Source organism: Mesorhizobium sp. C395A, assembly GCF_030323205.1.
Taxonomy (GTDB): Bacteria; Pseudomonadota; Alphaproteobacteria; order Rhizobiales; family Rhizobiaceae; genus Mesorhizobium.
Map to the genome: position 1 here is coordinate 2,697,597 of NZ_CP100473.1, position 57,671 is coordinate 2,755,267.

At 63.6% G+C, this 57,671-nt stretch carries 43 protein-coding genes and 1 pseudogene (2 of these 44 cut by a window edge); 18 read left to right on the forward strand and 26 right to left on the reverse strand.

Annotated elements, in window-relative coordinates; all coding sequences use genetic code 11:
* From preA to NLY37_RS13375, 4 genes and pseudogenes are all read right to left on the reverse strand, one after another.
* Positions 1–566, reverse strand: a pseudogene (preA, locus tag NLY37_RS13360) (NAD-dependent dihydropyrimidine dehydrogenase subunit PreA); it reaches 747 nt to the left of the window's first position.
* Between the two features lie 59 nt (positions 567–625).
* Positions 626–979 (reverse strand): hypothetical protein, encoded by a 354-nt coding sequence (locus NLY37_RS13365; protein WP_023741726.1) that lies wholly within the window; start codon positions 977–979, stop codon positions 626–628.
* Positions 976–2,325: an NAD(P)-dependent oxidoreductase gene (locus NLY37_RS13370; protein ID WP_023741727.1), complete on the reverse strand. Its 1,350-nt coding sequence runs from the start codon at positions 2,323–2,325 to the stop codon at positions 976–978. Before NLY37_RS13370 ends, NLY37_RS13365 begins: the two co-directional genes overlap by 4 nt.
* A 135-nt stretch (positions 2,326–2,460) precedes the next feature.
* A complete protein-coding gene (locus NLY37_RS13375) occupies positions 2,461–3,177 on the reverse strand; it encodes a gamma-glutamylcyclotransferase (RefSeq protein WP_023741728.1) in 717 nt (238 codons plus the stop codon).
* A gap of 194 nt (positions 3,178–3,371) precedes the next feature.
* On the opposite strand from NLY37_RS13375, the gene NLY37_RS13380 reads away from it, so the two are divergent.
* On the forward strand, positions 3,372–4,148 hold the full coding sequence (locus NLY37_RS13380; protein WP_023741729.1) for a VOC family protein: 777 nt from the start codon (positions 3,372–3,374) through the stop codon (positions 4,146–4,148).
* Positions 4,149–4,221: 73 nt separating this feature from the next.
* Here NLY37_RS13380 and NLY37_RS13385 read toward each other — a convergent pair whose 3' ends face one another.
* Positions 4,222–4,710, reverse strand: coding sequence for a hypothetical protein (locus tag NLY37_RS13385; RefSeq protein ID WP_023741730.1), 489 nt, complete (start codon positions 4,708–4,710; stop codon positions 4,222–4,224).
* Between the two features lie 208 nt (positions 4,711–4,918).
* Here NLY37_RS13385 and NLY37_RS13390 point away from each other — a divergent pair, with 208 nt between their 5' ends.
* Positions 4,919–5,311, forward strand: a complete 393-nt coding sequence (locus tag NLY37_RS13390) for a DoxX family protein (RefSeq protein ID WP_023741731.1) — start codon at positions 4,919–4,921, stop codon at positions 5,309–5,311.
* A gap of 92 nt (positions 5,312–5,403) precedes the next feature.
* On the opposite strand, the gene NLY37_RS13395 is transcribed toward NLY37_RS13390, so the two are convergent.
* Entirely contained in the window at positions 5,404–7,845 is a 2,442-nt protein-coding gene (locus NLY37_RS13395) for a GcvT family protein (RefSeq protein ID WP_023741732.1), read from the reverse strand.
* Between the two features lie 242 nt (positions 7,846–8,087).
* On the reverse strand, positions 8,088–9,626 hold the full coding sequence (locus tag NLY37_RS13400; protein WP_023714801.1) for a trimethylamine methyltransferase family protein: 1,539 nt from the start codon (positions 9,624–9,626) through the stop codon (positions 8,088–8,090).
* Between the two features lie 217 nt (positions 9,627–9,843).
* Here NLY37_RS13400 and NLY37_RS13405 point away from each other — a divergent pair, with 217 nt between their 5' ends.
* Entirely contained in the window at positions 9,844–10,434 is a 591-nt protein-coding gene (locus NLY37_RS13405) for a transglycosylase SLT domain-containing protein (RefSeq protein WP_023682203.1), read from the forward strand.
* A gap of 56 nt (positions 10,435–10,490) precedes the next feature.
* Here NLY37_RS13405 and NLY37_RS13410 read toward each other — a convergent pair whose 3' ends face one another.
* From NLY37_RS13410 to NLY37_RS13445, 8 genes are all read right to left on the reverse strand, one after another.
* Complete coding sequence (locus NLY37_RS13410; RefSeq protein ID WP_023682204.1) at positions 10,491–10,928, reverse strand: TA system VapC family ribonuclease toxin; 438 nt, start codon at positions 10,926–10,928, stop codon at positions 10,491–10,493.
* On the reverse strand, positions 10,925–11,152 hold the full coding sequence (locus NLY37_RS13415; RefSeq protein WP_023741733.1) for a hypothetical protein: 228 nt from the start codon (positions 11,150–11,152) through the stop codon (positions 10,925–10,927). The genes NLY37_RS13410 and NLY37_RS13415 overlap by 4 nt, the downstream gene beginning before the upstream one ends.
* Before the next feature lie 143 nt (positions 11,153–11,295).
* A complete protein-coding gene (locus NLY37_RS13420) occupies positions 11,296–13,512 on the reverse strand; it encodes a dipeptide ABC transporter ATP-binding protein (RefSeq protein WP_286442574.1) in 2,217 nt (738 codons plus the stop codon).
* Positions 13,513–13,560: 48 nt separating this feature from the next.
* Complete coding sequence (locus NLY37_RS13425; RefSeq protein ID WP_023687978.1) at positions 13,561–14,718, reverse strand: ABC transporter permease; 1,158 nt, start codon at positions 14,716–14,718, stop codon at positions 13,561–13,563.
* A gap of 13 nt (positions 14,719–14,731) precedes the next feature.
* Positions 14,732–15,766 carry an ABC transporter permease gene (locus NLY37_RS13430; RefSeq protein ID WP_023668188.1) on the reverse strand — a complete coding sequence of 345 codons (1,035 nt, stop codon included), beginning with the start codon at positions 15,764–15,766 and terminating at the stop codon, positions 14,732–14,734.
* Positions 15,767–15,989: 223 nt separating this feature from the next.
* On the reverse strand, positions 15,990–17,642 hold the full coding sequence (locus NLY37_RS13435; protein WP_023668187.1) for an ABC transporter substrate-binding protein: 1,653 nt from the start codon (positions 17,640–17,642) through the stop codon (positions 15,990–15,992).
* Between the two features lie 252 nt (positions 17,643–17,894).
* Complete coding sequence (locus NLY37_RS13440) at positions 17,895–23,942, reverse strand: translocation/assembly module TamB domain-containing protein (RefSeq protein WP_023741734.1); 6,048 nt, start codon at positions 23,940–23,942, stop codon at positions 17,895–17,897.
* A 2-nt stretch (positions 23,943–23,944) separates the two neighbouring features.
* A complete protein-coding gene (locus tag NLY37_RS13445; RefSeq protein ID WP_286442579.1) occupies positions 23,945–25,873 on the reverse strand; it encodes an autotransporter assembly complex protein TamA in 1,929 nt (642 codons plus the stop codon).
* Positions 25,874–26,150: 277 nt separating this feature from the next.
* On the opposite strand from NLY37_RS13445, the gene NLY37_RS13450 reads away from it, so the two are divergent.
* The 7 genes from NLY37_RS13450 to NLY37_RS13480 all read left to right on the forward strand — a co-directional run bounded on the left by NLY37_RS13450 (position 26,151) and on the right by NLY37_RS13480 (position 38,879).
* Positions 26,151–31,637 carry an alpha-2-macroglobulin family protein gene (locus NLY37_RS13450; RefSeq protein WP_286442581.1) on the forward strand — a complete coding sequence of 1,829 codons (5,487 nt, stop codon included), beginning with the start codon at positions 26,151–26,153 and terminating at the stop codon, positions 31,635–31,637.
* Between the two features lie 83 nt (positions 31,638–31,720).
* A complete protein-coding gene (gene pbpC, locus NLY37_RS13455; protein WP_031246144.1) occupies positions 31,721–33,826 on the forward strand; it encodes a penicillin-binding protein 1C in 2,106 nt (701 codons plus the stop codon).
* 253 nt (positions 33,827–34,079) lie between these two features.
* On the forward strand, positions 34,080–34,763 hold the full coding sequence (locus tag NLY37_RS13460; protein WP_023735998.1) for a M15 family metallopeptidase: 684 nt from the start codon (positions 34,080–34,082) through the stop codon (positions 34,761–34,763).
* A 230-nt stretch (positions 34,764–34,993) separates the two neighbouring features.
* Positions 34,994–36,022, forward strand: coding sequence for a sulfate ABC transporter substrate-binding protein (locus NLY37_RS13465; RefSeq protein WP_023673082.1), 1,029 nt, complete (start codon positions 34,994–34,996; stop codon positions 36,020–36,022).
* An 18-nt stretch (positions 36,023–36,040) separates the two neighbouring features.
* The gene (cysT, locus tag NLY37_RS13470) at positions 36,041–36,892 is read left to right on the forward strand and encodes a sulfate ABC transporter permease subunit CysT (RefSeq protein WP_023687973.1); all 852 of its coding nucleotides are present in this window, start codon (positions 36,041–36,043) and stop codon (positions 36,890–36,892) included.
* A complete protein-coding gene (gene cysW / locus NLY37_RS13475; protein ID WP_023741736.1) occupies positions 36,885–37,769 on the forward strand; it encodes a sulfate ABC transporter permease subunit CysW in 885 nt (294 codons plus the stop codon). Before cysT ends, cysW begins: the two co-directional genes overlap by 8 nt.
* A 69-nt stretch (positions 37,770–37,838) precedes the next feature.
* Positions 37,839–38,879: a sulfate/molybdate ABC transporter ATP-binding protein gene (locus NLY37_RS13480; protein ID WP_023673079.1), complete on the forward strand. Its 1,041-nt coding sequence runs from the start codon at positions 37,839–37,841 to the stop codon at positions 38,877–38,879.
* Positions 38,880–38,893: 14 nt separating this feature from the next.
* Here NLY37_RS13480 and NLY37_RS13485 read toward each other — a convergent pair whose 3' ends face one another.
* Positions 38,894–39,292 carry a type II toxin-antitoxin system VapC family toxin gene (locus NLY37_RS13485; RefSeq protein ID WP_023705604.1) on the reverse strand — a complete coding sequence of 133 codons (399 nt, stop codon included), beginning with the start codon at positions 39,290–39,292 and terminating at the stop codon, positions 38,894–38,896.
* Positions 39,292–39,564 carry an AbrB/MazE/SpoVT family DNA-binding domain-containing protein gene (locus NLY37_RS13490; protein ID WP_023682213.1) on the reverse strand — a complete coding sequence of 91 codons (273 nt, stop codon included), beginning with the start codon at positions 39,562–39,564 and terminating at the stop codon, positions 39,292–39,294. The genes NLY37_RS13485 and NLY37_RS13490 overlap by 1 nt, the downstream gene beginning before the upstream one ends.
* Positions 39,565–39,804: 240 nt before the next feature.
* On the opposite strand from NLY37_RS13490, the gene NLY37_RS13495 reads away from it, so the two are divergent.
* Positions 39,805–40,791 carry a sulfate ABC transporter substrate-binding protein gene (locus tag NLY37_RS13495; protein WP_023707711.1) on the forward strand — a complete coding sequence of 329 codons (987 nt, stop codon included), beginning with the start codon at positions 39,805–39,807 and terminating at the stop codon, positions 40,789–40,791.
* Between the two features lie 260 nt (positions 40,792–41,051).
* Entirely contained in the window at positions 41,052–41,501 is a 450-nt protein-coding gene (locus tag NLY37_RS13500) for an RrF2 family transcriptional regulator (protein ID WP_023673075.1), read from the forward strand.
* Between the two features lie 65 nt (positions 41,502–41,566).
* Here the strand turns inward: NLY37_RS13500 and NLY37_RS13505 are convergent, their stop codons facing one another.
* Complete coding sequence (locus tag NLY37_RS13505) at positions 41,567–43,108, reverse strand: acyl--CoA ligase (protein ID WP_050587033.1); 1,542 nt, start codon at positions 43,106–43,108, stop codon at positions 41,567–41,569.
* Positions 43,109–43,221: 113 nt separating this feature from the next.
* Between NLY37_RS13505 and NLY37_RS13510 the strand changes: the two genes are divergently transcribed.
* Entirely contained in the window at positions 43,222–44,367 is a 1,146-nt protein-coding gene (locus NLY37_RS13510; protein ID WP_023741738.1) for a hypothetical protein, read from the forward strand.
* Here the strand turns inward: NLY37_RS13510 and NLY37_RS13515 are convergent.
* The 7 genes from NLY37_RS13515 to NLY37_RS13545 form a co-directional block, all read right to left on the reverse strand.
* Positions 44,362–44,916 carry a gluconokinase gene (locus NLY37_RS13515; protein WP_023741739.1) on the reverse strand — a complete coding sequence of 185 codons (555 nt, stop codon included), beginning with the start codon at positions 44,914–44,916 and terminating at the stop codon, positions 44,362–44,364. The two genes, NLY37_RS13510 and NLY37_RS13515, sit on opposite strands and share 6 nt — an antisense overlap.
* A gap of 2 nt (positions 44,917–44,918) precedes the next feature.
* The gene (locus NLY37_RS13520; RefSeq protein WP_023696194.1) at positions 44,919–45,905 is read right to left on the reverse strand and encodes an ABC transporter permease; all 987 of its coding nucleotides are present in this window, start codon (positions 45,903–45,905) and stop codon (positions 44,919–44,921) included.
* On the reverse strand, positions 45,902–46,882 hold the full coding sequence (locus NLY37_RS13525) for an ABC transporter permease (protein WP_023699661.1): 981 nt from the start codon (positions 46,880–46,882) through the stop codon (positions 45,902–45,904). Before NLY37_RS13525 ends, NLY37_RS13520 begins: the two co-directional genes overlap by 4 nt.
* Entirely contained in the window at positions 46,879–48,444 is a 1,566-nt protein-coding gene (locus NLY37_RS13530; RefSeq protein ID WP_023741740.1) for a sugar ABC transporter ATP-binding protein, read from the reverse strand. The genes NLY37_RS13525 and NLY37_RS13530 overlap by 4 nt, the downstream gene beginning before the upstream one ends.
* Before the next feature lie 94 nt (positions 48,445–48,538).
* Complete coding sequence (locus tag NLY37_RS13535; RefSeq protein ID WP_023682221.1) at positions 48,539–49,663, reverse strand: sugar ABC transporter substrate-binding protein; 1,125 nt, start codon at positions 49,661–49,663, stop codon at positions 48,539–48,541.
* A gap of 324 nt (positions 49,664–49,987) precedes the next feature.
* Entirely contained in the window at positions 49,988–51,016 is a 1,029-nt protein-coding gene (gene gntR, locus NLY37_RS13540) for an HTH-type transcriptional regulator GntR (protein WP_023682222.1), read from the reverse strand.
* 155 nt (positions 51,017–51,171) lie between these two features.
* Positions 51,172–52,344, reverse strand: coding sequence for an MFS transporter (locus tag NLY37_RS13545; protein ID WP_050587434.1), 1,173 nt, complete (start codon positions 52,342–52,344; stop codon positions 51,172–51,174).
* Positions 52,345–52,575: 231 nt separating this feature from the next.
* Here NLY37_RS13545 and NLY37_RS13550 point away from each other — a divergent pair, with 231 nt between their 5' ends.
* The 4 genes from NLY37_RS13550 (at position 52,576) to mocR (ending at position 55,880) form a co-directional block, all read left to right on the forward strand.
* Positions 52,576–52,863, forward strand: coding sequence for a DUF3175 domain-containing protein (locus tag NLY37_RS13550; RefSeq protein WP_023673065.1), 288 nt, complete (start codon positions 52,576–52,578; stop codon positions 52,861–52,863).
* A gap of 218 nt (positions 52,864–53,081) precedes the next feature.
* Positions 53,082–53,993 carry a myo-inosose-2 dehydratase gene (gene iolE, locus NLY37_RS13555; RefSeq protein ID WP_023741741.1) on the forward strand — a complete coding sequence of 304 codons (912 nt, stop codon included), beginning with the start codon at positions 53,082–53,084 and terminating at the stop codon, positions 53,991–53,993.
* A 212-nt stretch (positions 53,994–54,205) separates the two neighbouring features.
* The gene (locus NLY37_RS13560) at positions 54,206–54,412 is read left to right on the forward strand and encodes a LacI family DNA-binding transcriptional regulator (RefSeq protein WP_023705614.1); all 207 of its coding nucleotides are present in this window, start codon (positions 54,206–54,208) and stop codon (positions 54,410–54,412) included.
* Position 54,413: 1 nt separating this feature from the next.
* Positions 54,414–55,880 carry a rhizopine catabolism transcriptional regulator MocR gene (gene mocR / locus NLY37_RS13565; protein WP_245261866.1) on the forward strand — a complete coding sequence of 489 codons (1,467 nt, stop codon included), beginning with the start codon at positions 54,414–54,416 and terminating at the stop codon, positions 55,878–55,880.
* Positions 55,881–55,901: 21 nt separating this feature from the next.
* On the opposite strand, the gene NLY37_RS13570 is transcribed toward mocR, so the two are convergent.
* On the reverse strand, positions 55,902–57,146 hold the full coding sequence (locus NLY37_RS13570; RefSeq protein WP_023741743.1) for a DegT/DnrJ/EryC1/StrS family aminotransferase: 1,245 nt from the start codon (positions 57,144–57,146) through the stop codon (positions 55,902–55,904).
* 359 nt (positions 57,147–57,505) lie between these two features.
* On the opposite strand from NLY37_RS13570, the gene NLY37_RS13575 reads away from it, so the two are divergent.
* On the forward strand, positions 57,506–57,671 hold the 5' portion of the coding sequence (locus tag NLY37_RS13575) for a polysaccharide deacetylase family protein (RefSeq protein ID WP_023741744.1). 746 nt of this gene lie beyond the right edge of the window; the window shows 166 of its 912 coding nt (coding positions 1–166); it begins with the start codon at positions 57,506–57,508; the stop codon falls past the right edge of the window.

Here is a 57,671-nt window from a genome sequence, read left to right on the forward strand (position 1 = left end):
CGCCGGCTTGCGCACATCTGTGATATTCGGCGTCAGCTTGGTGATGACAGGCATGCGGGTGTTGGCCTTGCACCAGCGCACCACCATTTCGATGTATTCCGGCACCTGGCCGACAGCCGCGCCCATGCCGCGTTCCGACATGCCGTGCGGGCAGCCGAAATTGAGCTCGATGCCGTCGGCTTCGGTCTCCTCGACCACCGGCAGGATCGCCTTCCAGCTTTCCTCGACGCATGGCACCATCAGTGAGACGACGATGGCGCGGTCGGGCCAGTCCTTCTTGACCTGCTTGATCTCGCGCAGATTGACCTGCAAATCGCGGTCGGTGATCAGCTCGATATTGTTGAGGCCGAGCAGGCGCCGGTCCGCCCCCAGATCGCGCCATAACGCGGGCCGTTGACGTTGACCACCGGCGGACCTTCTTCGCCCAGCGTCTTCCACACGACGCCGCCCCAGCCCGCCTTGAAGGCGCGGATGACATTGTAGGCCTTGTCGGTCGGCGGCGCCGAAGCCAGCCAGAACGGATTGGGCGATTTGATGCCGACGAAATTGTTGCGGATGTCTGCCATGGGTCTTTCTCCTCTGGCCGTGGCGGGCTTACCGCCACCTTAAAGCGTTGCCTATCGGATCATTCCTCGCATCGAAGAAAAACCGATGGCGGTTCGCCTTCGACCGTTACCGTGATCTGGTCCGGATCGCCCTTGCGCGCCTCCAACCCGACCATTCTTTCGTCCATGCGCACGGTCTCGTCCCCGTTGAGATAGACGCTGGCGCATGAAACCGTCGTTTGTACCAGGTCGCCAGTTGGCGGCCCGGCTGTCCATTGGCAGATCGTGTGCTCGCTGAAGCCGACGCCGGACGCCTCGACGATCATCCGCTCTTCACCGTTCTGGTCGCACCATTGCGCATAGAGCCAATAATCCCCTGAAGCCGCCGGCATTGCCGCGGTGCCGATGACGGCAGCGAGGAGCGGCGCCATCATCGCAGGGCCCGGTTGATGCTCTCCGCCGCGTCGCGGCCTTGCGCGACGGCCGATACCGTCAAGTCATCGCCGCCAAAAATGCAGTCGCCGCCGGCCCAGACATTGGCGAGCGAGGTGCGCCCTTCCGCGTCAACCTTGATGCGGCCGGCTTCGAGTTCGATCGCAGCACCGCTGCCGTTGAGTGCCGCCGGCACAAAGCTCTGGCCGATCGCCTTGAACACCTGGTCGGCGGCCAGCGTCAGCCGCTCGCCGGTGCCGACAAGCGTGTCGCCGTTCATCGCTGTGTATTCGAGCTCGATGCCCGACACTTTGCCAGCTTCGACAATGACCCGCTTCGGCTGCAGCCAGTGGCGGATGGTGACGCCGTTGGCGGCAGCCAGATCCTGCTCGAACTCGGAAGCGTTCATGTGTTCCTGGCCGCGCCGGTAGCAGATCGTCACCTCCTCGGCGCCGAGCAGCTTCGATTGCACGGCCGCATCGATCGCCGTCATGCCGCCGCCAATGACGACGACGCGCCGGCCAACCGGCAGGCTCGCGAGATCGCTGGCCTGCCGCAGTTCGGCGATGAACTCCACTGCATTGACGACGCCACCGGCGTCCTCGCCATCGGCGCGCAGCGCATTGACGCCGCCAAGCCCCATGCCGAGGAAGACGGCATCGTAATTCCGGATCAGGTCCGACAGCTGGTAGTCGCGGCCGAGCGCCCTGCCGTTCTGAATGTCGATGCCGCCGATCCCCGTGACATAGTCGACCTCGGCCTGGGCGAAATTGTCGATGCTCTTGTAGGCGGCGATGCCATATTCATTGAGGCCGCCGGCCTTCGGGCGGGCTTCCAAAATGGTAACGTCATGGCCGTGGCGAGCGAGCCGGTGCGCGGCGGCGAGGCCGGCCGGCCCGGCGCCGACCACGGCGACCGACTTGCCGGTTGTTTCAGCGCGCGGATAAAACTGCTTGTGCTCGGCCATGGCGACATCGGTGGCGTAGCGCTGCAGGCGGCCGATCTGCACCGGCTTGCCTTCCGCCACCTCGCGCACGCAGACCTCTTCGCACAGCGTCTCGGTAGGGCAGACGCGGGCGCACATGCCACCTAGTATGTTCTGGTCGAAAATCGTCTTGGCCGAACCGATCGGGTTGCCGGTCGAGATCTGGCGGATGAACAGCGGAATGTCGATCGAGGTCGGGCACGCATTCATGCACGGCGCATCGTAACAGAAATAGCAGCGGTCGGATTCGACCAGCGCCTCGTGGTGATCGAGCGGCGGATGCAGGTCGGAAAAATTCTCGGCGTACTGGTCGGCGGCAAGCCGGCCGCCGGCAACGCCGTCCTTGAACTGGCCTTCTGGCATCGTCAGTTCCCCATGTTTTCGTTTTGGGAAAGGCTAGCACGTTTTATTTTTTTATCAATTGGTCAATTTTCGCCGCAACCCACTGAAAAGACTAACTTATAATATGATTTTGCTACTCATGTTATGGCTTTCAGCCTATGGCACGGGCGAAAGGCCGGAGCTCGTAGCGCCGCCATGGATCGACCTGATCTCGTCGGCAACCAGTTGCTGCAGCCGCCACAGATTGCGGTCGCGGATGCCGAATTCCTCGAGGTGGCTGACGGTGTTGTAGAGATATTCCGCGCCCGAGCCGACATGGCCGCAGGCTCTGGCAAGCACCCCCGCCACCGTGTCCAGCGGCTGCCCGAGCGACGTTCCCCTGCCGGTCACCCCGACCCAGAAGCCGAGCGCCCGTATCCGGCCCTGCTCCGTGCGCACGGGAACCCACCGGACCGAGCTGACACTCTCATGGTCGTCGATCTCGCGCCGCAGCAGTCTTTCGATCTGCTGCGGCTTGTCGCCGTCGGGCAGGCGGTAGATGACGCCGTCGCATCGGCCACCGCGTTCGAGCGCCATCATCAGCCCCGGCTGCGCGACGCTGCCGCGCCAGCGCACCATGTCGAGGCAGAAGGAGCGGTGCCAGCCGAAAGCGGTGACGCGCTGGCGTTCGACGGATTCGAAAGCCGGCTTCCAGATCAGCGAGCCATAGGCGAACACCCACAAAGGCCCCTCGTCTGCTTCTTCAGACAGCCGCAAGGCTAAGGTCCGGTAATCCTCATCGTTCAGCTGCGTCCAACTGCAGTCGGGTCCGGGATCGACCTCTTCGCGATGACACAGTGACACAAGCTCAGGCGTGAGCGACATAAGGCGCATGAAACGACTACCCCTCGTTTGCCCAAGGAAAGTCGAAAACCGCCGCATGTGCAAGCCGCCGGTGGGCCGAAGTGCGGAACGATGTGTCAACGCAGCCGTTGAATTTTCTCCGCTTCGCTGTCGGATTTGCGTCGCTGAAAACGTCCTTTGATGGATCGGACGACGATCTATGCATGAAGGTGAGGAGACCGAAAATGCCGAAATCCCCAATGCCCTTCTTCTGGTACGAGTTGATGACCAGCGACCTCGATGCGGCGCAAGCATTTTACACCACCGTGGTCGGCTGGCGGGCCGAGCCCTTCGACAAGGCGCCCGGCATGCCGCGCTATATCGTGGTGAACTCCGCCGAGCGTGGCGTCGGCGGGCTGATGACCCTGCCCGAGGAAGCAGCCAGGACGGGTCTGAAGCCGGCCTGGTTCGGCTATATCCACACCAGCGATACCGATGCCTCGACCGAGGCACTGAAAGCCGCCGGCGGGGCTGTTCACCGCGAACCCGACGACATTCCCGGCGTCGGCCGTTTCTCCGTCGTCGCCGACCCGCAAGGCGCCGCCTTCATGTTCCTGCAGCCCAATGGTCCCGACCAGCCCGTCCTTCCGGCAACGACGCCGGGCCATGTCGGCTGGCACGAGCTTTATGCGGCCGACCGCCAGAAGGCCTTCGATTTCTATTCAAGCCAGTTCGGCTGGACCGATGCCGGTAGCATGGACGTCGGCGAGATGGGCATCTATCAGACCTTCTCGGCCGGCCCTGAATCCGGCGGCGGCATCATGAACAAGCCGCAACAGCTGCCGGTGCCGGTCTGGCTGTTCTACTTCAATGTCGACGCCATCGACGCAGCCGCCAAACGCGTCACCGACAATGGCGGCAAAATTGTCATGGGTCCGATGCCGGTGCCGACCGGCCAATGGATTGCCCAGTTCACCGATCCGCAAGGCGCTTATTTCGCGCTGATCGCGCCGGGCCGCTGATCCCCTCCGGTACTCGCCTGCACGGAACTGCTCTCATCGCACTGCCGGTGCGATGAGAGGCGTCCGGGCGCGGTCACTCCGGCGCCAGCACCGCGACCTTGAGGTTCTCTTTCCTGGCGCCGCTGAGCTGGATCGTGGCTGCGCCAGGCGTCAGCTTGAAGCGCACGCTCTTGCGGATGCCGGGGCAGGTCTTCACGCCGCTGAAACCCGCTGATTTCACGGCTTGGCCCTCCTGAATGACGTCGACCCAGGCCTCATCGGACAGGCTGATCTGGAGCTCTCCTTCCGGTGGCACGGACACGTTTGCCGTCGCGCCGAACGTGCCGGCTGCCGGCGCGCGTTGCGGTGAGACGGTGAAGCTGACCGCATCGACCGGCTCCAGCGCCATATCCGCGGCTTCGCCGAAAGCAAGAGAGGCACCGGACTGCGCGGCGGGCGCCGCCGGAAACAGTTCCTGCTCGCGTGTCACCGGCCATTTGAAGGCATCGCAGCCAGCATCAGCGGCCATGGCGAAACTGGTGCTTGCGAGAATTGCGAACAGGCTGACGGCGACTTTTTTCATGGCTAGGAACCCGTTTGGTCTGGAGTGTCTACACGCAGGCATACAACTTGAACGAGCTGTACGCAACCATAACGAGAACAAATTTCGAAGTCCAGACTGGAAGTGATTTCCAATCACCGATTGTTGATGACAGGCCACGCGAAGTGAATGGTCCAGCGCCGGGTGATAATTTATGGCCGGGCCGCAGGGTTGGAAAAATGGAGTTTAGATGAAGCTTTTTGACGGTCTCGCCAGATTTCAGCCGCAGGCGCTCGGCGTCCTGCGTATCATCACAGCCCTGCAGTTCATCGAGCATGGCTCGCAGAAACTGTTCAATTTTCCGGTCAGCGCCGAGCCTCACGCTCTTACCGGCCTGACGATGACTGCAGGCATCCTGGAATTCGCCGGTGGCATCCTGCTGGCGCTCGGTCTGTTGACCCGCCCGGTCGCGTTCCTTCTGGCCGGCGAGATGGCCATCGCCTATTTCATGGCGCACTACCCGCGCGACTTCTTCCCGGTCAACAACAGCGGCGACGCGGCAATCTCCTTCTGCTTCATCTTCCTCTATCTGGTGTTTGCCGGCGCCGGCGCCTTCGCGCTCGACAACCGCCGCAACGTCTGACGCGCAATGCATGTCGCCCAAAGGTGCGCAGCGGTTTTGGGATAACGACATGCACAAAGGAATCTGAAGCGCCTCGGCGAAGCCGAAGCGCTTCAGGCGCGCATTCGCTCGAAGTTCGCGTCAAAGAGCGGCGCTGCCTGAACGCGCGCCGCGTGGCGCTTGCCCAAAAGTTCGATTTCGAAGCCGTCGCTCTTGTCTGCGATCTCCTTCGGCACATAGCCGATGGCGACGGATTTCTTCGAGTGATGCGCATAGCCGCCCGACGTCACCCAGCCGCGCACCGCGCCATCGTACCAGATCGGCTCGTCGCCGATGACATCGGCATCGTCGGCATCGAGGATAAATGTGCGCAGCCTGAGCTTGCCGCCCTGCTTGCGCTCGGCAAGAGCGCCGGCCTTGCCGACGAAATCGGCATCCTTGCCATAGGCGACGAAACGGTCGAGCCCGGCCTCCAGCGGCCCGTAGATCGGCCGGTATTCGCGCGCCCATGAGCCGTAGTTTTTCTCCAGCCGCAGCGCATTGAGCGCGCGCGAGCCGAACAGGCCGAGGCCGAATTCCTCGCCTGCCGCCATCAACGCCTGGAAGGCAGCGCGCTGATATTCCGGCGCCACCCAGATCTCGTAGCCGAGATCGCCGGTGTAGCTGACGCGGCCGACCAGGCATGGCGCCGTGCCGATGTCCATTTTCGCGACCGCCATGAAGGGGAATGCGGTGTTGGCGACATCCGCGCGGCTGACCTTCGCCAGCACCTCCCTCGCCTTGGGTCCGGCGATCGCCAGACCGGTCAGTTTCTGCCCCAGCGCCTCCATGCGCACTGAGCTATCCGCAGGTAAATGCGCCTCGAACCAGCGCATATGATACTGCTCGGCGATACCGGAGCCGGCGATGAACCACTCGGTCCCGTTGGAATTGGTGGCACCGATATTGGCCAGCGTGAAATCGCCGATGAGCTTGCCGTCATCCTTCAGCATCGGCGCCAGCGTCATGCGGCCTGGCTTGGGCAACTTGCAGGCAAAGACCCGGTCGAGCCAAGCGGCCGCCCCTCCTCCCGTCACCTTGTATTTGGCGAAGTTCGAAATCTCCGCCAGGCCGACGCTCTCACGAACAGTCGCGACCTCATTGGCGACATGGGTGAAATCGCTGGACCGCCGCCACGAGAACTCGTCCTTGACACCCTCGGGCGCAAACCAGAGCGGCACTTCCAGCCCATAGGACACGCCCCATTGCGCGCCCTTGGCCGACAGCAGATCATAGATCGGCGTCGTCTTCAGCTGCCGCCCGGCGGGCAGCTCCTCATTGGGGAAACGGATCGAGAAGCGGCGCGAATAGTTCTCGCGCACCTTGGCATTGGTGTAGGCCATCGTCGCCCAGTCGCCGTAGCGCGCGACATCCATCGCCCAGATGTCGGCGCCGGGATCGCCCTCGATCATCCAGTTGGACAGCGCCAGGCCGACGCCGCCGCCTTGTGAAAAGCCCGCCATGACGCCGCAGGCGACCCAGAAGCCGGGAAGGCCACGCACCGGCCCAACCAGCGGATTGCCGTCCGGCGCGAAGGTGAAGGGCCCGTTGATGATCTGCTTGATGCCGGTCCTCTCGAAGGCCGGGAAATGGCGGAAGCCGACTTCGAGCGACGGCGCGATGCGGTCGATGTCCGGCTCCAGCAATTCATGACCGAAATTCCACGGCGTCTGGAATTCGGACCAGACCTTATTGGCCTTCTCGTACGTGCCCATCAGCATGCCGCCGCGCTCCTGGCGCAGGTACAGCTCACCATCGAAATCGACGGCATGGATGATCTCGGTCCCCGTCTTGGCGTTCCACGCCGCCACCTCGGGCATATCCTCGGTGATCAGGTACATGTGCTCCATTGCCAGCACCGGCAGCTCCAGCCCGACCATGCGGCCGACCTCGCGCGCCCATAACCCGCCGGCATTGACGACATGCTCGGCCACCACTTCGCCCTTGTTGGTGATGACGCGCCACATGCCGTCGGGCCGGCGCACAATGTCCTCGACCTTGGTGAAGCGCTCGACCTCGGCGCCCAGTTTCCGCGCGGCCTTGGCATAGGCATGCGTCACGCCGGAGGGATCGAGATGGCCGTCCTCCTTGTTGCGGACGGCGCCGACGAATTGTTTCGGGTCGAGCAGCGGCATCAGCTCGGCCGCTTCATTGGCCGATATCTCCTCGAGGTCGATGCCGAGGTAACGCCCCTTGGCGACGACGCCGCGCAGCCAGTCGAGCCGCGCCTCGGTTGCCGCCAGAAGCACGCCGCCGGTCAGATGTACGCCGGTCGCCTGTCCCGACAGCTCCTCGATCTCCTTGTAGAGCGAGATCGTGTATTTCTGCAGCTTGGCGACGTTGGGGTCGCCATTGATCGTGTGCATGCCGCCGGCCGCATGCCAGGTCGAGCCGGAGGTCAGCTCGTCGCGCTCCAAAAGCACGACATCGGTCCAGCCATGACGCGCCAGATGGAACAGCACGGAGCACCCGACGACGCCACCGCCAATGACCACGACCTTTGCATGCGATTTCATGAGTTTTGCTCTGTTATCAATGAGTTGGGAGCGTAGGATGAATCGGAAAAGGAAGCGCCAAGCTACCCCCCTCTGGCCTGCCGGCCATCTCTCCCTCAAGGGGGGAGATCAGCGGCATCGAACCTGCCGCATACTTTTCAAGGTTGATGATTGGCGAAATAGAACGTGACAGCCAATCTCCCCCCTTGAGGGGGAGATGCCCGGCAGGACAGAGGGGGTGCCGCGCGCCGATGTTGAAAAAGTCATGGCTCGCCCTGCCCGATCGCTTCCTTGCGCCTGGCCACATACGCCTCCAGCGCCTCGCGCACGGCGATATCCATCACCGGCTCGACATAGTCTTCCAGCGCCTTCTTCCACAGCCGGGTCGCGCGCGCCGTCGTGTCGAGGCCGCCGGCCTCCTGCCATGCCTCGTAATTCTGCCAGTTGGACAGTATCGGCTGGTAGAAGGCGGTGGCATAGCGTTCCAGCGTGTGCGGTTCGCCGAAGAAATGGCCGCCGGTCGGCACCGCGCCCAGCGCCTCGACAGCAAGCTCCGCCTCGTCGACGACGATCGGGCGCAGGAATTCCATCATGTGCTGGATCATCTCGACATCGATGATGAGCTTTTCGAACGATGCCGTCAGCCCGCCTTCCTGCCAGCCGGCGGCATGATAGACGAGGTTGCCGTGGCCAAGCACAGCGCCCCACAGCGCCATCAGCGTCTCGTAGGCGCCTTGCGCGTCCGCCGCATTCGATGCCGACCCCGGTGTCGTGCGGTAGGGCAGATTGTAGCGCCGCGCCAATTGCCCCGAGGCGATGTTGGCCTTGGTGTTCTCCGGCGTTCCGAAGGCCGGCGCGCCCGACTTCATGTCGACGTTGGAGGTGAAGGCGCCGTACATCACTGGCGCGCCGGGGCGCACCAGTTGCGTCAGCACCACGCCGAACAGCGCCTCGGCATTCTGCTGCGCCAGGGCGCCGGCGAGCGTCACCGGGCTCATCGCGCCCATCAGCGTGAACGGCGTCACCGCCACCGACTGGCCGAACTCAGCCATGGTCATCAGCCCTTCGGCCATCATCTCGTCGAAACGCCGCGGCGAGTTGACCGAGATGATGGTGGCAATGCCGGGATCATCGCGCATCTCGTCCAGCGTCAGCCCGCGCGCGATTGCCATCATCTCGATGCCGTCCAGCGCCCGGCCTCGTCCGATCGCCGAGACATGGAACGATTTGTCGGTCAGCGTCAGATTGGTGAAATAGGTATCCATGTGCCTGGTGTTGGCCGGCAGTTCCACCGGCGCGCAGACCTGGTTGCCGAGCATGTGGATGCAGTTGAAATGCTGCGCCAGCCGGGTCAGATCGGCATAGTCGTGCAAGTTTCCGGCGCGCCGGCCGCGCTCCATGTCGTGCACATTGGGCGGCCCGGCGACGAGGGTGAAATTGATCGTGTTGCCGCCGAGATGAATGGTGTTGGCGCGATTGCGCGGCGTCAGCCGATAGCTGGACTGCGTGGTCTTCAGCGCCTCGGCGACAAGGCCCCGGTCGATGCGGACGTTCGCCGTTGCATGGTCGACCTTTGCGCCCGCCTTCTCGAACAGCGCCAGCGCCCGCTGAGACATCACCTCGATGCCGAAATTTTCCAGAATATGCATCGACGCCTGGTGGATCGTTTCGACCTGGTCGACTGAGAGCATCGCCATCGGCGGATAGGGATTGGTCACCCGCCGCAGTGGAAGTTGCGGGATGGCGGCAGGCCCCCGGTTGCTGGTTCGCTCCGCGCCGCGCTTTCGTCTTGGTTCATTCATGCCTGGCATCAGAGCGCCGGCATCCGGATATCGCTGTCAGAAATCCGCCCTTCGCGGGCGTGATTTTAGCCAAGGCGGCATTTTTGAATTCGTATGGAGACAGAGGCGACGCAAAAGGTCGGAATAATGATACAGGTCCCACTCAGCGGAGCCGGGCCGGCAAGCCGTTAAGAAACGCCGCAAGATTCCCTTTATGATTTCAGCCTATCCGTCTTCCATGCGTAGTTCGAATTTGAGTAAAATTGTAGCGGTTGGCGTGCTGCTGGCTTTGCCGGCCTGCGCGACGCCGCCCAACCATATCAACAATGTCTGCGCCGTCTTCGACCAGAACGACGGCTGGTTCGACAACTGGCAGTCGGCCGCCGAGCGCGCCTCGCAGAAATACGGCGTCCCCGTCCCCGTGCTGATGGCGACGGTGCGCAAGGAATCTGGTTTCAAGAGCAATGCCAGGCCGCCGCGTACCAAACTGCTCGGCTTCATTCCGTGGAAACATGTCTCGTCGGCCACCGGTTTCTCGCAGGCGCTCGACGGCACCTGGTCGCAATATCAGAGCGAGACCGGCAGCTGGGCGGCACGGCGGACCAAGTTTGCCGATGCCGTCGATTTCGTCGGCTGGTATCATTCAAAGACATCAGACACGTTCGGCGTCGCCCGCAACGACACCTACAATCTCTATCTCGCCTACTATCTCGGCTGGACCGCCTACGGCCGCGGTAACCGTGGCGATGCCGGCGTGCAGGGCTATGCCAGGGCGACCGAAAAGATGGCCCGCGACTATGCCGAACAGCTGCAGCAATGCGGCAGCTGACGTTGCCAAGCGGTCTTGCAGCCACGCAGTTTGCGATCGAAGCGGAACTCAGCCATTCATTCGCTTGGGATCAGGTGGAGGATCGACCTTCCTCCCTTTACCGCTGCCGTCGACAGCTTTCGGTCAAACGTCGCCAATTGGCCGTCACGCGCCTTGGCGAGTCCCAACAGATAGCTATCCGTTACCTGTGCCGGGGTGAGGATCCTGGCTGCATCGATGTCGTTGGAACCGACAAGGCTGATCTCGTCAGGCCAGAACTGATGTCCTGAAAGGGCATGCAGCTTGCCGACAATCTGCGCCACCACGGCGGGCGAACCCGGAGAATTGGGGTATTTCGGGTTGCTTACAATCCTGATGACGCCATTCTCGGTAATGGGACATGTTGCCCATGATAAATGCCCGGTGGATTGGAACCACCGATGGGCATCTTCATGCGCGACGTGAGCTGGATCGATCAACGCAATCAAGACATTGACGTCGAGCAGGAAGGTCACGCCAATTCGTCGCGAAGCGCATTGACCATTTCGAGATCGACCATCGGGCCGTCGGGCCGCGATGCAAGCAAGGGGATGCCGTTGCGTTCACCGCCGGTCGGGGGCCTGCGCAGTGAGCGGCGAGCCAGATCGGAAATGACATCGCCAACGCTGCGATCCTGCTGTCGCGCCATGGCCTTGGCCGCAAGTAGGACATCGTCATGGATTGCAAGTGTGGTTCTCACAATATGCTCCCTATCTCGCATCAAACATCACGCATCACATAAAGCAATGGACAGCAATATTCAAGCGAACGTGGCCTGTCGTTCCTTGAGCTATGGCGACGCTGCGGCAATGCGCCAACGAGCGGCATTGCCTCTATGGCTGGTCAGCTCGGCTTCTTGCCATGCGGGCGCTTCGGCGGTTCGCCGGCGAAACCGGGGCCGATCCCATCCGGTGCGTCTTCCGGCACGCCCTCATACGCTGCGTGTTCCCTGTCGAACTTGATCACCGGCTCCATCGTCGCCAGCACATCGTCCGACAGCCAGCACAGGCTCATATGGCCATCGCCGAGATGCTTCACCGGCGGCACCTTGGTCTCGCACAGATTGTCCGGCACCAGCCTCTTGTAGCCGCAGCGCGTCTGGAACGGGCAGCCGCTCGGCGGGTTCATTGCGGACGGGATATCGCCTTCAAGCACGATGTGCCGTTTGACCACGCTGGTGTCGGCGATCGGGATCGCCGACAGCAGCGCCTCTGTGTAGGGGTGATAGGGTGGCGCGAAGATCTGGTCGGTCGTGCCCTGCTCGACGATGTAGCCGAGATACATGACGACGACCCGGTCGGCGATGTAGCGCACGACGGACAGATCGTGGCTGATGAACAGCATCGTCGTCTTGTTCTTGCGCTGGATGTCCATCAGCAGCTCGGTCACCGCCGCCTGCACCGAGACGTCGAGTGCCGACACCGGCTCGTCGGCCACCACCACCTTGGCATCGCCGGCAAAGGCACGCGCCACGCCGATGCGCTGCTTCTGGCCGCCTGAGAGCTGACGCGGCTTGCGCGTCTCGAAGGCCCGCGGCAGCTTCACCAGGTCGAGCAGCTCCAGCATGCGCTTGCGCCGCTCGGCGACATTGTTGCCGACTTTGAATTTTTCCAGCGTGCGGATGATCTGCGAACCGACGGAGTGGCTGGGATTGAGTGTATCGAACGGGTTCTGGAACACCATCTGGATCGACGACACCGTTTCGACGCTGCGCTTTTCGATGCCGGTCGACTGGATCTCCTTGTTGCCCAGCGTCACTGTGCCGGCACTTGCCGTCTCCAGCCCCAGCAGGACCTTGGCCAGTGTCGACTTTCCACAGCCGGACTCGCCGACGATGGCGACGGTCTCGGATTCGCGGGCCATGAACGAGATCGTCTCATTGGCCTTGACGACGCGGCCTTCGCTGGAGCCGAACACTTCGCTGCCGCCGACCTTGTAGTATTTTCTCAAATCCTCGATCTTGAGCACCGGCGCGCCGGGCACGACCTTCTCATTGACCTTCTTGGCGCCGGGCGGCAGCGCTTCCCAGTCGATCTCGTTGAAGCGCACGCAGCGCGAGAAATGCCCTTCGTGACCGGCGACTTCGATCATCGGGATTTCGGCGGCATTGCAGACGCCCTCGACGAAATGGTGGCAGCGCGGCCCGAAATTGCAGCCCTTGGGCCGCTCATGAGGCAGCGGCAACTGGCCGGGGATAGAGATCAGCGGCCGCGAATTCTTGTCGGCGCCCGGCAGCGGGATCGAGCGGAACAGCCCTTGCGTATAGGGGTGACGCATCCGGTCGAACACGTCCTTGATCTTGCCGGTCTCGACCGCTTCGCCCGAATACATCACCGTAATGCGGTCGCAGGTCTCGAGGATGAGGCCCAGATTGTGCGACACGAAGATCATCGACGTGCCGAACTTCTCGCCCAGCCCCTTGACCAGTTCGACGATGCCGGCCTCCACCGTCACGTCGAGCGCCGTCGTCGGTTCGTCGAGCAGAAGCAGCGCCGGCTTCGACAGCAGCGCCATGGCAATGACGATGCGCTGCTGCTGGCCACCGGACAGCTGGTGCGGATAGGAACGCATCATCCGTTCGGGATCGGGCAATCTCACCGAGCGCACCATTTCGAGCGCCCTTTTGTAAGCCTCTTCCTTCGACACCTTGTCGTGGATCAGCGGCACTTCCATCAATTGCTGGCCGACCTTCATCGCCGGATTGAGGCTCGCCATCGGCTCCTGGTAGATCATGGCGATCTTGTTGCCGCGGATGGAGCGCAACTCCTCGTCGGACAGCTCGCCCATGTCCTTGCCCTGGAACTTGATCTTGCCGCCGACGATCTTTCCGATGTTGGAGAGGTCGCGCATGATGCCGAGCGACACGGTCGACTTGCCGCAGCCGGACTCGCCGACGATGCCCATGGCTTCGCCCGGCATCACCGTGCAGGAAAAGTCCATGACGGCAGGGATCTCGCCCTTGCGGGTGAAGAAGGAGATCGACAGGTTCTCGATCTCGATGATCGGCGCAGCGCTTGGCCCAAGGGTCGGGTTGCCGGGATTTCGAACTGCCTCATTCATGGGTCGCTCCAATCCTATTTTTGTGCTCGCGGGGCCGAAACCCGCAGATCAGTCTTTCATCGATTGTTCGCGCAGCGAGTCGGCAAGCAGGTTCAAGCCCAGCACGAACGACATCAGCGCGATTGTCGGCGGCAGCGCCGGGTGGATGAACGAGCGCAGCAGGCGGCTGGCGTCCTTGATCGCGGTGCCCCAATCCGGGCTCTCCGGCGCCAGGCCCAGCCCGAAATAGCCGAGCGTGCCGAGCAGGATCGTGGTGTAGCCGATGCGCAGGCAGGCATCGACGATCAGCGGTCCGCGCGCATTGGGCAGGATCTCCCACAGCATGATGTACCAGGGCGATTCACCGCGCGTCTGCGCCGCCGCCACATAGTCGCGCGTCTTGATGTCCATCACCAGGCCGCGCACGATGCGGAACACGCCGGGGCTGGAGGCGAACACCACCGCCACGAAGATGTTGAGCTGGTTGGGATCGATGTGGATGATCTTGAACGGATCGGCGTCGAACACCAGGCCGGCATAGACCCAGCCGCCGATGACCAGCGTCAGCCCGAGCAATATATAGAGGCGGTCCGGCCGGTTCTTGTAGCGGGTCCAGAACAGCACCGAAAAGAAGATGATCGGGAACAGGAAGAACAGCCCGGCCATGGCGTAGGGGATCGGCGTATCCATGATGCCCGGCGTCACCAGCAGGTAAAACAGCAGGATCACCGGGAAGGCCAGCACCAGATTGGCCAGGAACGACAGCACGGTGTCGATCCGGCCGCCATAGTAACCGGCGGGCAGACCGAGCGTGATGCCGACCATCAGCGCGAAACCGGTCGCCGCCGGTGCGATGATCAGCACGATCTGGCTGCCATAGACCATGCGCGAAAAGACGTCGCGGGCGAGCTTGTCGCCGCCGAAATAGTAGATGAGTTTCGATACCGGCTCGAGCGCGCCCGGCAGCGCATCCTTCATGATCGGGACCTGGGCGAGCGGATCGAAGGGCGCGACGGTCGACGCGAAGATTGCCGTGAACAGCCAGAACAGGCAGATGCCGACACCGACTATGCCGACGCCGCTATCGAACAACTGGCCGTAGAGGCCGAGCCTTTTCTTGTAGGTGAAGCTCACCCCCATCACCAGGGCAAGCCCTAACCAGACCGGCCAGAAACGCCCAATAACGCCGAGCACGACATTGAAGGCACCGATATATTCGACCTGCATCTGCCCCAGCCCCCTATTGAACTCTGATACGCGGATTGAGGAACGCGTAGCCGACATCCGAGATGAGCTGCGTGATCAGCACGATGAACACCGAGACCAGTGAACAGCCAAGCAGCAGATCGATGTCGTTGTTGCCGGCGGCCTCGACCAGCGTGTAGCCAAAGCCCTGGTAGCGGAACATCACCTCGACGATGACGACGCCGGTAAGCAGCCAGGGAAATTGCAGCATGATGACGGTGAAGGGCGCAATCAGCGCATTGCGCAGCGCGTGCTTGACGACGACGCTGCCGAAGGAAAGCCCTTTCAGCCGGGCGGTGCGGATATATTGCTGCGTCATCACCTCGACCATCGAGGCGCGTGTCATGCGGGCGATGTAGCCGATGCCGTAGATCGCCAGCGTCATCACCGGCAGGGTGAAATTGTAGAAGGTGATGCCCTGGCTTGCCGAGGCGGCCGAACCGTTCAGCCAGCCGAGCCAGGAGGCGAAGATGACGGTGAAGATGACGCCGGACACATATTCGGGCGTCGCCGTCGACGCGATCGATGCGACGGACAGCGTTCGGTCCGTTCGCGAGCCCTCGCGCATGCCGGCCAGGATGCCAATCAGCAGCGAAATTGGCACCATCACCAACAGCACACAGAGCATCAGGATACCGGTGGCGGCGAGTGCGGGGAAGAGCTTTGACGCAACGGAGGTTTTGAACTTGGTCGAGCAGCCGAAATCACCTTCCAGGATGCCGGAGAATTTCGGCTCCAGCGGATCGTTGCAGAAGGAGAAACGCTGCGTCGGCTTGCCGGTCGCCGGATCGGTCACCGGTTGCTTCGGGACGACGCCCAGCCATTGGCCGTAGCGCACGAAGAAGTTCTGCCGGTAGCCATGGTTGACCAGCCAGCTTTCGAGCTGTTCGGCCGATGTGTGCATTTCGGTCTGGCTGATCGCCAGCTTCTTCAAATTCGGCTCGAGGTTGATCAGGAAGAAGACGATCATCGTCAGGCACAGCATCGTCAATGCCATGGTGCCGAGACGCCGGATTACGAAAGAAAGCATGGCGGTCCCCTGCCGGTCTGGTTGGGGTTGGAGCCAGTTCGAAAAACCAGCTTTGCCGTTGCCGGCAGAGTTGGCCGTCAAATCGGCACTCGGATGCAATCAACCCAGTTTTATTGAACGGTCTTTCAGGAGAGTCCGCAACTTTTTGCTGCGGCGGCTTCCGGTTCTGGACGATGCAAGGCGTGACGGGAAGGAGCGAAGCGCCCCTTCCCTGACGTTCCGATCACGCCTGGTCGAGCCAGACCTTGCCGTAGTCGCGCTCGAAGGTCGGATGCATCTTGTAATTCTGCACCGCCTTGACCGAGTGGCTGTAGAGCTTGCGCCAGTATGGCTGGATCATGATGCCGGAATCCTGCAGGATCTGCTCGATGTCCTTCATCATCTCCTTGCGCTTGGCCGCATCGGCAACGGCCAATGCTGCATTGAGCTTGGCATCCCATTCGGGGTTGGAATAGGCCGACTCGTTCCACGCCTCGCCGGTGCGGTAGCCGATCGCCAGAACCTGAACGCCGAGCGGGCGCATGTTCCAGTTGGTCATCGACAGCGGGTACTTGGTCCAGTCGTTCCAGAACGTCGAGCCCGGCAGCACCGTGCGCTTTACCTTGAGGCCGGCGTCGCGCATCTGCGCGGCGATGGCGTCGCCGGTATTCTTGTGCCAGTCTTCGTCGACCGTGATCAGCTCATGCTCGAAGTCGGCCTGGCCGGCTTCCGCCATCAGCGCCTTGGCCTTGGCCGGATCGCGAGCGACTTTGGGCAGCTCGTAATATTCCGGGTGGATTTGGCAGACATGGTGGTTTTCAGCCACCGTGCCGGCATTTCCGTAGCCAAGCTGCAGAACGACATTGTTGTCGACCGCCAGTTGCAGCGCGTTACGCACCTTCTGATCGCCATAAGGCTTGTTGTTGATGTTGGTGCGGCACACGATGGTCGAGGCGGTGACGATTTCGGACTTGACCAGGTCCAGTCCGTCGAGGATCGACACATAGTCGGCCGAGGTCTCGAAATTGGTATGGACTTCGCCGGCCTCGAAGGCACTGACCATGGCTGCCGGATCGGTGCCGTAGTCGACGAATTCGATGCCGTCGAGGAACACCTCGCCGTCCCACCACTTGTTGTCCTCGCGGCGCTTGTAGACCACCTTCTGGCCGACATCGTAGGAGACGAGCTCGAACGGACCGGTACCGATCGGGCAGGCTTTGAAGTCGCCGCCCTTCTCGTCGAAGCTCTTGTGGACGATGAGACCGGGATAATCGCACATGTTCGGAATGAGCGCGATGTCGGCCTTGCCGAGCTTCAGCTTGACGGTGTGGTCGTCAACCTTGGTCACGGCGCTTTCGTCGAGCTTGTCGTCCTTGACCAGCGTGCCGAGACGGCCAGGCATGGAATTGCCCTCGGCCTTCTTGTCGGCCCAGCGCTTGAGATTGAAGATGACGTCATCGGCGGTGAAGGCATCGCCATTCGACCAGGTCACACCCTTGCGCACATGCAGCGTGTACTCGGTGGCGTCGTCGTTGACCTCCCAGCTCTCCAGAAGGTACGGGCGGAACGTGTATTCGCTGGTGTACTTGACCAGCGGCTCAAGCGCCTGGCGCTCGGCATTGGCGATTTCCGACCAATCGGCCTTGCGTGGATCCTTGGGATCCTTGACCCATTGCGCGACTTTCAGGATGCCGCCCTTCTTGCCCTGCACCTCTTCGGCCCTGGCTTGGGTCGGCACGGCTACGCCGAGCATGCCGTAGGCCATCGCAGTCGACGCGCCGAACACGCTGGCCATGGCGAGGAACTCGCGGCGATCGACTTTGCCTGCCTTGGCTTCTTCGGCCATGGCCAGGATGTGATCGGGAACGCGATCGCCATTACTCTTGTAATTTGTCATACCTTAACTCCCATTGTTGGCTTTCCGCCTTTTAACATTCCGCATCCCTGCCGTGATGTCAAAGACGGCATGGCTACGGAACCTGTTAGGGAATGTGCAACTTTGAAGAGGGAGCGGTTCGCGTGATAACGACAGACTTGGCGCAAAAGTGCTAGCGCGCCCAGATTCCGCCGGAATCTGCTTAGGCGAGTAACTGATACATTTGGGCGGGTTGAGACAGCGCCAGTTCCGGCGGCGGTAAGGGCCAGGGACTCAATATTCCTTTTCGTAGAATATGCCGCCCTTGGCCTCGCCGCCATCGTTAGCCTCGCCACGCAGCTTGACGCCGCGCCCGACATTGAGGTCGATCGTCGCCTTGCCCGATCCTGGCCTGTCGCCTTTCTGGATCGTCACATAGGTGCGGTCATTGAGATACTTGCCCGCCGACACGGCGGTGCCGCCCTGGTCATCGGTGGTCACATCCAGGTCGTCGACGCCGATTGCACTGCGCAGGTTTTCGAGCAGCGAGGTCGAGCCGCCGACGCCGGCCAGTTGGCCGGCGGCCTCGGCCAGCTGCGCGATCTGCAGCGGCGACAGGTTCGACATAGAGCGGCCGAAAATCAGCTGCGCCAGCACCTCGTCCTCGGGCAGCGCCGGCACCGATGAGAAGTCGAATTTCGGATTGGTCGCTTCGCCCGAGACGACGATGGTGACGGTGGCGCTGGTCGTGGTCGATGTCGCGGTCAAGTTGAGGTAGGGCACCAGCGAGCCCGAAAAGCCGACCGTGCCTTCGGTAAAGGTCAGCCGCTTGCCGAGGATCGACAGCCGCCCACGCTGCAAGGTGAAGGTGCCGACCGCCTGCGGCGAAGCCGCCGGGCCGGTCAGCCTCAGCGAACCGCCGAACTCGGCATCGACACCCCTGCCCTGGATGAAGATCTGGTTCGGCGCATTGACCGTGACGTCGAGGACAAGCCCACTGCCGCCACCCCCGCTGGCCGCCGCCGGTCGCAAGGCCTTGTCCTGCGCCCGCACGGAGGCGGGCGCGTTCTTGTGCTTGACACCGAGCGCCGCCAGCGAGCCCGGCAGCTTATCGGGAACGGTGATGACGGTCTTGGCCAGGTTGACGGTGCCCGAAATCACCGGCGCCGAGGTGAGCGGCCCCTTGATGGTCAGGTCGCCGCCGAGATTGGCTGTCACCACCCTGCCGTCGGTATAGCGGCCGTCAACCAGCTTGATAGACAAATCGGCTGGGAAACCTTGCGCCGGATTGATGCCGAGTGTGCCGGAGGCCGACAGGCTGCCGCGTGTCGACAGCGTGCCGGTCAGCCGGTTGATCCGGGCAACGCCGTTGCCGATCGAAATGTCGGCGGCAATGTCGTTGACGGCAAGGCCGGAGCGCGCGTCGACCAGGCGGGCGCCCGACGTGCTGACCGTGCCGCCGATCACCGGCGACGCCGCCGGGCCGCGCATCTGGATATTGACGTTGGCGGTGCCGCTGAGCGACAGGCCTTGCGCCGCAAGCTTGGCGGCCAGGAAGGAAAATGGCACCTTGCCGTTGAAGTCGAGCACCAGCGCTGGTGTGCCGGCCGTCGTTACCGTACCGCCGCCCTTGAGGCCAAGCCCGGCGCCGTCGCTGATGTCGGCGTTGAAGGTGAGCTTCTTGCCGGCGAATGTTCCCGACGAAGAGATATTCATGCCGCTAAGACCGGCGCTGCGCGTCTGCGAGGTCTGCACCCCACCAGCATCGATATCGAAAGCGACAGTCGGATTGCCCGGCGCGCCGGTTACCTTGACTGTTCCCGAAATCGAACCGGCGGCCTGGAGGCCCGGCGAAAAACTGTTGGCGAGTGAGGCCGGCACCTTCGACAGCGCGGCACTGATGTCGAGTGCCTGCCCGACCTTGCCGGTCACCGTCGCCGTGCCGCCACCGAGATTGAGCACCAGCTTGTCCAGCGTCGTGGTGCCGTTCGCGATGCTGACGGTCGAGGCCTGGGCGATGGCCGCCTTGATGCCCTGCACCGTGGCCTGGCCGGAAGCGAGTTCGATGGTGGTGGTGCCGCCAGCCACCTTTACCCTGCCCGCGGCCTTCGCCGGAATGCCCTTGACGGTGGCGCCGCCGGAAAACCCCGTCCAGTCGCCGTCGCGCTTCAAATCGACATCGATGCCGCTGATGGCGGTGCCGCCGGAAATGACGCTGTCGGCGCGAATTTTGCCCGAGATGACCGGCGCGGCGAGATAGTTGGCGACCAGCGCATCGATCGACACCGTCTTCGCCTGCAGGTCGCCGCGCGTAATCGAAGCGGTCGCAGCCTTGACGGCGACGTTCGGGCCATCCGCGGTCTTTGAGAAGGCGATGGTGCCGCGCACGTCGCCTTCGGCCTTTTCCAGCGCCAGCGCCGCCAGGGGCCCGATATCCGGCAGGTCGAGCGCGATGGTGCCGACCGGCACGAAAGCCTCGTCGAGCGCAAGGTCGCCGGAGATCTTGTTGTTGCCGAGCGACAGCAGCAGGCCGTTGATGGCGCTCTTGCCGTCGGCCGTCGCCAGCACCGCGCTGCCTTGCAGCGCCTGCCCTGCGACATTGCCGGTCAGTTGCACATTGGCCGCCGGATTGGCGGCGTCGGCCTTGCCGGTTGCGGTCAGCTTCAACCCGGTGATTTCGCGTTCCGCCACCAGCAGCCGGTCGCTGTTGACTGTCAGCGACAGGTCCGGCGCCAGGCTAGGCCCCTGCGCGCTGAGTGCGAAGCTGATCGCGCCTTTGGCATCTTTCGACAACAGTGAGATGTCGGCCAGTGCACCCTTGATATCTGCGCTGAGCTTATTGTCGGCGAGACTGGCCTGACCGTCCGCGGTCAGTGCGCCCGACGCCAGCTTGACCGGATTGGCGCTGACATTGCCATTGCCATCCCGCTTCAGCGTGGCGCTGAGCTGCGTGCGCTCTGCCAGCACGCTGCGCGCCGCCGCCGGCAACGCCGCCGACAGCACGTCGGCGTTGAGGTTGAGGTCGATTGCTCCATCGGCAAAGCCGACACGGCCATTGAAGGCGCTGCCCAGCGCATCGGCCTGCACCGAGCCGCTGTCGATGGTGATCGCGTCCGCCGCCAGGGTGCCGGCGATCTTGGCGGTGATCTTGCCGGCGATCAGCGGCGCGATGGTCGGATTGTCCAGACCGATCTTGTCCGCCGTCACCGTGCCCGAGATCGGACCGGTTCGGCTTTTCATATCAAATGCATCGGAATGCAGCGCAAGCGCAATGCCCTCGACCTTGGCGTCATCCGTCGCCACCGAAGGCAGTACCGCCGAGATGTCGAGCTTGGCTTGCGCAGCCTGCCCGGCCGCCTTCACCGACAGCGCCTGCAATTCGAGCTTGATCGGGCTTTCCGCGCTGCCCAGCGTCAACGGCAGGCTCGGACCTGACGATGTCAGATCGAGCGCGAAATCGCTGGCGCCGTTCGGGTTGAGGGTGCCGGCCGCCTTGCCGGAGATTTTCTCACCCGAAAGCGTCGCCTGGTCGAGCACGACGCCGCCGGCCGCGGAATAGCTGCCGGCCGCATCGACATCGAGCGGCCCGAGCCCGGCCTGACGGGTCTGGCTCGTCTCGGCGCCGGCCAGCTTTGCATTAAAGCGAATGTCGGGATTTGCTGATGGCCCGGTGATTTGCGCCGTGCCGTCGAGCGTGCCCGCGGCATCGAGGCGGGGCGAAAAGCCATTGGCAAGCGCAGCCGGCAGCGCCGAGAAGGTCGCCGCCAGATCGAGCGTCTGGCCCGCCGTGCCCGACAGCGTCACCGAGCCGCCGCCGAGATCGACTACCAGCCTTTGAATGTTGGTTATGCCATCGGCAATGGTCAGGCTCGACGGCTCGGCGATCGCCACCTTGATGCCGCGCACCGTCGCCTCGCCGGACGCGATCTCGACGCTGGTCGCGCCGCCAGCAATCTTCGCCCGCCCGGCAGCTGTCGCCGGAATGCCTGATATGGTTGCTCCGCCGGTGAAATTCGTCCAGTCGCCGTCACGCTTGAGGTCGACGCCGATGCCACTGACGACGGTCGTTCCCGAGGTCACGCTCTCGGCCTTGATCGTGCCGGAGATCGCAGGGCTGTTGAGATAGTTGGCGATCAGTGCGCTGACGGTGACTGCCTTGGCTGCCACATCACCGCGCGCGATCGACACGCTGGCTGCATTGATGGTGACAGTGGGAGCCTCGCCGTCTTTGGCGAACACCACGGTGCCGCCGATATCGCCGGCCGCCGTCTGCCCGGCCAGCGACGCCAGCGGCGCGATATCGGGCGCGGAGATCGTCAGCGTCCCCAGCGGCAGGAATTTCTCATCGAGCGTGAGGTCGCCCGACACCTTGTTGTCGCCCAGCGCTACGCTGAGCCCCTTGATGGAGCGCTTGCCATCGCTCGTCACCAGCGCCGCCTTGATGGCGAGCGGCTGTTCGTCGACCGCGCCGGTCAGCGAGATATCTGCGGCCGGGCTCACAATGTCGGCCTTGCCCGATGCGGTCAGCTTGATGTCCTTGACCGTGCGGCCGGAGGCCGTCAGGCTGGCACTGTCGGCCGAAACCGAGAAATCCGGTGCGTTGCGCGCGCCGCTTGCCGTCAGCGCGAAATCGACCCCGCCGGCGACCGGCACGCCGACCAGCGAAGACAGCACCGAGACGTCGCCGAGCTTGCCCTTGATGTCGGCCTGGATATCGCTGCCTTGCGCGCTGGCGGTGCCGCTGGCGCTCAGCGAACCGGAAGTGAGTTCGATCGAGTTGGCGGCGAAAGAGCCCTGCGGATCGCGCGTTGCGGTCGCCGAGAATTTGACCCGTTCGCCAAGCAGCGAACTGATCTGCGGCGGCAGCGCCGTCGACACAGCATCGGCATTCATCTTCAGCGTCATGGCGAGATCGGCCAGCGTCACCTTGGCCGTCAGCCCGGCATTGAGAGCATCGCTGCGCAGCGTGCCTTCGTCGAGGGAAATCTCGTCCCTGCTGATCGAACCGGCAAGAGAGGCCGTCAGCTTGCCGGTGATCAGCGGCGCCAGCGTCGCCACGTCGGTCTTCAGCCCGGCGGCCGCCAGACTTACACTGACCGGGCCGCTGCGGCTCTCGATGTCGAAACCGTCGGAATGGATCTTCGCATCCAGATTGTTCACCTGAGAGCCGCCCGCCACCACCGACACCAGTGAAGCGCTGGCGTCAATCATCGGCGCCTTGCCGTCACCGAAGGCGCGCGCGGTCACATTGTTGATGGCCACCATGATCGGCTGCGCCTGGGTACCGACATTGACCGTGACCGGCTTGGCTTTGGCCACGAGTTCGACCGAAAGGTCGCTGGCGCCCTTGGGGTCGACCATGCCGGCAGCGGTACCATGAACTGCGTCGCTCTCGATCGCAGCGCGCTCGATGTCGACGCCGCCGGTCGCGGTCGCGGTGCCGGCTAGGTCGAAGCTGGTCTTGCCGGCAAACAGCGACTTGAACCGTTCCGGCAGGAAGCCTTCGAACGAACCGTCGCCCTTGGCCTCGATCCGGTTGCCCTTGTCGGTGAGCTGGTGCCGGCCGGTGAGCTGGGTAACGATCTGACCGTCGACCATGAAGGTGCCGATGCCGCTCCAGTTGGCCAGCGGCCCGGTGCCCGAGACGACGATGTTGACCGGCGGCGCGCCGGGTAGCTTGAGCAGGTTGGCGATGATGCCGCCGGCCGGCTCGGAAGCCTTGAGATCGAGGTCGAGCTTGTTTTCATCCGGCGCGAAGTGGATGTTGGCGTCGACATTGCCTTGCTTGCCGTCATGGCGGGTAACGTTGAGCACCGTCTGGATCGCCAGCGGCGACGCATCGACCTTGGCCGATCCCTTGGCCGCAAGTTCGGCAATGCCGCTGCCGGCAAGTTGCTGGCCGAGCGCGATCTCCGGCAAATCGATCGCTCTGATATCAAGCGAAACCGGCAGGCCGGTCGACCCGCTCTTGCTCGGCTCGGTGCTCGCCACAGGCAGCCGTGCCAGTTCTATCCGTTCGGCCGCTATGCGGTCGGCGCTGAAATTCTTCGACAACAGCGCCAGCGGCGACCAGTCGACGGCCACCTTGCGGGCCACCAGCCAGGCGCCCTCGCGGTCTTCCAGCACGACATGGTCGACCGTCAGCGCGCCGGACCAGATACCGTTAATGCCGCTGACCGTGACTTTGCTGTCCCCTGACGAGGCCATGTCAGAGATGATGCCGGCGAGATTTTCGCGGCCGCGCTCGGTCTTGGTCAGCACGACCAGCGCGCCGATGCCCGCCGCCGCCACGATCAGCAGCGTGTAGAAAAACAGGCGAAGGATGCGTTTCAAAATCTTCATCGTCAGAACGCCTGTCCGATGCCGGCATAGATGCCGAAACGCGGGTCGCCACGGTCGCGGTTGAGCGGCACGGCGGCGTCGATGCGCAGCGGCCCGAACGGCGTGATGTAGCGCAGGCCAACGCCCGCGCCGACCTTCACGTCGGAAAAGTCCGGCGTCGCTGTGGTCGAGACAGTGCCGGCGTCGACGAACGGCACGATGCCGATCGTGTCGGTCAGCGCAATGCGCATTTCGACCGATGTTTCGAAGAAGGAAAGCCCGCCGATCGGCTGATTGTCGATGTCCTTCGGTCCGATGCCCTGATAGGCATAGCCCCGCACCGAGCCGCCACCGCCGGAATAGAAGCGCCTGTCGGCTGGAACGTTCTGAAGGCCGGTGCCGACGATCGAACCCAGCGCGACGCGTTCGGCAAACACGAATTTCGAGGCCGTGTCGAGCGACTGATAGGCCGACCCCTCGCCCCTGAGCTTGAGGAAGGCGGCGCCGCTCAGAATGTCGTAGCTCGGTTCGGCATAGGCGAGAACCCTGAAGCCGCTGGTCGGATTGAGCCGGTTGTCCCTGTTGTCATAGACATACTGCAGCGGAATGCTGGCGATCAGGTATTTGTGCTTGCCGAAGGCGTCCGTGATCCTGGAATAGTCGAGCGCGATTTCAGCCGAAACCGTCTGCTTCTTGTCGATCTCATAGGACAGGCCGGTGCTGCCCTTGACCGAGAAATGATCGTAGGCATCGGGATGTTCGAGGACGGTCTTGACGCTGGCGATGAATTTCGAGGCCGGCCCGACCACGCCCGGCTTCTCGAACATGATGCCGGCATTGTAGTTGAGCTCGCTGAGATCGTTGCTGCCGATGCCGCTGATCTTGCCCTCGATGCGCAGCTTTTCGGCCCGGCCGAACAGATTTCGGTGGCCCCAATAGCCTTCCAGGCCTAGCCCTTCGGTGTTGGAGAAAGTGCCGCCGACGCCGAAATAGCGCGGTTTGCGCTCGCTGACCTGAACGCCGATCGGAATGTTGCCGTCGGCGTCGAGACTGTCGGCTTCCTTCAGCGTCACGCTGTTGAACACTTCGAGCCTCAGCATCCGGTCGCGGGCATCGTCGATCTCGTCGGGCGAATATTGCCGGCCGCGTTTCAGCCCGGTCATATATTCGGTGAACTCGCGATCGACCTTCTCGGTGCCATCGACGGTGGTGTCGCCATAACCGGCAACCGGCCCGGCGGCCACCGTCAGCGTCACGTCTAGCGTCGAGGTGGTGTGCTCGGCCACGACCTGCCTGTCGGTGATCCGGGCCAGCGGCCGGCCCTCCTGCTTCAGCGCCCGCACGATCAGCGCCTCGGCCTTGAGCACGGCGCCCGAGCCGGCATCGCCGCCGGCTATCAGGCCGAAATCGGCGCTCGCCAGCCCGGCGGCATCGCCCTCCAGCCTGATATTGCCGAGTGTGAATTTGGGCCCGCTGGCGATGCTGACCACCACCGGGATCGGCTGCGGACCAGTGAATTCGGCATCAGGCGGCAAATCGTCGAGCGCCTTGCCCTGGATGGTGATGGTGACGACCCCTTCATAGCGGGCGTCGGCATAAAGCGCGGCGACCAGCTGTTCGCGGTCGCTACGCGCCTTTGCCAAAAGGCCGAGCGAGCCGGAAACCGGGCGGTCCTCGTCGGATTTCAGCGACGAGGCGTTTTCGAGCTTCTTGACCAGGTCATTGTCGGCATCGGGCGCTTCGATGGTCACCGCATAGCGCAGCGGGTCGACGATATCGGCGTCCTCGTCATTCGAAGAGCCCCACAATTTGATGCCGAAGAGCTCGAAGGCGGCCGCCGACCCCGATTCGGCAACGAGCACGGTCGAGCACGCCAACGCCACAATCAGCGCGCGCGAAAGCGTGCGCCGTGGCGCACTTACCTTCGACATCTGCGCTTCATACGCCGGCATCAGGACAACCTAGGTTACAAAACTAAAATTGGAATGAAGTTTTGAAGCGCTCGTAAAGGGGCCACAATCCAATTGTCTGAAATAGGCAGGGCTTGGAATTCACACCTTCTGCGTTTTCGCAAGAAAGCGTGATCCCTTTCCCGTGGATGAACTATCGGCATACCGGTCATTGGCCGGTTTGGGAACCGTTGGCGGGCGGAAACCTGCCCGTCCTCGTGTTGACAAGCTTGACTGAAGCTTGAACATGCCGCGGACGTAGCAGTGTCTGGAGGGTGTTATGGCGATGCGCGCGGCGGCTCGTGGTCTGTCGATCTTGATTCTTCTCATTTTCGCCTGGGGGTCTGTAGCGCAAGCGGCCGAAGCCCGCCGGGTGGTGACCTCAAATAATTCCGACTATTTCGGCTTCGATCTCAGATCGGACCAGAATGTCAGCCTCGATCAGTGCAAGACGACATGCCTCGGCGACCCCGCCTGCCGCGCCTTTACTTACAACAACAAGGCCAAATGGTGCTTCCTAAAATCCGACTATAACCAGTTGAAACCCTTCAGCGGCGCGGTCGCGGGCAAGGTCGTCAATGTCGATGGCGACCCCGATATCGGCGCCCCGCCGGAACTCGCCTTCTTCCCCAACTGGATGGCCGACCAAGCCCAGCAATACCGCAACAAGCTGACCGATCCGGCCTATGACAAGCCGACCGACGGGCTGGAATCACTCCGCGCCGCCGCCGAACAGGCTGCACTGACCGGCGACCATGGCCAGGCCATGAACAAATACGAGGCCGCGGTCTCGGTCCTGCCTGACGACGGCCAGCTTTGGCTCGGTCTGGCGCGTGAAACGCTTGCCATACAGCCGGCCAGCGGCACCTCCGAATCCTACAATCTGCCGGTCAAAGGCACCTCCGCCGCCATCAACGCCTACAAATTGCTGCGCACCACCAAGACCCGCGCCGAAGTGCTGGCGCTGCTCGGCAACGGCCTCGACCGCCGCGATCTCTACCGTCCGGCCCTGCAGGCTTATGAAGCCAGCCTCGCGCTGGTCAGTTCGCCGGCGGTCAAGGCCGAATATGAGGATCTCAAGGCCCGCAAGGGCTTCCGCGTCATCGATCACTCGATCGACGCCGACACCAGCGCGCCGCGCATTTGCGCGCAGTTTTCCGAGGAGCTGGTGAAGACCGGCGTCGACTACGCCCAGTTCGTCACCGTCGACAACCAGCCGCCCAAGGGCGTCGAGGCCAAGGACAAGCAGATCTGCGTCGAAGGCCTGGAGCACGGCCAACATTACGAAGTGACCTTCCGCGCCGGTCTGCCGGCCGCCATTGGCGAGGTCACCGCCGCTCCGGTCGTGCTGTCGATCTATGTGCAGGACCGCGCGCCGTCCGCCCGCTTCACCGGCGACAGCTTCGTGCTGCCCGCCGGCGCCCGCCGTGGCATCCCCATCGTCACCGTCAACATGAACACCGCGCAGATGAAGCTCTACCGTATCGGCGATCGTTCGCTGGCGCAGCTTCTGTCCGGCTATCAGTTCCTGAAGCAGCTCGACGGCTATGATATCTCCAGCATTTCCGACCAGATGGGTGAGCCGGTCTGGCAGGGGCAGCTGGATATCGCCAACGACCTCAACAAGGACGTCACGACTTCGTTCCCGGTCGACGAAGCCTTGCCGCAGCGCAAGCCCGGCGTCTACGTGCTGACCGCGCAAGCGGTAAATGAAAATGACGAGGACAATTACAATTCGCTTGCCACGCAGTGGTTCGTCGTCTCCGACATCGGCCTGTCGACCTATACCGGCCAGGATGGCCTCAATGTCTTTGCCCGCTCGCTCGGAACCGCCAAGCCGATCGCCGGCGCCGAACTGACGCTGCTGGCCAGGAACAATGAAATCCTCGGCACAGCCACGTCGGACGCCGAAGGCCATGCTGTCTTCAACCCCGGCCTGACGCGCGGCGACGGCGGCATGGTGCCGGCCGTTCTGATGGCCAAGCAGGGCGACAACGATTTCGTCTTCCTCGACATGGGCCGCGCCGGCTTCGATCTGTCCGATCGCGGCGTCGCCGGACGCGCCGCACCGGGCGCGCTCGATGTCTATGCCTGGACCGAACGCGGCATCTACCGCGCCGGCGAGGATGTGCATGTCGCAGCCCTTGCCCGCGACGGCGCCTCCAAAGCGGTGGAAAACCTGCCGCTGACCTTCATCTTCACCCGTCCCGACGGCGTCGAGAACCGCCGCATCGTTGCCGATGGCGTCTCGGCCGGCGGCTATGCCGTCGACCTGCCGCTGGAAGCCAACGCCATGCGCGGCACCTGGACGGTGTCGATCTATACCGATCCCAAGCAGGCGGCCGTTTCCAGCCAGATGTTCCTGGTCGAAGACTTCGTGCCGGATCGCATCGAGTTCGACATGAAGTCCGACAAGCAGGAGATCGCCCAGGGCGAAACCGCCAACATCGACATTGACGGCCGCTTCCTCTATGGCGCGCCGGCCGCCGGCCTCGCGCTCGAAGGCGAGCTGACGCTGTCGACGGCGCGCGACTGGGACCGTTTCGCCGGCTATTCGTTCGGCCTTGCCGACGAGCAGTCGGCCGAGCCTTCGGTCACCCCGTTCACCGGTCTGCCGGTGGTCGGCGACGACGGCAAGGCGACCTTCCCGGTCACGGTCGACCAGTTGCCCGCGACCACCAAGCTGGTCGACGCCAAGGTCACGGTTCGCATGCGTGAAACCGGCGGCCGCGCCATCGAACGCTCGCTCAACATCGGCATCCGCCCGCAAGGCCACATGATCGGCATTCGTCCGGATTTCGCCGACAATGAGGTGCCGCAGGGCGGCACCGCCAAGTTCAGCCTCATCGCGGTCGACCCCGACGGCAAGCGCGAGACGCTGAAGGGCGCGCAGTGGTCGCTGGTCAAGGTCGAACGCAATTACCAGTGGTATCGCAACAACAACTCGTGGAACTACGAACCGGTCACCTTCACCAAGTCGATCGCCAACGGCCAGGTCGATCTCAGCGCCGATGCCGAGGCGACCGTGACGATGCCGGTCGACTGGGGCCAGTACCGGCTCGAGATCGAGACTGCCGATCCCGAGGGCCCGGCGACCAGCTATGAGTTCGACGCCGGCTGGTATGTCTCCTCGACCTCCACCGAAACGCCTGATGGGCTCGAGATCGCTCTCGACAAGGACAGCTATGCCGCCGGCGACGTGGCCAAGCTGAAGGTGTCGCCGCATTTTGCCGGCGAACTGCTGGTCACCATCGGCGCCGACAAGCTGCTCAAGACCATCACGGCAACCGTGCCGGCCGGCGGCAGCACGGTCGACATCCCGGTCGGTGACGACTGGGGCGCGGGCGCCTACATCACCGCAACCCTGTTCCGGCCCGGCGATGCGCAGGAAACCCGCATGCCGGCGCGCGCCATCGGCGTAAAATGGCTGACGGTCGACCCAGGCTCGAAAAAGCTCGCCGTCACCCTGACGCCGCCGGACAAGACGATGCCGCGCCAGCAGCTGTCGATCCCGGTTTCGGTCGCCGGCGTAGCGCCGGGCAGCAATGCCTATGTCACGGTCGCTGCCGTCGATGTCGGCATTTTGAACCTCACCAACTACAAGGCGCCGGATCCGGAGGGCTGGTATTTCGGCCAGCGCATGCTCGGGCTCGAAGTCCGCGACATCTATGGCCGTCTCATCGACGGCTCGCTCGGCACCACCGGCAAGCTCAGGACCGGCGGCGACGGCGCCTCGATGCAGCCGCAAGGCAGTCCGCCGACCGAAAAGCTGGTCGCCTTCTTCTCCGGCCCGGTCCAGCTCGACGCCGACGGCAAGGCAAGGATCGACTTCGACATCCCGCAGTTCAACGGCACCGTGCGCGTCATGGCCGTCGCCTGGACCAAGGATGCAGTCGGCCATGCCACGACCGACGTCATCGTGCGCGATCCGGTGGTGATCACCGCCGGCCTGCCCCGCTTCCTGGCGCCTGGAGATGCAGCCATCATGCGGCTCGACGTCGCCGACACCGACGGTCCGGAGGGCGACTATGCCCTGTCGATCGCCACGACCGGCGACCTCTCGACCGGCGACAAGCCGTTGCCCGAAAAGCTGACTCTCGCCAAGGGCAAGCGCCAGACGCTGACTGTGCCGCTGGTTGCACAGACGGCGGGTAATGCCTCGATCACCATCAAGCTCGCCCATGGCGACGGCACCTCCGTCGAGCAGACGCTGTATGTCCCGGTGCGTCCGGCGCAATTGCCGGTCACCACCCGTCTGGTCGTCGACCTCAAGGGCAATGGCGGCTCGCTGCGCGTCGACAAGGAGCTGCTCGCGGCAAGCCTGCTCGACGGCGCCTCGATCAGCGTCGGCGTTTCGCAGGCTGCCGCCTTCGACGTGCCGTCGCTGCTGATGACGCTCGACCGCTACCCCTATGGTTGCGCCGAGCAGACCACCAGCCGCGCCATGCCGCTTCTCTACGTCAACGATCTGGCGTCCGGAGTCGGCATGCAAAGCGATCCCGAACTGCACGGCCGCGTGCAGGCCGCCATCTACAAGGTGCTGAGCTACCAGGCTTCGGCCGGCAGCTTCGGCCTGTGGGGTCCGGGCTCCGGCGATCTGTGGCTTGACTCTTACGTCACGGACTTCCTGACCCGGGCGCGCGAGCAGAACTACGACGTGCCGGCCCTGGCGATGAGCCAGGCGCTGAGCAATCTGCAAAACTCGGTCGGTTACGACCAGGACGTCCAGGATCGCGGCAGCGAAATCGCCTACGCGCTCTATGTTCTGGCCCGCAACAAGAAGGCCTCGGTCGGCGATCTGCGCTACTACGCCGACACCAAGCTCGAAGCCTTCTCGAGCCCGATGGCCGTCGCCCAGTTGGCGGCGAGCCTGGCGCTCTACGGCGACGCGCAGCGTTCGGAAGCAACCTTCCAGACGGCGCTGCAGCTGGCCAAGTCGACCACCGAATACGACTACTACCGGTCCGACTATGGCTCGCGGCTGCGTGATGGCGCCGCGATCCTGGCGCTCGCCGCCGAATCGAAGCCGGTGCCGACCATCGTGCCGGAGCTGATCCGGCTGGTGGCAAGGGAACGTGCCGATGCCCGCTGGACCAGCACGCAGGACGAGTCCTGGATGCTTCTGGCGGCCCGCGCGCTGAAGTCGGGCAACGACTCGATCACGCTCTCGGTCAACGGCGCGCCGCATGCCGGTGGGTATTCCAACCACCTCAGCGGCACCGACATTGCCGACAGCCCGCTGACCATCGCCAACACCGGCGCCACGCCGCTGCAGGCGGTCGTCACCACGGTCGCCTCGCCGGTAGAGCCCTTGCCGGCCGGCGGCGACGGCTTCACCATCGACCGCACCTACTACAAGCTCGATGGCACCGAAGCCAACGTCACCGAGGCGACGCAGAACGAACGCTACGTGGTCGTGCTCAAGGTTTACGAGCAGAACCGCTGGCCTTCGCGCCTGCTGATCACCGACCTGTTGCCGGCCGGCTTCGAGATCGACAATCCGGGCCTTGTTTCCAGCGCCCAGCTGTCGAACTTCACCTGGCTGGCGCAAACCGACGCCGCCCATCTCGAATTCCGCGACGACCGTTTCGTCGCGGCATTCAATCCCAATGACGGCGATGGCGACCGCAACATCATGCTGGCCTATGTCGTGCGTGCGGTGACGCCGGGCACCTACGCCCATCCGGCGGCCACGGTGGAGGACATGTACCGGCCGCAATATTCGGCCCGCACCGCCACCGGTATGATGGAGATCAAGGCGCCGTAAGGCGCCTTGACGAAGATGAACACGCCGATGTCCGCGACCATCTCCTTCTCCCCGCTATGCGGAGAGAAGGAGCCGGCAGGCGGATGAAGGGCACCACCATGCTCTCCAGAAAATTTCTCCGTCGAACAGGCATCGCCGCCGCCTCCCTCGTCGGCTTTGCGGCGATCGCTGCCGCTTCTCTCTGGGAACTCGACCGCGCTTTTCCGCCGCCGCTGCCCGGAAGGCTCACCGTCTCCACCGAGGTCCAGGACCGCGACGGCCAGCTGTTGCGCGCCTTCGCCACGCCGGACGGTTACTGGCGGCTCGACACTCATCTCGACCAGGTCGACAAGCAGTTCGTCAACATGCTGGTCACCTATGAAGACAAGCGCTTCTGGGACCATGATGGCGTCGATGTGCTGGCGCTGGCGCGCGCCGCCGGCCAGTTCGCCACCAGCGGCCATATCGTCTCCGGCGGCTCGACCCTGTCGATGCAGCTTGCCCGGCTGATCGAGCCACGCGAAAACCGCAGCCTCGGCTCGAAGATCAAGCAGATGCTGCGTGCCATCCAGATCGAGCGGCGGCTGTCCAAGCAGGAGATCCTCGAACGCTACCTGACCTTGGCGCCCTATGGCGGCAATCTCGAAGGCGTGCGCGCCGCCTCGCTCGCCTATTTCGGCAAGGAGCCGAAGCGGCTGACGGTCTCGGAAGCCGCCCTGCTGGTTGCGCTGCCGCAATTGCCGGAAAAGCGCCGGCCCGACCGCAATCTCACCATCGCTCATGCAGCCCGCGACCGCGTGCTGACCCGCATGGTATCAGCTGACCTGCTTGGCGAGCGCGAGGCCGCGCGCGCAGCGCTCGATGATGTCTCGGGCTTGCGCCGCAAACTGCCGGCACTGGCGCCACATGCCGCCTATGCCATGCTGCCCAAGGCCGTACCCGGCAAGCCATTGCAGCTGACGATCCGCAAAAGCGTCCAGCAAGGGCTGGAACAGGTGGCGCGAGATGCCGCGATCAAGCTTGGGCCGCGCCTGTCGGTCGCCATGGTGATGGCGGACGCGCGCACCGGCGACATTCTTGGCGAAGTCGGCTCGGCCGATTTCTTCGATGCCAGCCGCTCCGGCTGGATCGACATGACCAGGATCGTGCGTTCGCCCGGTTCGACGCTGAAGCCGTTCATCTATGGCCTCGCCTTCGAGCAAGGGCTGGTGGCGCAGGAAATGCTGATCGAGGACAGTCCGGTCGATTTCGGCGGCTACCGGCCAAAGAATTTCGACATGGGCTATCAGGGGGATGTCTCGATCCGCCAGGCGCTGCAGCTGTCGCTCAACGTTCCGGCGATCCGCGTGCTCGACTCGGTCGGCCCGGCACGGCTGATGGCGCGCTTCCGCCAGGCCGGCGTCAGCCCGGTGCTACCGGTCAACGAGGCGCCGGGCCTCGCCATCGGCCTCGGAGGCGTCGGCGTAACGCTGCGCGATCTCGTCCAGCTCTATACCGGCCTCGCCAATGGCGGCAAGGCAAACACGCTGCATGACGGCACCGAGCCGGCCAATGCCGAGCGCACCACCGCCACGATCCTCGACGCCCAGGCGAACTGGCAGATCACCGACATATTGTCGGGCGTAAAGCCGCCCGAGGGCGCCTTGCAGCGCGGCATCGCCTACAAGACTGGGACGTCCTACGGCTACCGCGACGCCTGGTCGGTCGGCTTCGACGGCCGCTACGTGCTGGGTGTGTGGGTCGGCCGCGCCGATGCCGGTGCGGTGCCCGGCCTGTCCGGCTATGTCTCGGCCGCCCCCATCCTGTTCGAGGGCTTCGTCCGCTCCGGCCTCACCGCCGTCCCGTTGCCCAGCCAGCCGGCCGGTGTCCTCAAGGCCAGGCGCGAAGACCTGCCGGTGACATTGGGGCGCTTCGGCGCCGGCGCCGACGGACTGGTGCAGGCAGGCCCGACGGAACCGGCGCCAACGATCATTTTCCCGCCCAACGGCGCCCGCGTCGATCTCGCCACCAATTCCGCCGAGGCCTCGCCGCTGGTGCTGAAACTGCAAGGCGGCCGCGCGCCGTTCCGCTGGCTGGCCAATGGCAAGCCGCTCGTCGGCATCGACCGCCGCCGCACCGCGACCTGGCTGCCCGACGGCGCCGGCTATTCGACGCTCACCGTCATCGACGCCGTGGGACGCGCGGCAAGCGTGAAGGTGTTCGTTGAATAGATGGCGCCAAGCGATTCAGGGGATTGGGCTTCTTCGCCCGAGGCCCGGCGCGAGGCACCCCCCTCTGGCCTGCCGGCCATCTCCCCCGCAAGGAGGGAGATTGGCAGCTTCGGCGCCGCGCTCATTCAGCAACGTTGAAAATTGGCGAAAGCCGCAGCGACATCTGATCTTCCCCCTTGCGGGGGAGATGGCCGGCAGGCCAGAGGGGGGTGTGCCGAAGCGCTTGCATCGAGGATTGGCCTTAGCCCTATCCATGTTCGTTTCGACTTGCTCCCCCGCCGACGCCGATCCCCTGCCCGCCGGCTTCGTCCGCTTGGCCGATGTCGATCCCTCGATCCGCCAGGACATCCGCTATGCCGGCCTGGAAAATTTCCTGCATCGCAAGGCCGATGGCTACGACGCCCCAATCTGCATACTCACGAAGCAAGCTGCGCAAGCGCTGTCCGGTGTGCAGAAAGCGCTCGCCGCCGATGGCCTGACGCTGGTCGTCTTCGACTGCTACCGCCCGGCCCGCGCCGTTGCCGACATGGGCAAATGGACCAGAGAGGGCGGCCCGCCCGATCCGCAATGGTACCCTCAGGTGCAGCGCGGCGACCTCATCGCCAAGGGCTATATCGGCGAATTGTCAACCCATTCGCGCGGCTCGACCGTCGATGTAGCCATCGCCCGCAGCGACGGCAAGAACAAGTCATCCGCCGCTTGCGGCGCGGCCGGCGCCGGCACGCTCGGTTTCGGCACCAGCTTCGACTGTTTCGACCCGGCAAGCGAAACCGCCCATCGCCCATTGGCGGCAGAAGCGGCGGCAAACCGCAAAAGGCTGCTCGACGCCATGCGCGCCGGCGGCTTCAAGAATTATGCGCGCGAGTGGTGGCACTACACGCTTCGGGATGAGCCGTATCCAAAGCTGCGCTTCGATTTTCCCATCACTGCGGGCTGAACCGCCCGGTGCTACACCGAGCCTTCCCTCGCTCGGCCTTGCTTCTGCGCTGTCAGCTCCTAGATAGCGTCAAACCGGCCGGATTCGGGTTAGACCAATATGAGGAAAATATTTCCTTCCGAAACCCAATATCGGCGAAAATTTCCTTCGGGGGGACAAAAAATGCAACGTTGAATGCATCTAATTTCTATCAATTCGATAGAGTTCAGCCGTCATCAACGGAGGCGGAAATGACCAAACCTCATTTCAAGAAACTGCTCGGCGCACTGGTCGCCACATCGATCCAGTTCGGCACGCTCGGTTTCGCGTTTGCCGATACGACCATTCTGAACGTGTCCTACGACCCGACACGCGAACTCTACAAGGCCTATGACGAAGCCTTCGTCGCACACTGGAAGGCCGAGACCGGCGAGACGGTCACCATCCAGCAATCGCATGGCGGCTCCGGCGCCCAGGCCCGCGCCGTGATCGACGGCCTCGATGCCGATGTGGTGACGCTGGCGCTCGAAGGCGACATCAACGCCATCGTTACCAAGTCGAAGAAGATCAACCCGGACTGGCGCAAGAAGTTCGAGAACAATTCGGCGCCTTACACCTCGACCATCATCTTCCTGGTCCGCAAGGGCAACCCGAAGGGCATCCACGACTGGAGCGATCTGGTCAAGGACGGCGTCCAGGTGATCACGCCGAACCCGAAGACGTCGGGTGGCGCCCGCTGGAACTACCTTGCCGCCTGGGCCTATGCCAACGCCAATGATGGCGGCGACGAAGCCAAGAACAAGGAATTCGTCGGCAAGCTCTACGCCAATGCTCCGGTGCTCGACACCGGTGCGCGCGGCTCGACGGTCACCTTCGCGCAAAAAGGCATCGGCGACGTACTGATCGGCTGGGAAAACGACGCCTATCTGGCGCTCAATGAATTCGGCGCCGACAATTTCGAGATCGTCTATCCCCCGACCTCGATCCTGGCCGAGCCGCCGGTGGCGATCGTCGACGCCAATGTCGATGCCAAGGGCACCCGCAAGGTCGCCGAAGCCTATCTCGGCTGGCTCTATTCCAAGGAAGCCCAGACGATCATCGCCAAGAACCACTATCGTCCGGCCAAGCCCGAGCTGGTGGATGCGGCTGACATTCCGAAGACGCCCGAAATCAAGCTGATCTCCATCGACGATCCGCTTTTTGGCGGCTGGAAGAAGGCACAGCCTTATCATTTCGGCGACGGTGGTATATTCGACCAGATCTACAAGCCGGCCCAGTAGGATTTAGATCAGGACGACATGACCATAGCACCCGCCAAGGCGGGGTGGCGATTCAGACAGCCGAGTGTCATTCCGGGTTTCGGATTGACGCTCGGCTTCTCGCTTGCCTACCTCACGCTCATCATCCTCATCCCCCTGTCGGGCCTGATCTGGCGCTCGGCAGCCCTCGGCTGGACCGATTTCTGGGCGATCGCCACCGACCGCCGGACCATCAACGCACTCGAAATCAGCTTCGGCACAGCCTTCATCGCAGCCGCCGTCAACGTCGTCTTCGGCACGCTCGTCGCCTGGGTGCTGGTGCGCTACCGCTTCCCCGGCCGCCGCGTCGTCGACGCCATGGTCGACCTGCCCTTCGCGCTGCCGACGGCAGTGGCCGGTATCGCGCTGACCACTCTTTATGCGCCCAATGGCTGGATCGGCCATCTCCTGGCGCCGCTCGGCATCAAGGTCGCCTACACGCCGCTCGGCATTGTCGTGGCGCTTGTCTTCATCGGCCTGCCGTTTGTCGTGCGCACGGTGCAGCCGATCATGGAGGAGATCGACAAGGAAGTGGAGGAGGCCGCCGCGACGCTCGGCGCCAACCGCTTCCAGATCATCACCCGCATCCTGTTTCCCGGCCTGGCGCCGGCCATCATCACCGGCTTCTCACTCGCCTTCGCGCGCGGCGTCGGCGAATACGGCTCGGTCATCTTCATCGCCGGCAACCTTCCCTATAAGTCGGAGATCGCACCGCTTCTGATCGTCATCCGGCTCGAGGAGTACAATTATCCGGCGGCCACCGCGATCGCGGCGATCATGCTTTTGCTGTCGTTCGTGATGCTGCTGGTCATCAACCTGGCGCAGTCATGGAGTCGCAAGCGCTATGGCTGACCCCGAGATCAGATCCTACGAACCGCATCACGAGAGCCGGTCGGCGGCGGTGACCGAAAGCCGGCCGGTGCGGCTGCTGCTGATGGCGGTGGCCTTCGCCTTCCTCGCCATCTTCCTGCTGCTGCCGCTGATCATCGTCTTCCACGAGGCGCTGGCGAAAGGCATTGGCGCCTACACGGAATCGCTCTCCAATCCCGATACGCGCTCGGCGATCCGGCTGACGCTGCTGGTGGCGGTGATCGCCGTGCCGCTTAACGTCGTCTTCGGCATTTCGGCTGCCTGGGCGATCGCCAAGTTCGAGTTCAAGGGCAAGACTTTTCTGACCACGCTGATCGACCTGCCCTTCTCGGTCTCGCCGGTCATTTCCGGCCTGGTCTATGTGCTTTTGTTTGGCGCTCAGGGACTGTTCGGTGAATGGCTGAAGGCGCACGGCATCCAGATCCTGTTCGCCGTGCCCGGCATCGTGCTCGCGACCATCTTCGTTACCTTCCCCTTCGTTGCCCGCGAACTGATCCCGCTGATGCAGGAACAGGGCAACGGCGACGAGGAAGCCGCGCTCTCTCTGGGCGCCAATGGCTGGCAGACCTTTTGGTACGTGACGCTGCCCAACGTCAAATGGGGATTGCTCTACGGCGTGCTTCTGTGCAACGCCCGCTCGATGGGCGAATTCGGCGCGGTCTCGGTCGTGTCGGGCCACATACGCGGGCTGACCAACACCATGCCGTTGCATGTCGAAATCCTCTACAACGAGTACAACGCCGTCGGCGCTTTTGCCGTCGCTTCGCTGCTTGCCGGCCTGGCGCTGGTCACGCTGGTCTTGAAAACACTTCTCGAGATGCGCTACGGCGCCGAGATCGCCGCGACGCGCGGACATTAGATGCATGTCGCCCAAAAGTGTGAAGCGGTTTTGGGATAACGACATGCATCCACTAAAAAGGGACATTTGATGGAAGTTCGCGTTGCCAACGTACGCAAGGAGTTTGACCGGTTTCCGGCCCTCCATGACGTATCGCTTGACATCAAGTCGGGTGAGCTGATCGCGCTGCTTGGGCCATCCGGCTCCGGCAAGACGACGCTGCTGAGGCTTATCGCCGGCCTGGAGCGGCCGACGCGCGGAAAGATCTTCTTCGGCGACGAGGACGCCTCGCACCGCTCGATCCAGGAGCGCAATGTCGGCTTCGTCTTCCAGCACTATGCGCTCTTCCGGCACATGACGGTCGCCGACAATATCGGCTTCGGCCTCAAGGTGCGGCATGGACCGTCGCGACCACCGGCGGCCGAAATCCGCCGACGCGCCTCCGAACTGCTCGATCTCGTTCAGCTTTCCGGCCTGGAAAAGCGCTATCCGGCGCAACTTTCGGGTGGCCAGCGCCAGCGCGTGGCGCTCGCCCGGGCCATGGCCATCGAGCCCAAGGTGCTGTTGCTCGACGAGCCGTTCGGCGCGCTCGATGCGCAGGTGCGCCGGGAACTGCGCCGCTGGCTGCGCGAGATCCATGACCGTACCGGCCACACCACCGTCTTCGTCACCCACGACCAGGAAGAGGCGCTCGAGCTTGCCGACCGCGTCGTGGTGATGAGCCAGGGGCGCATCGAGCAGGTCGGCTCCGCCGACGAGATCTACGACACGCCGAACTCGCCCTTCGTCTACTCCTTCATCGGCGAATCGAGCATGCTGCCGGTCAAGGTTGAGAATGGCGAGATCTGGCTCGCCGACCGTCCGATCGGCGTGTCGGCGCCGCACGCACCCGAGGGCGATGCGACGCTGTACTTCCGCCCGCACGATATCGAACTGCTCGACGGCTGCAGCGGCTGCATCGCCGGCACGGTCGCCGCCAGCCGCCGCGTCGCCGGCACAAGACGCGTCGAACTGGAAATCGGCGGCGAGCGCCAGCGCGTCGAGATCGAACTGCCTGTGGACCATCCTGCGGCGCAGAAGAGCCGGGTGGCGTTCAGGCCGAGGCGCTGGAAGCTTTTCCCGGCGGCATAGACATCGATCCGGCGCTACTCCAGCCAGTTCTCGACCGTCAGGCCCTTGATCCGACGGAACTCAGCGGTGTTGGCCGTCACCAGTGTCGTCCCCAACACACAGGCATGGGCAGCAATGAAAAGATCATTGTGGCCGATTGGCTGGCCTCTGGCCTCCAGCTCGGCACGAAGTGCTCCGTATTCGTTATCCATCGGCACATCGAGCGGCAACACAGGAACCTCGGCGAGCAATTGCTCGACCTTGGCGAGCAGCTTGGCCGATCTCTTGCGGGCGCAGCCATAACGCAGCTCCGAGGCGACAACGATGCTGGTGCACAGGGCACCGTCTCCCGCGCGAACCGCCGCACTGGCAGCCTTGCCGGTAGGGTTTCGGATCATGTCGCTGAGAATGTTGGTGTCCAGCATGAACCGCATCAAAAGATATCCTCAGGCCCCACGGGCGCATCATGGATCTCGGGAAAGTCGTCTTCAGGACCAAGCGGCGGCTCTTTCGCCCATTGGGTGAGCAAGGCGGTGAGGCCTGGTTGACGGACCGGCTCGATGATCAGCCGGTCGCCATCGCGGCTGATCAGGACCTTCTCGCCAGGCAGCTCGAATTCGACAGGGATGCGAACCGCCTGACTGCGGTTGTTGCGAAACAACTTCGCCTCCCTGGGGGGTGGTATTGAGTGACGGTGCTGCGGCATGGCAGCCTCCCCTGTCTGTTCCACTTGTATATGCCATTTGTATATGCCACTCGGCCTCGAATTGCAAACCACAGAAAACCCCAACGCATCGGCATTTCGGCTGGAATGAAATTTCGCCGATAACCTGCTTCAGCGATTTCTTTTTCGCTGCAACGCCATACGTCTGCCCCGTGTGCCTCGCAGTACACCCTCCGGCCCGGCTATGTTCTGGCAACGCATTGCACATCGGAGCCTGTGTTCATGAAGCGATTTTTCCTCAGCGTCGCCACTGTCGCCGGCCTGATCCTCGCCTGTTCGCAGGCCTGGTCGGCCGACAAATTGCTCAACGCTTCCTATGATGTCGGCCGCGAATTGTTCGCCCAGGTGAACAAGGCTTTCGTCGCCGGCCATCCGGGCGTCACCGTCGACCAGTCGCACGCCGGCACCTCGGCGCAGGCGCGCGCCATTGCCGAAGGCCTCGGCGCCGATGTCGTCACCTTCAACCAGGTCACCGACATCGACTTTCTGGTCAAGAAAGGCCTCGTCTCCGCCGACTGGCAGAAGGATTTCCCCGACAACGCCTCGCCCTTCTACTCGCTCCCATCCTTTCTCGTCCGCGCGGGCAACCCCAAGCACATCAAGGACTGGAACGACCTCGTGCGCGACGACGTGCAGGTGATCTTCCCCAACCCCAAGACCTCGGGCAATGCGCGCTACACCTATCTGGCCGCAACCGCCTACGCCAAGGAAGCCTTCAAGGGCGACGACGCCAAGGTGAAGGAGTTCGTCACCAAGCTGTTCAACAACGTGCCGATCTTCGACACCGGCGGGCGCGCCGCCACCACCACCTTCGTGCAACGCGAGATCGGCGACGTGCTGATCACCTTCGAGTCGGAAACGCGCGGCATCCGCAAGGAGTATGGCAACGACAAGTTCGAACAGGTCACGCCAACGGTCAGCCTGCTCGCCGAATTCCCGGTGGCGATCGTCGACAAGGTCGCCGACGAGCACGGCAGCCGTGACCTCGCCAAGACCTATCTCGATTTCCTCTACACGCCCGAGGGCCAGACCATCGCGGCTGAAAATGGCCTGCGCGCCCGCAACGCTGAAGTCGCGGCAAAATACAAGGCCGACTTCCCCGATGTCCGCCTGCTGACGGTGGAAGACGTCTTTGGCGGCTGGGACAAGGTACAGAAGGAGCACTTCGCCGCCGGCGGTCTGCTCGACCAGACCTATGGCAGCCGCTGATATCAGCAGCGTTCGACCTCACCTCACAAGAAAGCCGGCGCTTTGCCGGCTTTTTTGATTTCGCGCGCCGACAAACGGCTTTCAGGCGGAATCTGTCGCGATCGGCGAAAACGTTACAAAGAATCAACGCCTTTGTGCCTAACATCTCAACCGGGCGGCTTGTTCTACGCGAAACCGGGTTGTTCAGGCGAAACGTCATGATTTGCACACAAACAACCGCCAGATGCGGGTGGTTGGGGTTTTCATGAACTGAAGCGGGCATGCTTACCAAAAAAGGCAAATACGGCCTCAAGGCCCTCGTGCATCTTTCCGGCCTGCCGGTCGGCCAGCTTGCATTCGTCAACGACATCGCGATCGCCAACAACATCCCGAAGAAATTTCTGGATGCCATTCTGGGCGAGCTGCGCAATGCCGGCTTCGTCCTCAGCCGCAAGGGCAAGGAAGGCGGTTATCGCCTCGCCCGGCCGGCTTCCGAAATCAAGATCGGCCACGTCGTGCGCGTGCTGGACGGCCCGCTCGCTCCCATACCCTGCGCCAGCCGCACGCAATACCAGCGCTGCGAGGATTGCGACGAGGCGACCTGCCAAGTCCGGCACATGATGCTGGAAGTGCGCCAGGCGATCGCCGAAGTGCTGGACAATCGCAGCCTCGCCGCCATGCGCGACGCCGACAATGATGATTTTCCGGTCGAACTGACATCGCAGATCTAAATTAGAGCATGGTCCCGAAAAGTGCGAACCGGTTTTCGGACAAGATCATGCTGAAATGAGAGTCCTCAGACCAGGCCGAGCTTGCCGGCCAGGCCGACGCGCTGGATTTTGCCGGTGGGACCCTTGGGTATCTCCTGGAGAAACAGGATGTGGCGCGGCACCTTGAACTCGACGATCCGGCTGCGCGCGAAATCACGAATCTGCTCGGCATCGGCGGTGGCGCCCTCGGCCAGCACGATGGCCGCACCCACCTCTTCGCCGAGCATGGCGTGCGGCACGGCGAAGGTCACCGCCTGCGCCACCAGCGGATGATCGAGCAACACATTGTCGACCTCGAGCGGCGAGATCTTTTCGCCGCCGCGATTGATGATCTCCTTCAGCCGCCCGGTGATCTTCAGATCGCCATCCTCGTCGATGAGGCCCTGGTCGCCGGTGCGGAACCAGCCATCGCTGAAGGCAGCTTCATTGGCCACCGGATTGTCGAGATAGCCATCATGGATGTTGGCGCCGCGCACCGCGATCTCGCCCTTTTCACCCGCCGGCAGGATCGTCCCCTTGTCGTCCAGGATCGTCACCTGCGGACCCGCAGGCAGGCCGACCGAGCCTGGCTTGCGGCGTGCCGGCGGCAGGCCGTTGGATGTCATCTGGTGCGCCGCCTCGGTCATGCCATAGGCCTCGACCACCGGACAGCCGAAGACGCGCTCGAGGTCGCGGAACACGGTGTCGGGAAGCGCTGCCGAAGACGAGCGGATGAAGCGCAGCCGCGCAGCCGCGATGGTTTCGCCATTGCGGGCGGCGCGCGCCAGGATCGCCTGATGCATGGTCGGCACCGCGCTGTACCAGCTCGGCCGGAAATCGCCCAGCCAGCCGTAGAATTTGAGCGGGTTGAAGCCCGGCGTGCAGACAACAGCGCCGCCGACTGCCAGCTGTGCGCTGAGCGCCGCCATCAGCCCGTGAATGTGGAACAGCGGCATCACGTTGAGACACATATCGTTTGCCGACAGCGCCAGGGTGCTGGCGATGTTGGCCATCGATGCCTGCAGATTGCGCTGCCGCAAGCCGACGATCTTCGGTCGCGCCGTGGTTCCCGATGTGTGCAGGACAAGCGCGAAATCGTCGGGTCCGTTGAACTGCATATCGTCGAGGCGAGCCTCGCTGGCAGCCTCCACCTCGGCGTCGCCCGCCAGCAGAAACTCGCCAGCCTTGGCGCCGTCAGTCACGACGACGTCGAGCACCGCAATGCCGAGCCCCTTTGCGGCGTTGCGCGCGGCATCGCCCATGCCTTGTCCGCACAGCAGCAGCTTCACATCGAGATCGCCGAGATAGAAGCGGAATTCGTCTTCGCCGTAAGCCGGATTGAGCGGCGCCGCCGTCGCCAACGCCGAGACCGCCAGGAAACAGGCCGCCATTTCCGGGCCGTTGGGCAAGACGATGCCCACGGCCGTGCCGCGGGCAACGCCACGCCTGGCGAGATCGCCGCAGAGCTTGTCGACAAGATTGGCGAGGCCGGCAAAGCTCAGGGATGGCCGGTCCGGCGCCATCAGCGCCACCGCAGCCGGCCGCCAGGGCGCCAGTTGGGGAAGTGCTACCGATAGGGCCTGTTTCAAGTTCGAACCCTGAATGGCGTTCACCATGGCCTTGCCGGCGCCGATTGCGCGCCCGTGGCAGACGCAGTAAAGCGATTTCCGGACGCACGCAAGAACAGGTGGACACCGATCGGATGAGGCTGCCGTGGTTGGGAAAATCCCGGAAAGCCGACCGGACACCATCTTCCGCCGTCATTTATCATACGGAAATCATCGCCGACATCCTGGTGCCCCAACGCGCCGAGAATGTTCGCTTCTTCAGCCGCAAGCAGGTCCGCGCCGGCAAGTTGCGCACCTTCAACAACAGGGATCTCCGCGAGCTGCTGCTGGCCGCCTTTTATCTCGGGGTCGCGGCATTGCTACCGGTCAATTGGTGGGCCGCGATCTGCAGCCGCGTATCGGGGCTGCGCCTCAAGCGCCATATCCGCAAGGATTTCGTGCGCTACGCCGCCGCGACGCGCGCCGTGCTCGGCAATGGCATCGATGCGCAAAGGCAGTTCAGGGCCTTGCTCTGCGCCAACCACCGCCGGCGTTTGCTACTTGCCGCGCATCTCATCGGCCGCCGCTGGTCACCTGATATCCGGCTGGAGGGCCTGGAAGGCCTGCAAGCGGCGCTGAAGCGCGGCCACGGCGCTATCATCTGGTGCGATCAGTTCACGACCCAGACCATCATCGGCAAACGCGCTCTCCATGAAGCCGGCATCGAGACACACCAGCTCAGCGTCAGGGCTCACGGCATATCCGATTCGACCTTCGGCTTGCGCTTCCTGAACCCGCCGATGGTTCGGGTCGAGAACCGTTTCCTGAAAAGCCGGATCGTGTTCGACCGCAGCGACGCCTACCAGGTCACCGGCCGGATCCAGAAGATCCTTGGCAGCAACGGCGTGGTGTTGGTGACCAACACGGTGCATGCCGGCTCGACATTCACCGAAGTCGGCCTTGGCGAGAGCGGCTGGACCCACCTGGCTTCGGCGCCGACGAATTTCGCTGCCAGAGGCAAGGCGGCGCTGTTTTCCATGTCGACCTTCGAGACCGATCCGTTCCGCCAATACCGCGCCGTCCTAAGTCCCGAACTGGTGCCGGCCCCGGCAGAGGCCGGCGAGCGCGCGGCCAGAGCCGGCGCCAAGAACATGGCGCTGCAGGCCGAGTACATATTGCTCAAGCGCGACCGCTTGCTGGAGGCGCTGAAACTCTATCCCGAGCAAATGATGGTCTGGTCAGGCCATGACCGGTTCACCGAACGGCCGGAAACCGCCTTGCCCGACGAGGGTGGTTCATGATTTTGCGCCGGCCAGCAGGCTGGCAACGGCGGTGACGATTTCAGCCACTGGAAGTGTGGCGTCGGCCGTCAGCGCCCGCTCGTCGGCGCCAGGCGGTTCAAGGATGGCGAACTGGCTTTCGACCAGGCTTGCCGGCATGAAATGCCCCTTGCGGCTGGCGACACGCTGCTTGGCGGTAGCGGGATCGATCTTCAGATAGATGAAAACGATGTCCCCGCGGAAGCCGCGCAGACGATCGCGGTAGCTGCGCTTCAGCGCCGAGCAGGCGGCAACCACGCTTTGGCCGCTGCCGGTCAGGTCCGCGATCCGCTCGCCAATGGCATCGAGCCAGCCCTCACGCAGTTGATCTGTGAGCGGCTCACCGCTCGCCATGCGGGCGACGTTTTCGGGCGGGTGCAGCCTGTCGCCTTCGACAAAGACGGCCCCTTCCTCTGCTGCCAATGCTTTGCCGACAGCCGACTTTCCGCAGCCGGCGACGCCCATCACCACAATGGCCCGGGGCACTGAGCCGGTAGCGCCCATTGGCGCCTGTGCGGTCTTTTCGTCCACGGTCAGCGGCTTGCCGGCGCGCGGCCGTAGAGCAGGAGCATGGCAACGATGACCAGGCCATAGACGATCTGCCGCCCCGCCTCCGGCATCTGCATGACCGAAAGGATGGACTGCAGGAGCGTGATCAGGATGACACCGGCGACGGTGCCGAGATAGGAGCCGCGGCCACCCAGGATCGAGGTGCCGCCCAGAACCACGGCGGCGATCGACGGCAGGAGATAGGCATCGCCCATCGATTGCGCCGCCTTGGAGGCATAGCCGGCGAGAAGCACCCCGCCAAAGGCGGACAGCCCGCCTGAGATAGCGAAGGCGATCATCACCACGCGCCTTGTATCGATGCCGGAGAGATAGGCGGCACGCTCGCGGTTGCCGATGCCGTAGACGGTGCGGCCGAAGCTGGTGCGGGACAGCACGAACACCATCGCAGCGCCAATCAGCGCCCAGATGATGACGGCGTTAGGCACGCCAGGAATGGTAAAACCTGTCGCAAGATAGCGCATGGCGCCGGTGGCCGAATCCTGTGGCGAGTAGCCGCCGGTATAAACGACCATGAGCCCTTGCGCGACAGCGTTGGTGGCGAGCGTGATGATCATCGAGGGTATGCGCAGATAGGCGACGCCAAAGCCGTTGACGATGCCGATCAGCACCCCGCAAAAGATGCCGAACGGGATGGCCAGCGCCACACCGATCGGGCCATAGGCGGCAGCCGCACACGCCATCATCGCGCCCGCCGCCACCGCCCACGGCACCGACAGGTCGATTTGGCCTAGCAGGATGACCAGCATCATGCCTGTGGCGATGACGCCGAGGAACGAGGCCACCTTGAGCTGCTGCAAGAGATATTCAGGCGACAGAAAGCTCCTGGAATAGAGGCTGCCTAGGAACAGCAACAGCACGATGCAGGCGAAGGCCGTCAGCACCGCCGGATCGGCGCGGCGGATGAATTTCGGCACGCGGCCGGCGATACCGCCCAATGTCGTTTCGCTCACAGGAACCACTCCAGCCGGTTGCGGACCCGAAACAGCGCAAACGCGCCAAGGCTGACCGCGACCAGCAGGATCACGCCCTGGAACAGCGGCTGCCATAGCGGGTCGAAATCGAACACGAACAACAGGTCACCGATGGTGCGGAAGGCCAGCGCGCCGAAGATGGCGCCGATGGCGCTGCCTTTCCCGCCGAACAGCGAGACGCCGCCCAGCACCACCGCGGCGATCGAAAACAGCGTATAGGCGTTGCCGCTGGCATAGGCTGCATCGCCGGTATAGGTGAAGAAGGTCAGGAACAGTCCGCCGATCGCGGCCAACAGGCCTGCGAGCGCGTAGGCAGCGAACTTGCCGCGCCTTATCGGCACACCGGACATGTAGGCCGCCGTCTCCGAGGACCCGGCCGCATAGGCCGCGCGCCCGAGCACCGAGCGGCTGAACGGCACCCAGACCACGAGCACGACGGCGAGCAGCACGACCAGGCTCGCCGGCACCACGCCGAACAGGCGTCCAGTCAGCGCGTCGGCGAGACCTTCGTTGACCGACCCGCCGGGAAACGGCCTCAGCAGCAGCGCGATGCCGAAATAGACCGCACCCGTGGCGATGGTGGCGACGATCGGCTGCAGGCGGCCGTAGATGACGATGGCGCCGTTGATCGCTCCGCACAGGAGCCCGGTGCCGAGCACGGCGATGACGCCGAAAGCGGTCTCGAGGCCGGTGCCGATGACCAGCCAGGAGGCGAGGCAATTGGTCAGCGTGAAGATCATGCCGACGGAGAGGTCGATGCCGGCGGTGATCACGACCAGTGTCTGCGCCATGGCGACGAAGGCGAGCAGCACGCCCTTGTTGGACGCCGTCTGCACGACATTGGCGGTGAAGCCCGCCGGATGGTTCGAGGTGTAGATGACGAACATGACAATGAATATGCCGAGTGCCATCAGTGTTCCGCGCTGCTCGGCCAGCCAGTAGCGCCACTCTTTCACGCGTCCGCTCCCTGTCTTGCGCCGGCATCGTCTCTCGCGCCGCCGTCATCGCCGTGGATGTTGAGCGCGCTTGCAATGAGCGCCCGCTCGGTGATCTCGGCCCCGACCAGCTCGCGCTTGACCGCGCCGTCATAGAGCACCAGCACGCGGTCGCAGCAGCCGATCAGTTCGTCATAGTCGGTCGAATAGAACAGGATCGCCGCCCCCGCATCCGCCAGCTTGCGCATCAGTTGATAGAGTTCCTGCTTGGTGCCGACGTCGATGCCGCGCGTCGGATCGTTGAGCAGGATGATGCGCGGCTGGCGCATCAGCCATTTGGCGATGACCACCTTCTGCTGGTTGCCCCCCGACAGCGCACCGACCGGAATGTCGAGGCCGGCCGTCTTGATCGCCAGCAGCCTGACCATGTCGTCGATCAGCCGCTGTTCGGCGGCGCGGTCGATGATGCCGGCCTTGCACAGCCGGTCTAGGGCGGCAAAGGAGAGGTTCTCGCGCACCGTCATCGGCAGCATCAGGCCTTCGGTCTTGCGGTCCTCCGGGATCAGCGCCATGCCGATGCGGTCGTCGCGCGCCGCTTGGGGGCTGGCGATCGAAACAGGCTTGCCGTCGATAAGGATCTGGCCGCCGAGGCCGCGCAGCACACCGAAAAAGGCAAGCAGCAATTCGCGCTGGCCCTGGCCGTCCAGGCCGCCAAGGCCGACGACCTCGCCTGCCCCGACCGTCAGCGAGACATTGTCCAGCCGGTCCGTCCAGGACAGCTTGCGCGCCTCCAGCACGGGAACGGCGGCGGCTGCGGTGCGCGCGGGTTTCGGCGGGAAAATATGGCTGTATTCGCGCCCGATCATCAGTTCGACGACTTCGTTGTCGCTCTTTGTGCCTGCCTTGTAGCTGGCGACATTGCGGCCGTTGCGAAACACCGTGCAGTGGTCGGCAAGCTCGGCGATCTCGTTCATGCGGTGCGAAATGTAAAGCAGCGCCAGCCCTTCCGAGCGCAATCGCTTGAGCACGCTGAATATCCTGGCGACGTCCGTCGCGGTCAGGGCCGAGGTCGCCTCGTCGAGGATCAGGATGCGCGGCTTCCTGGCCAATGCCTTGGCGATCTCGACCATCTGTCTTCTTGAAAGCGGAAGATCCTTGACCAGCGCCAATGGATGGATGTCGGCCGCACCTGCGCGTGCCAGCGCATCCTCGGCAATGCGGCGCTGCGCCTTGCGGTCGATCATGCCGAAACGCTTCGGCGGATCGGAGATGACGATGTTGTCGGCAACGCTGAGTTCGGGAACCAGCGACAGCTCCTGGAAGATGCAGACGATGCCGGACTTGTTTGCAGCAGCAGGCGAGGCGAACGTCACCTCGCTGCCGTTCAGCATCATGCGGCCTTCGTCGGGCGCGACGACGCCCGCCATGACCTTGATCAGCGTCGATTTGCCGGCGCCGTTTTCGCCGAGAATGGCGTGGATGCTACCGGACGAGACCGAAAGCTCGGCCTTTTCCAGCGCCCGCACACCACCATAGCGCTTGGATATGCCTTCCATCCGGAAGAGCGGAACCGCACCGTCCATCGGCCCTCCCGAGGCAGTTTGACTTCAAGGGATGTCGAGTGGCCGGCGCCGCGGAGATCCCGCGGCGCCGGATATGCCGCCTATTGGTCAGCCCCTATTGGTCAGCTTTGGTCTGGCCCATAATTTCCTGCGCGGTGAAATTGATGCCGCAGGTCGGGAAGGAATTGCCGACGAAGAAATTGTCGGACTGGTCGGGGAAGAAATCCTGACCGGCCTTGAAGTTCGGATCCTCGACGATCGCCAGTGGCAGTTTCACTGCTTGCGGAACGACGTTGCCTTCGAGCGCGGCAATCGCCGTCTTGATGGCGACCGCGACCTGCGCCGGACCGGTGCCGGCCGATGAGCATTTCAGCCCGTCGCCGGCATGTGCCGCGCAGAACTTGCGGAAACCGTTCTCGGTCTCCCCGCCGAACGGCACGAAAGCATGCTTGGCATCGATCATCGCCTGCACGATGCCGGTGTCGCCGCCTTGCCCGGTGATTCCGTCGAACGGACCGTTGGTGGCAATGGCGTCGGCCGTAGCCTTCTGTGCCACGCCGTCGTCCCATTTGCCGACCACCTCGGTGACGTCCCATTTCTTGCCGGAGGCATCGAGCGCTTCATGGATTCCGTTGTGACGGTCGGTGTCGACGGAAGTCCCGGCAACGCCGCGCACTTCGAGCACCTTGCCGCCATTCGGCACATGGCCGACCAGCCATTTGCCCCACAATTCGCCAAGGCCCTTCTGGTCGACATTGACGTTGATGGCGTCCTTGGTATCGAGAATATTGTCGAAGGCGACGAGGATGACGCCAGCTTCCTTGGCGCGCTTGATGACCGGCCCGAAAGCGGTCGGGTTCTGGGCGTTGACGACGATCGCGTCATAGCCGGAATCGATGAAGTTGTTGATCGCCGAAATCTGAGCCGGCACGTCCTCGCCGGTCGAGACGACCTTGAATTCCTTCAGTTTCGCGGCGACCTCCGGCTGGGCCGCATAGGCCTTGGCGGTCTGCACCATCTGGATGCGCCAGGTGTTGGCGATATAGCCATTGGCGAGCGCGATGCGGTATGGGCCGTCTTTCTTGGGGAACTTGAAGAACTGCGTATCGGCCGCCCAGGGCGCAAAGCAATCCGGCTCAGCCGACGGTCCCTTGACGACTTCCGGGTCGGCCATGGCCGACGAACTCAGCATGACGAATGCAGTGGCGGCAACGATGCCACCAACAAGTGACTTGATCATAGATATTCCTCCCAGTTGTAGTTTTATTTGCTGCTGCTTGTTTATTTGATGCGGTTTGTCGTGGTGTGTTTTCCACGCCTGCCGAAGGCCCTCCAGCCTGGCCGGCGCCACGTCTCAAGGGCCGAAGCCGGCCCGATCCCCTCCCCCTCGCCGCTTCACAGGCGAGAAACGAAACTAGCATATTATACATAATAAACAAGCATGAGCTGTTGCTTATGTATAATAAACAGGGGCGGCCTTTCATCAAAACGTCTGCCCGGGGAAAATGGTAGCGCTACCATGACGTTGTGTAAAGCACCATTTGCTGAGGCCGCCAAAGCCTGTTCAGCGTGCGGTGCTCTCGCGGGGCTTGAGTTCGAAACCGAGATCGACGACCCGCTGCTCAGGCCTTCGTCCTGCGATCGCCGCCAGCGCCATGGCGACAGACCGACGGCCGATTTCATAGCGAGGGGTGCGGATACTGGTGAGCGGCGGGAACGCCGCCTGCATCATTTCGAGGTCGTTGAAGCCGACAATGCCAATTGTTTTCGGCACGTTGAGCGCAGCGCTATGGCATTCGAACAAAACGCCGAGCGCGATGTCGTCATTGTTGCAGAAGACGCCGTCGAGCGCCGGCATCTTGGCCAGCGCATCGCGAAGCAGCTCGCGGCCGAGCGTCACGCTGGACAGTAGCGGCGTGGTGGTGACCAGCCGCGGGTCGAACAGGCCGGCCTTCTCCATTGCCGCGCGATAGCCGGCAAGCCGCCGCTGCGAGCGCGGGTCCATGCGTGCGCCGATGAAGCCGATCCGCCGGTAGCCCGCCTCGATCAGATGCTCGGTCGCGGTGCGGCCGCCGTCGAAATGCGAGAAGCCGACCAGCATGTCGACCGGATCGGGCCCGGTCTCCATCACCTGCACCACCGGGCAGCCCGCGCTCTCCAGCAGCTTTCGCGAGGTCGGCGTCTGGTCGATGCCGGCCACGATCAGCGCCGCCGGGCGCTGCGGTGCGAACACCTGCAGCAGGCGCTCCTCCTCGAGGCCGGAATAATGGGTGTTGCCGAGCTGGACGCGGAACGGGCCGTCCGACAGGCTGTCATAGATGCCGCGCACCACTTCTGCGAAGACGTTGTTGGTCAGCGACGGCACCAGCACGCCGAACACATCGGCGCGCGCCGAGGCCAGCGCCCGTGCATTGGGATCCGGGACATAACCGAGTTCGTCGACGGCGGCCTGGATCTGGCGCCGCAGATCTTGGCTGACGCGTTCCGGTTCGCGCAGCGCCCGCGACACGGTGATGGCGCCGACGCCGGCCTTGCGCGCAACATCTGATAGGGTCGGGCGGCCGCCGCCGCGACGCGAGCGCGGCTTGGTCATGGACATCCTCCACGTGCCGGGCCCCGGCCGCTGCGCCCTTGCGAAACCATGTTCAGCTTTTCCACTGCCACCATGCCGGCTGCTGCCGCACCCACTCGCCTGCTGGCGTCGCGCAGCCAATCGCCCTTGTCAAGCAACAGGGCAATCCTGCCTTCCTAAGCCATCAGGGCAGCACTGCGTTTTGCTTTCCACAGCAGCAGCCCGATGGCCACTATGTTCAGCAAGTTCCACGCGATCCCGTTGAGGAACGCGGCGGCGTAGGAGCCGGTCAGGTCGTAGATCCAGCCCGACATCCAGCCACCGATCGCCATGCCGAAGATGGTCGCCATCATGACGATGCCGATACGCTGGCCGGCCTCCCTGGCGGGCAGGTATTCGCGCACGATGATGGCATAGCAAGGCACGATGCCGCCTTGCGACAGGCCGAACACCAGCGACACGACATAGAGCGAGGCAAGCCCGTCGAACGGGATGTAAAACAAAAGCGACAGGCATTGCAGCACGGAACCGATAAGCAGGGTTTTCACGCCGCCGATGCGGTCGGCGACAAAGCCGGAGGCAAGCCGGCTGACGACGCCCGCCGCCATCATGATCGACAGCATGTCGGCGCCATGCGCAATGCCGTAGCCAAGATCCATGCAATAGGCGACGATGTGCACCTGCGGCATCGACATCGCCACGCAGCAGCCGAGACCGGCAACGATCAGCAGCACCTGTAACGCCGCCGGCGACAGCGAAATCGACTGCACTGGCCGGCTTCCGGGTGAACCGGCGGCAGCCGCCGCCGGAGCAGCGCGCCGCAACAACAGCACCAGTGGCACCATGGTGACCAGGCAGAAGACACCGATGCCGGCATAGGTGAAGCGCCAGCCTTCCGCCTTGATCAGTGTCGGCATGATGGTTGGCCAGAGCGCTCCGGCGAGATAGTTGCCAGCCGCCGCAGCTGTGACGGCGACGCCGCGCCGACGGTTGAACCAGTGCGAGATGTCGGCGATCAGCGGCCCGAAGATCACCGATGTGCCGACACCAATCAGCACGCCCTGGGCAAGGGTGAATTGCAGGATAGAGGTCGACAGCGCGGCGAGCAGCAGGCCGGCGGCGAGAGCCACCGAGGATAGCAGTGCCGGGATCCAATACCCCATGCGATCGACCGCGCGGCCAACCAGCACATTGCCGGCGGCGAAGCCGACCATGGTTGCGGTGTAGGGCATCGATGCCGCGGCGCGGTCAACGCCGAACTCGGCCTGCACGGCCGGCAGCACGACGACGACGGCCCACATGCCGACCGCACCGATCGTCGCCAGCAGCATGGAGATGGCAAGCCGCATCCAGGCGTAGCTGCTGTCGATGCCGGGGCTATCCGCCTGATTGGCGACGATCGGGGTCAAGGCGTTTCCTGTCTACGGTCCTGGGAAGTCGACCGTTGTGTCGCCACTATCGGCGCATTCACCGCGACGGGCAGCGCCACAGGGCCATGATCCGTGGCTCCAGCGGCCCGGCGACTTTCTCGGGAACCGGCGGCGGCCTGCCCGAGTTTTTGCGACAGGAAGGAGTTTGTCATGACCGCGAAAAAGAAATGGTCGGCCGAGGTGACCGAGCACAGCGATGCGATGGACCTCGAGGACCATATCTTCGAAGCCGACGACGCCAGGAAGATCGCGGCCTCGCTCAAGCGCTCGGCCGAGCACAGCGACCGCCGCAAGGCCGAGCCGTTTCAGTCGGCCATGTCGATGCTGAATTTCTACATCAACCGCGCCGGCAAGAACCTGCCGCAGGCGCGCCGGAAAGTGCTCGAGGACGCCAAGGACGAACTGCGCGCGGCCTTCGGAAGGCCGCAGCAGGATTAATGCATGTCGCTCAAAAGTGGCGCCGGTTTTGAGACAACGACATGCATAAAACGAAGACATAAAGCGCGTCGACTTAGTCCGTTCAAACGGGAAGCGCTTTTTTAGCGCTCCCGATTGGTTCTGCCAAATTCACCTCAACTGGACCTAGTGACAGGTCCTCTTTCCCCTCAGTTTGCCGGCCTCGGCTTTGTGGTTCCCCGAGCCTTTGAAGTAGCGGCATGACGGTCAAGATCGGCATCAATCCCATCACCTGGAGCAATGACGATGTTCCCGCACTCGGCGGCGATACGCCGCTCGCGACATGTCTGTCGGAAACCAGGCAGGCCGGCTATCGCGGCACCGAACTCGGCGGCAAATTCCCCAGGCGAAGCGACGAGCTTGGACCGATCCTGTCTTCTTACGGACTGGAGCTCGTCTCCGGCTGGTATGACGGCCGCATTCTGGACCGCACGGTCGACGAGGAATTCGCCGCCATCACCTCGCATCTGACCCTGCTGCGCGACCTCGGCGCCAAGGTCGTCGTCTATGCCGACACCTCGCGCGGCCGTCATGACGGCATTTTCGCGCCGATCTCACAGCGTCCGCGCCTCGCTGACGGCGAATGGACTGCCTATGGCGAGAAGCTGACCGAACTCGCCGACCGCATGGCTGCCTTCGGCGTCGGCATGGCTTTCCATCACCATATGGGCACCATCGTCGAGAGCGATGACGAGGTCGACAGGCTGATGGCCGCAACCGGCAAGAGCGTCGGCCTGCTGTTCGATACCGGCCATTGTCTGTTCTCAGGCGGCGGCCCGGCCTCGCTCCTGAACCGGCATCTCGACCGCATCGTGCATTTTCATTGCAAGGACGTCCGCGCGGCCGTGCTGGAGAAGGCACGGCGCGAGGACATGAGTTTCATGGCGGCAGTGATGGAAGGAATTTTCACTGTGCCCGGCGACGGCTCCGTCGATTTCCTGTCGCTGTTGAAGCCGCTGGCCAGCCATGGCTTCGAAGGCTGGATCGTCGTTGAGGCCGAGCAGGATCCGGCCAAGGCACATCCCTTGACCTATGCCACGAAAGGTTACGCTTCGCTTCTCAAAACGGCCTGCGCGGCCGGGTTCGACGTGGCAATACGAGACATGGCCTAACCACCGCCGGGGCTGGTGGTTGGGCCGGTTGGGCGCGCGCCTCGGTAGGGGTAGCGACGCGAAAGCGCCCGGCGATCCGCGCCGCCGCCCTCCCTTGGCGGCGCGGATCGCACAGTTCTTGGCATCGAAATTTTTGCCCCCGAGTTGCCGGCCCGGCGTTTCCAGCTTGAGGCTGGCGACGAGGCATGCCTTGATGCAGATGGAGGAGCGACATGGCATTCGAGGCGGCACTCGGCATGGAACGGCTTTGCACCATCCGTGAGATCGCCGAGAAGGCGGAACTCGGCGCGGCAACCGTTCACCGCGCGCTGAAGAACAGCCGTGAGGTCCGTCCCGCAACCAGACGGCTGGTGCTCGAGACCGTTTGCCTGCTTAACGAAGAGAAGATCGCCCGCGCCGCCAGGTTGGTCGGAGACTAGCTTGGCCGACCACATGCGCCTTTCCCTCGACATCATGTCGGTCGACCGCGGCTCGGACGAACCGATGCACCGACAGATCTATGGCGCCCTGCGGCGCTTCATCCTCGACGGCCAGATCCAGCAGAACACGCTGCTGCCATCGACCCGCTCGCTGGCCGAGGATCTCAAGGTCGGCCGAAACACGGTGATCGCCGCCTACGACCAGCTGCTCGCCGAAGGTTTTATCGAGGCGCGCGCCGGGTCCGGCACCTGGGTGGCGCCGATCCAGCAGAAACGCCCGCCGGCCGCGCTGCGTGCCGGCCTCGCCGCCCCGCAAAAACTCTCGCGGCGCGGTCAGACCATCGTCAACGGCCCGCAGCCGCCACGCAATGCCGGCGTCATCAACTTCCATCCCGGCGTGCCGGAAACCGCCTCCTTCCCCTTCACCATCTGGTCCAGCCTTCTGGTGCGCAATGCGCGCAGCCGCGACGAGAACTTGCTCGGCTATATCTCCTTTGCCGGCCATCCCGGTCTGCGCCAGGCCATTGCGTCGACCATCAGCCTGTCGCGCGGCATCAACTGCACCGCCGACCAGGTCATCATCGTCACCGGCGCGCAGGCGGCACTCGACCTCGCTTCGCGCGTGCTGATGGACGAAGGCGATCATGTCTGGATGGAGGAGCCCGGCTATCTCGGCGCCAAGAGCGCCTTTCTCGCCAGCGGCGCGCAGCTTGCGCCCTTGAAGGTCGATCGCCTTGGATGGCATCTCGCAGACCCAGAGCTGCCGCCGCCGCGCCTCATCTATGTGACGCCATCCTGCCAGTGGCCGTTCGGCACCATCATGCGCATCGAGGAACGACTGCAGCTGCTTGACATCGCGGAACGCCACGGCGCCTGGATCGTCGAGGACGATTATGACGGCGAATATCGTTATCGCGGCCGGCCGGTGCCGGCGCTGCGCGGCCTCGATCATGCCGACCGCGTCGTCTATATTGGTTCCTTCGGCAAGACGCTGATCCCGGCGCTGCGCATCGGCTATCTCATCGTACCCCGCGAACTGTCCGTGCCCTTCGACCGTGCCGTCTCGATCACCGGCCAGTTCGCGCCGCTGATCCTGCAGGCGACGGTCAACGACTTCATCACGCAAGGCTATTTCGCCACACATCTGAAACGCATGCGCCGCCTTTATGCGCGCCGGCAAGCCAATTTCGTCAAGCTGTGCCAGGAGCATCTGGCCGAATGGCTGACAGTGACCGAGAACGATTCCGGCATGCAACTGCTGGCCAGTTTTGTCCGACCCTACAAGGACAGTGACGTCGTCGCCGCTGCCGTCAAGGAGGGCCTCGACGTGCAGGGCATCTCGATCAACTACCATTCGAGCGAGCCGGAACACGGCCTGCTGCTCGGCTATGCCGCGATGGACGAACGCCAGATCCTGCGCGCGGTGCTGGCGTTGCGCGCTGCCTTCATGCGGCTGGACCGGCAATAGGCCGATCCAGCGCTGAGCGCTTCAATTCACACTATCGAATTTCTGCAGATCGACGGGCGCTGCCTTGCGCACCTCGACATCTTCCAGCGAGGCATTCTCCAGCGCCACACGGGCCGCCGCATCGATGTTATGGATCATGTCGGCGATGTCGGCGTCGCCATGCGCCGGATTCATCGCGATCATCACCGTGCGGTTGAGGATGTCGAGAGAACCCTTGCCGAGGTCGTCGGCATAGGTCAGCCGCAGGCCCTTGTTTTCCGGCAGCGTGTACGGATTGAGCGCCGGATGGTGCGCGCCCTCATGCATCAGCACCTGGTCCCACTGGGTGAAATTGTGGCGGCCGGTCTTGCCGGCAATGACGCTCGGAATGGTCTTCGAAAAAGTCTGCGCCGCCTGTTCGCTGGGCAGGAGATACATCACCTGCGCCGCGCAATCGTCGTCGGGGCTGTTCATCGGCGACGGCGTCAGGCCGAGATTGCCGAGATGGCGCGTGCCGGCCAGCACCTTCTTCTTCTCCGACCGCATCGCCTCGATGATGCCGTCCAGACGGTCGAGCTGGACATTGAGCATCGCGCCCATCAATTCCGAGGCCCGCGCGCCGATGCCGGCGAACGGCTTGATGCTGTCGCTGCGGCCCTGCCAGTAGAAATGGCAAGGGTCGATGGCGCAGCGCGCGCGCTCGGCCACTTTCGGGTCGCTGGTGGCGATGCCGCCGCCCTCGCCCGACGTGATGTTCTTGAAGTAGTTGAAGGAGTAGGCGCCGGCATGGCCGATGGAGCCGAGCTTCTTGCCCTCATAGCCGCCGCCAATGCCCTGGCAGACATCTTCCAGCACGAGCAGACCGCGTTTTTTAGCGATGTCCATGATGGCGTTCATGTTGCAGGCCGCACCCCACATATGTACCGGGATGACCGCCTTGGTGCGCGGGCCGATGGCGTCGCGCAGAGCGGCCGGGTCGATGGTCAGGCTCTCGTCGATATCGACAATGACCGGAATGGCGCCGACCGACAGCACTGCTGTGGCGGTCGCCATATAGGTGTGCGCCGGCACCAGCACCTCATCGCCCGGGCCGATGCCGAGGCCGATCAGGCCGGCGGCGAGCCCATAGGTGCCGCTGGCGGCCAGCGCAAAATGCTCGACGCCGAGATGCCTGGCATAGCGGGCCTCGAAGCGGTTGCACTCGCTGTTCTCGCCATAGCGAAACAGCGCACCCGAGCGGATCACCCTGGCAATGGCTTCGATCTCTTCTTCGCCGGCAGTGTACATGGCAAGTCTCCCACATCGCTGATGGTATGAAAGCAGTACGCCTGCGGCCGCTGTTTGAAAGAACCACTCCGCTGCGATCTGACCAAGCCATCCCGGTTGCTTGATGGCCGGGTTTGACGCCGAATGTGGGCATATCGAATGAAATCGACATTCCAGAATGCAGGCCCGCGGAAAATCGTACCCATCCGAATTCGTCGAAGTGGCCCTGTCGGAAAGCCGGCATAGGGCGTTCCATCGCGTCCAGTTGGGCAAACGGTCGGTTCCATGCAGCACGGGACACACTTTGGAAGACCCTCGAAACCGGCGTGCCGGCAAGATGGTGGCCGGCAAGATGGTGGCCGGCAAAACGGTGGCCGTCCATGACGCGACAGCTCGTCCTGCATGAAGACGATGTCGGCATGTGCCATGGCGCCAACAGCGCCTTCCTCGAACTGACCGCACACGGCGCCTGCAGCTCCGGCGCCGTGATGGTGCCGTGCCCATGGTTCCCTGAGATGGCCGAAGCGGCAGCCGCCGATCCCCGGC

Coding starts and splice junctions, on each gene's coding strand:
- cysT (WP_023687973.1), top strand. CDS start 36,041: ATGACCATAGCACCCGCCAAGGCGGGGTGGCGATTCAGACAGCCGAGT.
- NLY37_RS13490 (WP_023682213.1), bottom strand. CDS start 39,564: ATGCCGCAGCACCGTCACTCAATACCACCCCCCAGGGAGGCGAAGTTG.
- gntR (WP_023682222.1), bottom strand. CDS start 51,016: ATGACCAAGCCGCGCTCGCGTCGCGGCGGCGGCCGCCCGACCCTATCA.
- NLY37_RS13400 (WP_023714801.1), bottom strand. CDS start 9,626: ATGAATGAACCAAGACGAAAGCGCGGCGCGGAGCGAACCAGCAACCGG.
- NLY37_RS13480 (WP_023673079.1), top strand. CDS start 37,839: ATGGAAGTTCGCGTTGCCAACGTACGCAAGGAGTTTGACCGGTTTCCG.
- NLY37_RS13530 (WP_023741740.1), bottom strand. CDS start 48,444: ATGGACGGTGCGGTTCCGCTCTTCCGGATGGAAGGCATATCCAAGCGC.
- NLY37_RS13375 (WP_023741728.1), bottom strand. CDS start 3,177: ATGCGCCTTATGTCGCTCACGCCTGAGCTTGTGTCACTGTGTCATCGC.
- NLY37_RS13550 (WP_023673065.1), top strand. CDS start 52,576: ATGACCGCGAAAAAGAAATGGTCGGCCGAGGTGACCGAGCACAGCGAT.
- NLY37_RS13440 (WP_023741734.1), bottom strand. CDS start 23,942: ATGAAGATTTTGAAACGCATCCTTCGCCTGTTTTTCTACACGCTGCTG.
- NLY37_RS13370 (WP_023741727.1), bottom strand. CDS start 2,325: ATGCCAGAAGGCCAGTTCAAGGACGGCGTTGCCGGCGGCCGGCTTGCC.
- NLY37_RS13485 (WP_023705604.1), bottom strand. CDS start 39,292: ATGCGGTTCATGCTGGACACCAACATTCTCAGCGACATGATCCGAAAC.
- NLY37_RS13570 (WP_023741743.1), bottom strand. CDS start 57,146: ATGTACACTGCCGGCGAAGAAGAGATCGAAGCCATTGCCAGGGTGATC.
- NLY37_RS13420 (WP_286442574.1), bottom strand. CDS start 13,512: ATGAATGAGGCAGTTCGAAATCCCGGCAACCCGACCCTTGGGCCAAGC.
- NLY37_RS13535 (WP_023682221.1), bottom strand. CDS start 49,663: ATGATCAAGTCACTTGTTGGTGGCATCGTTGCCGCCACTGCATTCGTC.
- NLY37_RS13545 (WP_050587434.1), bottom strand. CDS start 52,344: ATGCGGCTTGCCATCTCCATGCTGCTGGCGACGATCGGTGCGGTCGGC.
- NLY37_RS13405 (WP_023682203.1), top strand. CDS start 9,844: ATGCGTAGTTCGAATTTGAGTAAAATTGTAGCGGTTGGCGTGCTGCTG.
- pbpC (WP_031246144.1), top strand. CDS start 31,721: ATGAAGGGCACCACCATGCTCTCCAGAAAATTTCTCCGTCGAACAGGC.
- NLY37_RS13365 (WP_023741726.1), bottom strand. CDS start 979: ATGATGGCGCCGCTCCTCGCTGCCGTCATCGGCACCGCGGCAATGCCG.
- NLY37_RS13450 (WP_286442581.1), top strand. CDS start 26,151: ATGGCGATGCGCGCGGCGGCTCGTGGTCTGTCGATCTTGATTCTTCTC.
- NLY37_RS13435 (WP_023668187.1), bottom strand. CDS start 17,642: ATGACAAATTACAAGAGTAATGGCGATCGCGTTCCCGATCACATCCTG.
- NLY37_RS13465 (WP_023673082.1), top strand. CDS start 34,994: ATGACCAAACCTCATTTCAAGAAACTGCTCGGCGCACTGGTCGCCACA.
- NLY37_RS13500 (WP_023673075.1), top strand. CDS start 41,052: ATGCTTACCAAAAAAGGCAAATACGGCCTCAAGGCCCTCGTGCATCTT.
- NLY37_RS13380 (WP_023741729.1), top strand. CDS start 3,372: ATGCCGAAATCCCCAATGCCCTTCTTCTGGTACGAGTTGATGACCAGC.
- cysW (WP_023741736.1), top strand. CDS start 36,885: ATGGCTGACCCCGAGATCAGATCCTACGAACCGCATCACGAGAGCCGG.
- NLY37_RS13560 (WP_023705614.1), top strand. CDS start 54,206: ATGGCATTCGAGGCGGCACTCGGCATGGAACGGCTTTGCACCATCCGT.
- NLY37_RS13385 (WP_023741730.1), bottom strand. CDS start 4,710: ATGAAAAAAGTCGCCGTCAGCCTGTTCGCAATTCTCGCAAGCACCAGT.
- NLY37_RS13390 (WP_023741731.1), top strand. CDS start 4,919: ATGAAGCTTTTTGACGGTCTCGCCAGATTTCAGCCGCAGGCGCTCGGC.
- NLY37_RS13395 (WP_023741732.1), bottom strand. CDS start 7,845: ATGAAATCGCATGCAAAGGTCGTGGTCATTGGCGGTGGCGTCGTCGGG.
- NLY37_RS13430 (WP_023668188.1), bottom strand. CDS start 15,766: ATGCTTTCTTTCGTAATCCGGCGTCTCGGCACCATGGCATTGACGATG.
- NLY37_RS13495 (WP_023707711.1), top strand. CDS start 39,805: ATGAAGCGATTTTTCCTCAGCGTCGCCACTGTCGCCGGCCTGATCCTC.
- NLY37_RS13445 (WP_286442579.1), bottom strand. CDS start 25,873: ATGCCGGCGTATGAAGCGCAGATGTCGAAGGTAAGTGCGCCACGGCGC.
- NLY37_RS13510 (WP_023741738.1), top strand. CDS start 43,222: ATGAGGCTGCCGTGGTTGGGAAAATCCCGGAAAGCCGACCGGACACCA.
- NLY37_RS13460 (WP_023735998.1), top strand. CDS start 34,080: ATGTTCGTTTCGACTTGCTCCCCCGCCGACGCCGATCCCCTGCCCGCC.
- NLY37_RS13425 (WP_023687978.1), bottom strand. CDS start 14,718: ATGCAGGTCGAATATATCGGTGCCTTCAATGTCGTGCTCGGCGTTATT.
- iolE (WP_023741741.1), top strand. CDS start 53,082: ATGACGGTCAAGATCGGCATCAATCCCATCACCTGGAGCAATGACGAT.